General features: G+C 70.2%; 57 protein-coding genes and 1 riboswitch (2 of these 58 only partly in view). Of the genes, 26 read left to right on the forward strand and 31 right to left on the reverse strand.

What is annotated here, in order from left to right; genetic code table 11:
* Positions 1 to 1549 carry the 3' portion of a DNA repair helicase XPB gene (locus ACGFY9_RS06375; protein WP_393752512.1) on the forward strand. It extends 95 nt beyond the left edge of the window, so 1549 of the gene's 1644 nt are visible here — the last part of the coding sequence; its start codon lies beyond the left edge, outside the window; its stop codon occupies positions 1547 to 1549.
* Between the two features lie 469 nt (positions 1550 to 2018).
* Positions 2019 to 4085: a HelD family protein gene (locus ACGFY9_RS06380; RefSeq protein ID WP_393752853.1), complete on the forward strand. Its 2067-nt coding sequence runs from the start codon at positions 2019 to 2021 to the stop codon at positions 4083 to 4085.
* 30 nt (positions 4086 to 4115) lie between these two features.
* Here ACGFY9_RS06380 and ACGFY9_RS06385 read toward each other — a convergent pair whose 3' ends face one another.
* A complete protein-coding gene (locus ACGFY9_RS06385) occupies positions 4116 to 4808 on the reverse strand; it encodes a copper homeostasis protein CutC (protein ID WP_393752514.1) in 693 nt (230 codons plus the stop codon).
* Between the two features lie 128 nt (positions 4809 to 4936).
* Positions 4937 to 5617: a maleylpyruvate isomerase family mycothiol-dependent enzyme gene (locus ACGFY9_RS06390; protein WP_393752516.1), complete on the reverse strand. Its 681-nt coding sequence runs from the start codon at positions 5615 to 5617 to the stop codon at positions 4937 to 4939.
* A gap of 44 nt (positions 5618 to 5661) precedes the next feature.
* On the opposite strand from ACGFY9_RS06390, the gene ACGFY9_RS06395 reads away from it, so the two are divergent.
* Positions 5662 to 6348: a hypothetical protein gene (locus ACGFY9_RS06395; RefSeq protein ID WP_393752518.1), complete on the forward strand. Its 687-nt coding sequence runs from the start codon at positions 5662 to 5664 to the stop codon at positions 6346 to 6348.
* A 129-nt stretch (positions 6349 to 6477) separates the two neighbouring features.
* On the opposite strand, the gene ACGFY9_RS06400 is transcribed toward ACGFY9_RS06395, so the two are convergent.
* Positions 6478 to 6627 (reverse strand): hypothetical protein, encoded by a 150-nt coding sequence (locus ACGFY9_RS06400; RefSeq protein ID WP_393752520.1) that lies wholly within the window; start codon positions 6625 to 6627, stop codon positions 6478 to 6480.
* Between the two features lie 34 nt (positions 6628 to 6661).
* Between ACGFY9_RS06400 and ACGFY9_RS06405 the strand changes: the two genes are divergently transcribed.
* A complete protein-coding gene (locus tag ACGFY9_RS06405) occupies positions 6662 to 7735 on the forward strand; it encodes a GNAT family N-acetyltransferase (protein ID WP_393752522.1) in 1074 nt (357 codons plus the stop codon).
* Positions 7736 to 7740: 5 nt separating this feature from the next.
* On the opposite strand, the gene ACGFY9_RS06410 is transcribed toward ACGFY9_RS06405, so the two are convergent.
* On the reverse strand, positions 7741 to 8007 hold the full coding sequence (locus tag ACGFY9_RS06410) for a DUF4031 domain-containing protein (protein ID WP_393752524.1): 267 nt from the start codon (positions 8005 to 8007) through the stop codon (positions 7741 to 7743).
* Complete coding sequence (locus ACGFY9_RS06415; protein WP_393752526.1) at positions 8004 to 8408, reverse strand: hypothetical protein; 405 nt, start codon at positions 8406 to 8408, stop codon at positions 8004 to 8006. Before ACGFY9_RS06415 ends, ACGFY9_RS06410 begins: the two co-directional genes overlap by 4 nt.
* 55 nt (positions 8409 to 8463) lie before the next feature.
* On the opposite strand from ACGFY9_RS06415, the gene ACGFY9_RS06420 reads away from it, so the two are divergent.
* From ACGFY9_RS06420 to ACGFY9_RS06435, 4 genes are all read left to right on the forward strand, one after another.
* Positions 8464 to 9375, forward strand: coding sequence for a MurR/RpiR family transcriptional regulator (locus tag ACGFY9_RS06420; RefSeq protein ID WP_366433560.1), 912 nt, complete (start codon positions 8464 to 8466; stop codon positions 9373 to 9375).
* A gap of 156 nt (positions 9376 to 9531) precedes the next feature.
* Positions 9532 to 10467 (forward strand): N-acetylmuramic acid 6-phosphate etherase, encoded by a 936-nt coding sequence (murQ, locus tag ACGFY9_RS06425; RefSeq protein WP_393752528.1) that lies wholly within the window; start codon positions 9532 to 9534, stop codon positions 10465 to 10467.
* 16 nt (positions 10468 to 10483) lie between these two features.
* Positions 10484 to 11890, forward strand: coding sequence for a PTS transporter subunit EIIC (locus ACGFY9_RS06430; protein WP_393752530.1), 1407 nt, complete (start codon positions 10484 to 10486; stop codon positions 11888 to 11890).
* Between the two features lie 29 nt (positions 11891 to 11919).
* A complete protein-coding gene (locus ACGFY9_RS06435) occupies positions 11920 to 12159 on the forward strand; it encodes a hypothetical protein (protein WP_393752532.1) in 240 nt (79 codons plus the stop codon).
* Positions 12160 to 12199: 40 nt separating this feature from the next.
* On the opposite strand, the gene ACGFY9_RS06440 is transcribed toward ACGFY9_RS06435, so the two are convergent.
* Both ACGFY9_RS06440 and ACGFY9_RS06445 read right to left on the reverse strand, forming a co-directional pair.
* Positions 12200 to 12880 (reverse strand): class I SAM-dependent methyltransferase, encoded by a 681-nt coding sequence (locus tag ACGFY9_RS06440; RefSeq protein ID WP_393752534.1) that lies wholly within the window; start codon positions 12878 to 12880, stop codon positions 12200 to 12202.
* Positions 12881 to 12976: 96 nt separating this feature from the next.
* Positions 12977 to 13360, reverse strand: coding sequence for a hypothetical protein (locus tag ACGFY9_RS06445; protein ID WP_393752536.1), 384 nt, complete (start codon positions 13358 to 13360; stop codon positions 12977 to 12979).
* Between the two features lie 111 nt (positions 13361 to 13471).
* On the opposite strand from ACGFY9_RS06445, the gene ACGFY9_RS06450 reads away from it, so the two are divergent.
* From ACGFY9_RS06450 to ACGFY9_RS06470, 5 genes are all read left to right on the forward strand, one after another.
* Positions 13472 to 14314 carry a helix-turn-helix domain-containing protein gene (locus ACGFY9_RS06450; RefSeq protein WP_393752538.1) on the forward strand — a complete coding sequence of 281 codons (843 nt, stop codon included), beginning with the start codon at positions 13472 to 13474 and terminating at the stop codon, positions 14312 to 14314.
* Positions 14295 to 14504 carry a DUF397 domain-containing protein gene (locus ACGFY9_RS06455; RefSeq protein ID WP_393752540.1) on the forward strand — a complete coding sequence of 70 codons (210 nt, stop codon included), beginning with the start codon at positions 14295 to 14297 and terminating at the stop codon, positions 14502 to 14504. The genes ACGFY9_RS06450 and ACGFY9_RS06455 overlap by 20 nt, the downstream gene beginning before the upstream one ends.
* 68 nt (positions 14505 to 14572) lie before the next feature.
* A complete protein-coding gene (locus ACGFY9_RS06460) occupies positions 14573 to 14806 on the forward strand; it encodes a helix-turn-helix domain-containing protein (RefSeq protein WP_393752542.1) in 234 nt (77 codons plus the stop codon).
* Between the two features lie 93 nt (positions 14807 to 14899).
* Entirely contained in the window at positions 14900 to 15466 is a 567-nt protein-coding gene (locus ACGFY9_RS06465) for a hypothetical protein (protein ID WP_366433566.1), read from the forward strand.
* A gap of 31 nt (positions 15467 to 15497) precedes the next feature.
* A complete protein-coding gene (locus ACGFY9_RS06470; protein WP_393752544.1) occupies positions 15498 to 15884 on the forward strand; it encodes a hypothetical protein in 387 nt (128 codons plus the stop codon).
* Here ACGFY9_RS06470 and ACGFY9_RS06475 read toward each other — a convergent pair.
* From ACGFY9_RS06475 to thrC, 6 genes are all read right to left on the reverse strand, one after another.
* Positions 15881 to 16780: a metallophosphoesterase family protein gene (locus ACGFY9_RS06475; RefSeq protein ID WP_393752546.1), complete on the reverse strand. Its 900-nt coding sequence runs from the start codon at positions 16778 to 16780 to the stop codon at positions 15881 to 15883. The genes ACGFY9_RS06470 and ACGFY9_RS06475 overlap by 4 nt on opposite strands.
* A 181-nt stretch (positions 16781 to 16961) precedes the next feature.
* A complete protein-coding gene (locus ACGFY9_RS06480; RefSeq protein WP_393752548.1) occupies positions 16962 to 18092 on the reverse strand; it encodes an NADH:flavin oxidoreductase in 1131 nt (376 codons plus the stop codon).
* Positions 18093 to 18310: 218 nt separating this feature from the next.
* Positions 18311 to 19939 carry a chaperonin GroEL gene (gene groL, locus ACGFY9_RS06485; RefSeq protein WP_033281228.1) on the reverse strand — a complete coding sequence of 543 codons (1629 nt, stop codon included), beginning with the start codon at positions 19937 to 19939 and terminating at the stop codon, positions 18311 to 18313.
* A gap of 359 nt (positions 19940 to 20298) precedes the next feature.
* A complete protein-coding gene (locus ACGFY9_RS06490; RefSeq protein ID WP_019057200.1) occupies positions 20299 to 20505 on the reverse strand; it encodes a cold-shock protein in 207 nt (68 codons plus the stop codon).
* Positions 20506 to 20936: 431 nt separating this feature from the next.
* Positions 20937 to 21212, reverse strand: coding sequence for a MoaD/ThiS family protein (locus ACGFY9_RS06495; protein WP_393752550.1), 276 nt, complete (start codon positions 21210 to 21212; stop codon positions 20937 to 20939).
* Positions 21213 to 21305: 93 nt separating this feature from the next.
* On the reverse strand, positions 21306 to 22601 hold the full coding sequence (gene thrC / locus ACGFY9_RS06500) for a threonine synthase (RefSeq protein ID WP_393752552.1): 1296 nt from the start codon (positions 22599 to 22601) through the stop codon (positions 21306 to 21308).
* Between the two features lie 15 nt (positions 22602 to 22616).
* Positions 22617 to 22763, reverse strand: a riboswitch (SAM riboswitch).
* A gap of 190 nt (positions 22764 to 22953) precedes the next feature.
* Here thrC and ACGFY9_RS06505 point away from each other — a divergent pair.
* Positions 22954 to 23898, forward strand: coding sequence for a glucosyl-3-phosphoglycerate synthase (locus ACGFY9_RS06505; RefSeq protein ID WP_318017079.1), 945 nt, complete (start codon positions 22954 to 22956; stop codon positions 23896 to 23898).
* Positions 23899 to 24003: 105 nt separating this feature from the next.
* Complete coding sequence (locus ACGFY9_RS06510; protein ID WP_393752555.1) at positions 24004 to 25419, forward strand: trehalose-6-phosphate synthase; 1416 nt, start codon at positions 24004 to 24006, stop codon at positions 25417 to 25419.
* Between the two features lie 76 nt (positions 25420 to 25495).
* Here ACGFY9_RS06510 and otsB read toward each other — a convergent pair whose 3' ends face one another.
* The 3 genes from otsB to ACGFY9_RS06525 are packed head-to-tail and all read right to left on the reverse strand — an operon-like array spanning position 25496 to position 27951.
* The gene (otsB, locus tag ACGFY9_RS06515) at positions 25496 to 26359 is read right to left on the reverse strand and encodes a trehalose-phosphatase (RefSeq protein ID WP_393752557.1); all 864 of its coding nucleotides are present in this window, start codon (positions 26357 to 26359) and stop codon (positions 25496 to 25498) included.
* 43 nt (positions 26360 to 26402) lie between these two features.
* Complete coding sequence (locus tag ACGFY9_RS06520; RefSeq protein ID WP_393752559.1) at positions 26403 to 26654, reverse strand: DUF3263 domain-containing protein; 252 nt, start codon at positions 26652 to 26654, stop codon at positions 26403 to 26405.
* Positions 26655 to 26706: 52 nt separating this feature from the next.
* Positions 26707 to 27951 carry an extracellular solute-binding protein gene (locus tag ACGFY9_RS06525; protein WP_393752561.1) on the reverse strand — a complete coding sequence of 415 codons (1245 nt, stop codon included), beginning with the start codon at positions 27949 to 27951 and terminating at the stop codon, positions 26707 to 26709.
* A gap of 131 nt (positions 27952 to 28082) precedes the next feature.
* On the opposite strand from ACGFY9_RS06525, the gene ACGFY9_RS06530 reads away from it, so the two are divergent.
* The 3 genes from ACGFY9_RS06530 (at position 28083) to ACGFY9_RS06540 (ending at position 31282) form a co-directional block, all read left to right on the forward strand.
* Positions 28083 to 29024 carry an ROK family protein gene (locus ACGFY9_RS06530; RefSeq protein ID WP_393752563.1) on the forward strand — a complete coding sequence of 314 codons (942 nt, stop codon included), beginning with the start codon at positions 28083 to 28085 and terminating at the stop codon, positions 29022 to 29024.
* On the forward strand, positions 29024 to 30235 hold the full coding sequence (gene nagA, locus ACGFY9_RS06535; protein ID WP_393752565.1) for an N-acetylglucosamine-6-phosphate deacetylase: 1212 nt from the start codon (positions 29024 to 29026) through the stop codon (positions 30233 to 30235). Before ACGFY9_RS06530 ends, nagA begins: the two co-directional genes overlap by 1 nt.
* Positions 30236 to 30352: 117 nt before the next feature.
* Entirely contained in the window at positions 30353 to 31282 is a 930-nt protein-coding gene (locus ACGFY9_RS06540; RefSeq protein WP_393752567.1) for a 1-phosphofructokinase family hexose kinase, read from the forward strand.
* A 10-nt stretch (positions 31283 to 31292) separates the two neighbouring features.
* On the opposite strand, the gene ACGFY9_RS06545 is transcribed toward ACGFY9_RS06540, so the two are convergent.
* Together ACGFY9_RS06545 and cdgB are read right to left on the reverse strand one after the other, a co-directional pair.
* A complete protein-coding gene (locus ACGFY9_RS06545; RefSeq protein ID WP_393752569.1) occupies positions 31293 to 32264 on the reverse strand; it encodes a carbohydrate-binding protein in 972 nt (323 codons plus the stop codon).
* Positions 32265 to 32406: 142 nt separating this feature from the next.
* Positions 32407 to 34065 (reverse strand): diguanylate cyclase CdgB, encoded by a 1659-nt coding sequence (gene cdgB, locus ACGFY9_RS06550; RefSeq protein WP_393752571.1) that lies wholly within the window; start codon positions 34063 to 34065, stop codon positions 32407 to 32409.
* Between the two features lie 281 nt (positions 34066 to 34346).
* On the opposite strand from cdgB, the gene ACGFY9_RS06555 reads away from it, so the two are divergent.
* A complete protein-coding gene (locus ACGFY9_RS06555; RefSeq protein ID WP_393752573.1) occupies positions 34347 to 34943 on the forward strand; it encodes a flavin reductase family protein in 597 nt (198 codons plus the stop codon).
* Positions 34944 to 35333: 390 nt separating this feature from the next.
* Here the strand turns inward: ACGFY9_RS06555 and ACGFY9_RS06560 are convergent, their stop codons facing one another.
* Positions 35334 to 36206, reverse strand: a complete 873-nt coding sequence (locus ACGFY9_RS06560) for a sigma-70 family RNA polymerase sigma factor (protein ID WP_393752575.1) — start codon at positions 36204 to 36206, stop codon at positions 35334 to 35336.
* Between the two features lie 79 nt (positions 36207 to 36285).
* On the reverse strand, positions 36286 to 36714 hold the full coding sequence (gene arfB, locus ACGFY9_RS06565; RefSeq protein WP_033281389.1) for an alternative ribosome rescue aminoacyl-tRNA hydrolase ArfB: 429 nt from the start codon (positions 36712 to 36714) through the stop codon (positions 36286 to 36288).
* A gap of 175 nt (positions 36715 to 36889) precedes the next feature.
* Here arfB and ACGFY9_RS06570 point away from each other — a divergent pair, with 175 nt between their 5' ends.
* From ACGFY9_RS06570 to ACGFY9_RS06585, 4 genes are all read left to right on the forward strand, one after another.
* A complete protein-coding gene (locus ACGFY9_RS06570; RefSeq protein ID WP_019057183.1) occupies positions 36890 to 37465 on the forward strand; it encodes a TerD family protein in 576 nt (191 codons plus the stop codon).
* A gap of 215 nt (positions 37466 to 37680) precedes the next feature.
* The gene (locus ACGFY9_RS06575) at positions 37681 to 38934 is read left to right on the forward strand and encodes a DUF1266 domain-containing protein (protein ID WP_393752577.1); all 1254 of its coding nucleotides are present in this window, start codon (positions 37681 to 37683) and stop codon (positions 38932 to 38934) included.
* A 48-nt stretch (positions 38935 to 38982) separates the two neighbouring features.
* Positions 38983 to 40347: a glycoside hydrolase family 26 protein gene (locus tag ACGFY9_RS06580; RefSeq protein WP_393752579.1), complete on the forward strand. Its 1365-nt coding sequence runs from the start codon at positions 38983 to 38985 to the stop codon at positions 40345 to 40347.
* Positions 40348 to 40415: 68 nt separating this feature from the next.
* A complete protein-coding gene (locus ACGFY9_RS06585; protein ID WP_393752581.1) occupies positions 40416 to 41378 on the forward strand; it encodes a GNAT family N-acetyltransferase in 963 nt (320 codons plus the stop codon).
* A gap of 54 nt (positions 41379 to 41432) precedes the next feature.
* Here the strand turns inward: ACGFY9_RS06585 and ACGFY9_RS06590 are convergent, their stop codons facing one another.
* From ACGFY9_RS06590 to ACGFY9_RS06630, 9 genes are all read right to left on the reverse strand, one after another.
* A complete protein-coding gene (locus tag ACGFY9_RS06590) occupies positions 41433 to 42398 on the reverse strand; it encodes a ribose-phosphate diphosphokinase (protein WP_393752854.1) in 966 nt (321 codons plus the stop codon).
* 11 nt (positions 42399 to 42409) lie between these two features.
* On the reverse strand, positions 42410 to 43480 hold the full coding sequence (locus ACGFY9_RS06595) for an alkene reductase (RefSeq protein WP_393752583.1): 1071 nt from the start codon (positions 43478 to 43480) through the stop codon (positions 42410 to 42412).
* Positions 43481 to 43659: 179 nt separating this feature from the next.
* Positions 43660 to 44592 carry a pseudouridine-5'-phosphate glycosidase gene (locus ACGFY9_RS06600; protein ID WP_393752585.1) on the reverse strand — a complete coding sequence of 311 codons (933 nt, stop codon included), beginning with the start codon at positions 44590 to 44592 and terminating at the stop codon, positions 43660 to 43662.
* A complete protein-coding gene (locus ACGFY9_RS06605) occupies positions 44589 to 44861 on the reverse strand; it encodes a tautomerase family protein (protein ID WP_393752587.1) in 273 nt (90 codons plus the stop codon). Before ACGFY9_RS06605 ends, ACGFY9_RS06600 begins: the two co-directional genes overlap by 4 nt.
* A 40-nt stretch (positions 44862 to 44901) precedes the next feature.
* Entirely contained in the window at positions 44902 to 48732 is a 3831-nt protein-coding gene (locus tag ACGFY9_RS06610) for an amino acid adenylation domain-containing protein (RefSeq protein WP_393752589.1), read from the reverse strand.
* A gap of 37 nt (positions 48733 to 48769) precedes the next feature.
* Positions 48770 to 49678: an EamA family transporter gene (locus ACGFY9_RS06615; RefSeq protein WP_393752591.1), complete on the reverse strand. Its 909-nt coding sequence runs from the start codon at positions 49676 to 49678 to the stop codon at positions 48770 to 48772.
* Positions 49675 to 50340 carry a uracil phosphoribosyltransferase gene (upp, locus tag ACGFY9_RS06620; RefSeq protein WP_393752593.1) on the reverse strand — a complete coding sequence of 222 codons (666 nt, stop codon included), beginning with the start codon at positions 50338 to 50340 and terminating at the stop codon, positions 49675 to 49677. The genes ACGFY9_RS06615 and upp overlap by 4 nt, the downstream gene beginning before the upstream one ends.
* A 110-nt stretch (positions 50341 to 50450) precedes the next feature.
* Positions 50451 to 51134, reverse strand: coding sequence for a phosphoribosylanthranilate isomerase (locus ACGFY9_RS06625; protein ID WP_393752595.1), 684 nt, complete (start codon positions 51132 to 51134; stop codon positions 50451 to 50453).
* Positions 51135 to 51233: 99 nt separating this feature from the next.
* Positions 51234 to 51896: a nitroreductase family protein gene (locus ACGFY9_RS06630; RefSeq protein ID WP_393752597.1), complete on the reverse strand. Its 663-nt coding sequence runs from the start codon at positions 51894 to 51896 to the stop codon at positions 51234 to 51236.
* A 124-nt stretch (positions 51897 to 52020) separates the two neighbouring features.
* Here ACGFY9_RS06630 and ACGFY9_RS06635 point away from each other — a divergent pair, with 124 nt between their 5' ends.
* Positions 52021 to 52524, forward strand: coding sequence for a MarR family winged helix-turn-helix transcriptional regulator (locus ACGFY9_RS06635; RefSeq protein WP_393752599.1), 504 nt, complete (start codon positions 52021 to 52023; stop codon positions 52522 to 52524).
* An 18-nt stretch (positions 52525 to 52542) separates the two neighbouring features.
* Here the strand turns inward: ACGFY9_RS06635 and ACGFY9_RS06640 are convergent, their stop codons facing one another.
* Positions 52543 to 53988 (reverse strand): M1 family metallopeptidase, encoded by a 1446-nt coding sequence (locus ACGFY9_RS06640; protein WP_393752601.1) that lies wholly within the window; start codon positions 53986 to 53988, stop codon positions 52543 to 52545.
* Positions 53989 to 54146: 158 nt separating this feature from the next.
* Between ACGFY9_RS06640 and ACGFY9_RS06645 the strand changes: the two genes are divergently transcribed.
* Both ACGFY9_RS06645 and ACGFY9_RS06650 read left to right on the forward strand, forming a co-directional pair.
* A complete protein-coding gene (locus tag ACGFY9_RS06645) occupies positions 54147 to 54506 on the forward strand; it encodes a hypothetical protein (RefSeq protein WP_393752855.1) in 360 nt (119 codons plus the stop codon).
* Between the two features lie 110 nt (positions 54507 to 54616).
* A complete protein-coding gene (locus ACGFY9_RS06650) occupies positions 54617 to 55117 on the forward strand; it encodes a hypothetical protein (RefSeq protein WP_393752603.1) in 501 nt (166 codons plus the stop codon).
* A gap of 190 nt (positions 55118 to 55307) precedes the next feature.
* On the opposite strand, the gene ACGFY9_RS06655 is transcribed toward ACGFY9_RS06650, so the two are convergent.
* A protein-coding gene (locus ACGFY9_RS06655) for a pentapeptide repeat-containing protein (RefSeq protein WP_393752605.1) crosses the window boundary here: on the reverse strand, positions 55308 to 55598 show its 3' portion. 390 nt of this gene lie beyond the right edge of the window; only the last 291 of its 681 coding nucleotides appear in the window; the start codon falls outside the window, past its right edge; its stop codon occupies positions 55308 to 55310.

Consider the following 55598-nt stretch of genomic DNA (forward strand, 5'->3'; position numbering starts at 1 on the left):
CGCCGAGCTGGAGCGGGCGCCCGAGCACATCCACACCTACCGGGTGACACCGCTGGGGCTGTGGAACGCGCGGGCCGCCGGGCACGACGCCGAGCAGGTCGTGGACGCGCTCGTGGAGTACAGCCGGTATCCCGTGCCGCACGCGCTGCTCGTGGACATCGCCGAGACCATGGACCGCTACGGCCGGCTGACGCTGAGCAAGCACCCCGCGCACGGGCTCGTGCTCACCACCACCGACCGGCCCGTGCTGGAGGAGATCCTGCGGTCGAAGCGGGTCGCCCCGCTCGTCGGCAACCGGCTCGACCCCGACACCGTCGCCGTGCACCCCTCCGAGCGCGGGCAGATCAAGCAGGTGCTGCTGAAGCTGGGCTGGCCGGCCGAGGACCTCGCCGGATACGTCGACGGCGAGGCGCACCCGATCGAGCTGGACGAGGACGGGTGGGCGCTGCGGCCCTACCAGAAGCAGGCCGTGGAGAACTTCTGGCACGGCGGCAGTGGTGTCGTCGTGCTGCCCTGTGGCGCCGGGAAGACCCTCGTCGGGGCCGGGGCCATGGCCCAGGCCAAGTCGACCACGCTCATCCTCGTCACCAACACCGTCTCCGCCCGGCAGTGGAAGCACGAGCTGATCAAGCGGACCTCGCTGACCGAGGAGGAGATCGGCGAGTACAGCGGGACGCGGAAGGAGATCCGGCCCGTCACCATCGCCACGTACCAGGTGCTGACCACGCGGCGGAAGGGGATCTACCCCCACCTGGAGCTCTTCGACTCCCGGGACTGGGGGCTCATCCTCTACGACGAGGTGCACCTGCTGCCCGCGCCGGTCTTCAAGTTCACGGCGGATCTGCAGGCGCGGCGGCGACTGGGCCTGACCGCGACCCTCGTGCGGGAGGACGGCCGGGAGTCGGACGTGTTCTCGCTCATCGGGCCGAAGCGGTTCGACGCGCCCTGGAAGGAGATCGAGGCGCAGGGGTACATCGCGCCCGCCGACTGTGTCGAGGTGCGGGTCAATCTCACGGAGTCCGAGCGGCTCGCGTACGCCACCGCCGAGGCCGAGGAGAAGTACCGCTTCTGTGCGACCACCGCGACGAAGCGGAAGGTCACGGAGGCGATCGTCCGGCGCTTCGCGGGTCAGCAGATCCTCGTCATCGGGCAGTACATCGACCAACTCGACGAGCTGGGCGAGCACTTGAACGCGCCCGTGATCAAGGGTGAGACCTCCAACGCGCAGCGCGAGAAGCTCTTCGGGGCCTTCCGCGAGGGGGAGATCAGCGTCCTCGTCGTGTCCAAGGTCGCGAACTTCTCCATCGACCTGCCGGAGGCGACCGTCGCCATCCAGGTGTCGGGTACGTTCGGCTCCCGCCAGGAGGAAGCCCAGCGTCTGGGCCGCGTGCTGCGGCCGAAGGCCGACGGGCACCAGGCCCACTTCTACTCCGTCGTCGCGCGCGACACGATCGACCAGGACTTCGCCGCCCACCGCCAGCGCTTCCTCGCGGAACAGGGGTACGCCTACCGGATCATGGACGCGGACGAGATCCTCGCGGAGAACTGAGCATCACGGTGCAGCGCGGGTGAAGCGGGCGGATCGGGCGGTCACTTACGGCGAACGCCCGCTTCCTCGCCGTACTCACCGAGGACGGCCACGCTGAACGCGGCGCCCGCGAACACTTTTATCGCGCGCAGGGCATTACCGAGGCGATGGGGGTGGCTGCCGCCGGCGACCGGTGTGGCAGCGGACGGGGACCGGGGTGATGGTTGCTGCGCTCATGTCTCCATGGTGCGTCTTGGGACATAAGGTCGGCATCGGTCCAGAGAGCCAACCTCCGGGCCGCCCGTGTACGCCTCCGGGCGGAGCCGTTCCCCTCCTGGGTGGAGGGGGTGTCCCCTAGGGGACGAAAAACGATTGGCCCTCGCCAGGCCCGCCTCATTAGAATCTCCGCTCTTGCCCGCCTCCCCGCAGGGAGTGCCACCGCCCGGACGGAAACCGGCCGGTACCCACCGAGCACACACCCAGCAGCCGCATCAGCAGGCCATCCGGAGGCACCCCCTTGTCCACGCCCACCGACGATCCGCTCGCCCGCGAACGCTCGCACCTGGCCTCCTCCCGTTCCGCACTCCGCGCCATGCGCGAGGACGTCGAGTCGCTCGACATCAAGGACGTCACGGCGAACTGGGTCAACGCCGAGGTCCTCGCCCGCCAGATCGACGACCGCATCAAGGCGCTGGCCGACCTGAGCGACACCCCGCTGTTCTTCGGCCGCCTCAACTACCTGCACTCACCGGGCGCCGAGCAGGCCGAAGGCGCGGAGGGAGAGCAGTTCTACATCGGGCGCCGGCATGTGCACGACGCCGACGGCGACCCGATGGTCATCGACTGGCGTGCGCCGGTCTCGCAGCCGTTCTACCGGGCGTCCAAGAAGGACCCTCTGGACATCTCGCTGCGCCGCCGCTTCGGTTACACGGGCGGCGACCTCACGGCGTACGAGGACGAGCACCTCATGGACCCGGCCGAGGCGGCCGCCACCAGCAAGCTGCTCCAGCAGGAGATCGAGCGCCCGCGCGTCGGCCCGATGCGCGACATCGTCGCGACCATCCAGCCCGAGCAGGACGAGATCGTACGGTCCGGACTCGGCGGCACGGTCTGTGTGCAGGGAGGACCGGGGACCGGAAAGACGGCCGTCGGTCTGCACCGGGTCGCCTATCTCCTCTACGCCCACCGCGAGCGGCTCGCCCGGACCGGCACCCTCGTCATCGGGCCGAACAAGTCCTTCCTGCACTACATCGAGCAAGTCCTGCCCGCGCTGGGCGAGTTGACGGTCCGCCAGGGCACGGTCGACGATCTGGTCGCCCACGTCGAGGTACGCGGCACGGACGAGGCACCGGCCGCCGTCATCAAGGGCGACGCCCGCATGGCCGAGGTGCTGCGGAAGGCCATCTACGCGCACGTCACCCTGCCCACCGAGCCGGTGATGGTGGTGCGCGGCTCGCGCCGCTGGCGGGTCCCGGCGTACGAACTCGAAGCCATCGTGCGGGAGTTGCTCGACCGCGACATCCGCTACGGCGCCGCCCGCGAGGCCCTTCCGCAGCGCATCGCGCATGCCGTGCTGGTGCAGATGGAGCGGTCCGGGGAGGCGCCGGACGACCGGGTGCAGGACGCCGTGGCCCGCAACACCGCCGTCAAGGCGGCCGTCAAGGCGGTGTGGCCGCCGGTCGAGCCCGCGAAACTCGTGCTGCGGCTGCTCAGCGACGCGGACTTCCTCGCCGCGCACGCGGACGGGATCCTCGACGAGGACGAGCAGAAGACGATCCTCTGGGCGAAGGCCGTGCGGAGCGTGAAGGCCGCCAAGTGGTCGGCCGCGGACGCCGTGTTGATCGACGAGGCGACCGACCTCGTGCAGCGGACGCACTCGCTCGGGCATGTCGTGCTCGACGAGGCGCAGGATCTCTCCCCGATGCAGTACCGGGCCGTGGGCCGCCGCTGCACCACCGGTTCCGCGACCGTCCTCGGCGACCTGGCGCAGGGCACCACGCCCTGGGCGACGCGGAGTTGGGACGAGGCGCTGGCCCACCTCGGCAAGTCGGACGGTGTGATCGAGGAGTTGACGGCCGGGTTCCGTGTGCCGACGGACGTCATCACGTACGCCTCCCGGCTCCTCCCGCACATCGCGCCAGGTCTGACCCCGGTCGCGTCCGTCCGTGAGAACCCGGGCTTCTTCGACCTCCGCTCCGTCGCCGGCACCGCCGAAGTGGTCGCCGCCTGCGAGGAGTTGCTGCGCAACGAGGGGTCGACGGGCCTGATCGCGGCCGATGCCCGCATCCCCGAGTTGGCGGAGGCGCTCTCGGCGGCGGGCATCGGCTACATCGACCCGGGTGAGGAGACGACCGTGGACACCCGTCTGACCCTCGTCCCGGCGTCGCTCGCGAAGGGTCTGGAGTACGACTACGTGGTCCTCGACGAGCCGCAGGCCGTGGTCGACGGTGAACCGGACGAACGCACCGGCCTGCGGCGCCTGTACGTGGCCCTGACCCGAGCGGTGTCGGGCCTGATCGTCACGCACAAGGCTCCGCTGCCGCCCCAACTCACCTGAGCGGAAAGGGCTGTTGAGCGAGGGGGCGGCTCAGGCTCGGTCGAGCACCGCCCGCCACTCGCCCACCGCCGTCGCCGACACCGGCCGCCCCCAGCCCTCCGGCCGGGCGGCCCCGCCGATGTGGAAGGCGTCGACTCCGGCGGCGAGCAGGGTCGGTACGTGGTCAAGGCGCAGGCCGCCGCCGACCAGGATGCGCTGCTCGTAGCCGGGTTCCCCGCGCAGGGCCGCCTCGCGGAGCAGCGTGGGGAGGCCGTCGTCGACGCCGTCCGCCGAGCCGGCGGTGAGGTAGGCGTCCAGACCCGGCAGGTCCGCGAGCTGCTTGCGCAGGGCGTCGCGGTCGGCGGCGCGGTCGATCGCGCGGTGGAACGTCCAGGCACAGCCGTCCAGTTCGGCGACGACCCGCTCCACCGCGTCCAGGTCGACGCAGCCGTCCGGGCCGAGGAACCCGAGCACGAACTGGTCGGCTCCGGCGGTCCGCAGTTCGCCGGCGACCCGGACGAGCCGGTCCACGTCACCCGCGGCGAACCCGTCCGCGAGGCGCAGCATCACGCGCAGGTCGATGTCGACGGCGGCGCGGATCGCGGCGAAGGTCTCCACCGGCGGGGTGAGTCCGTCGGCCGCCATGTCGGTGACCAGTTCGAGACGGTCCGCGCCTCCGGCCTGGGCGGCGATCGCGTCCTCGGCGCCGAGGGCGATCACCTCCAGGACTGCACGCGTGCTCATAGGACCCCTTCCGTCGTGTTCCCTGGAGCGGCTACAGGTCTAGTCCAATCTCAGGGTACGCGGGAGGTCAGGGGGCCGCGAGATCACCCCCTCGGCGAGTCCCCGGCACACCGTCACGCCTCACACCGTCACCCGAAGATGTTCAGCTCCTCCGCCTTCGCGCCCGCCAGCTCGTAGGTCACCCCGTCCGGCACCGGGCGGCCCGAGTACAGCCGTACGAGTGTGGGCGCGTCGCCGATGTAGCGGGCCGGGGTCAGCTCGCCCGACAGGTCGCCCAGCAGTAGCGGATCGTCCAGGTCGTCGAGGTCGGCGTGCAGAGGCCGCTGGTTTTTCTGACGGGTCACGAGGCCGAGAAGGGTTAGAGCGGACCCCAGCCCCTGGCCCCCATAGGCGCCGGGCACGCCGAGAACGTCCCGTACGTCCCCCGCGTGCACCCACTCGCCGAGCGCGACCATGTCCAGCACGCCGCCCGCGCGGGCGATCGCCGCGCCGGCCTCGGTCATGCCCCGCTCCAGTTCGTCGACGACCTGCGCGTTCGTCCAGTCGGCCCGCTCCGCGATGTCCCGGTCGTTGGCCTCCGGCGAGAACACGCCCTCCTCGAAGCGCCGCTCCACCACCCGCGTCAGCGCGGCTGAACAGTGCGCGAGCACATCCCGCACGGTCCACCCCGGACACGCGAGGGTCGCCCGTGCGAAGTCCTCGTCGGAGCGGGAGCGGAGCAGCGGGATCAGGGCGTCGCGCTCGGTGATGAGGAGGCGGCCGGGCAGTTCGGGGTCGCGTACGTCGTGTGCTGTGTCGGCGTAAGTCATGCGTTCCACGCTAGGGGCCCGGCCGCGGGAGGAAAATACGGGGCATGGCCGATCTCGACGCCCTCCGCGCCCGCTGGACCCGCGCCCTCGAAGGCGCCCGCACGCCCGCCCACGCACCCGACGGCGGTCCCGACGCCGGTCCGGACCCTTCGCCGTACGCCGAGAATCTCCTCGCCCGCTGGCAGGAGCCGCAGCGGCACTACCACACGCTCACGCACCTCACCTCGGTCCTCGACCACATCGACGTGCTGGAGAAGCACGCCGACGACCCGGACGTCGTACGGCTCGCGGCCTGGTTCCACGACGCGGTCTACCTCCCGGACCGTTCCGAGAACGAGGAACGGTCCGCGCGGCTCGCCGAGCGGGCGCTGGCCGAGGCGGGCGTGCCGGAGGCGAGGACCGCCGAGGTCGCCCGCCTCGTCCGGCTCACCGTCACGCACGATCCCGCCGACGACGACCGCGACGGCCAGGTCCTGTGCGACGCCGACCTCGCGATCCTGGCCGCGCCGCCGTCGGCGTACGCCGCGTACACGGCGGCCGTCCGCGAGGAGTACCACTTCGTCCCCAACGACGCGTTCCGGGACGGCCGTTCGGCGATCCTGCGCCAACTCCTCTCCCTGCCACGGTTGTTCAGGACGCCGTACGGGGCCGCGGAATGGGAGGCGACGGCACGTTACAACCTGGCGGCGGAACTGGAGTTGCTGGCTTCGGCAGGCCCAAGTGGCGAGTGAGGAAGGCGGAGAGGGTTCGACGGAGGGCTTCCTGACCTGCTGAACTGCGCGACCAGCCACGACGCGCCCGCTACCGACCCTCAGACGCGAACGCCCGAGCTCCTGGGCGAACACGACAGTCCGGCCTCCTCATGCCCCTACCCCCAGCATCCGCCGAACCGCCCACTCCGTCACTGCCGCCCAGGCCAAGGGGAGTTGGACCGCCCAGGACGCGACCGTGTTGGCGATCATGTCGGCGCGGGTGCTGTGCAGGGCGCGCAGCGCGGCCGTGTTGCTCACGGTCGATCCCGACCCGGCCCGTATGCTCGCCGCCATGGGGACCACGGGCGCACACCAGGTGGAAGAGGCCGTCGCGAGCTGCCTCGCACTGCTGAGGACGGCGACGGACCGGGACTGGGACGGGGTGAAGGCGGGCCGGCTGGAGTGGAGTTGCCGGTACACCGCCGAGCACATCGCCGGTGATCTCATCTCGTACGCGGGGCAGTTGGCCGGGCGCGCGCAGAACGCGTACGTCCCCTTCGACATCACCTTCGACGACGGCACCGACAACTCCGGTGTCCTGGACGTGATTCGGACGACCGGCACCCTGCTCGCCGCCGCGATCCGCACCACACCGCGCGAGGTGCGCGCCTTCCACCCGTACCCGTTCCGCAGCGCGAACCGCGAGGGCTTCGCCGCGATGGGCACCGCCGAGGTGCTGCTGCACACGCACGACATCGCCGAGGGCCTGGGCCTGGCCTACCAACCCGCCCCGGAACTCAGCGAGTTCGTCCTCGGCCGGATCTTCCCGCACATCCGCCCCGCCGCCGACCTCTGGCGCACCCTGCTGTGGGCGACCGGCCGTGCCGAACTCCCCGGCCGCGCCCCCGTCACCGCCTGGAAGTGGAACAACAACCTCGTCCACACCACCGACCGCCTCACCCTCCAGGGCATCACCCCCGCGGCCGCCGGTGACCTGGTCGCGGGCGGCGACGGCGGGTTCGAGTGGATCGAGGGCGGCCCGTACGAGGGCACCCGCGAGGCCGCGACCTTCCTGCTGAAGGCCTACGTATCGGGCGTCCACCGCCCGGAGTTCGGCGTGTTCGTCCTCGTCCGCCACGAGGACGGCCGCGCGGTCGGCGGCCTGGGCTTCCACGGCGTCCCCGACGAGGAGGGCCGCGCGGAGATCGGCTACGACCTGGCGGAGGGCGCCCGCGGCCAGGGTTACGCGACGGAGGCGCTCCGCGCGCTCTCGGAGTGGGCGCTGGCCCGCGACGACGTACGCACGGTCTTCGCGACGGTCGAACGGGACAACCTCGCGTCACAGGCCGTCGTCACCCGGGCAGGCTTCAGGAAGGTGAGCGAGGAGGGCGAGGAGTTCGCCTACGAACTCGGGCGCAAGGAGTAACTCCCTTACCGATCCCGCCCCTTGGGCCTCCGCAGCCCCGCCGCCGTCAGCAGCCGCACCACCTCCCGGCTCCTGACCTCCACTGCCCCGGCGGCCACCGCGTCCGCGTAACGATGCGACGGGATGTCGTAGTGATCGCGCTCGAAGGCCCGGCGCGGTACGCCCAACTCCTCGGCGAACAGGTGGAGTTCGTCGTACGAGACGTCACTGACGAGGTGGGACCAGAGGCGGCCGTGCCCCGGCCAGGTCGGCGGGTCGATGTACACGGTCACAGGGAGCCCAGGTTTCCCACGGCCGAGACCTTCACGCCCGCCTGGTGGCAGACCCAGTGCGGGTCGGGTCCCAGCTCCGGCTCGACCTCCAGGGCGTGCGGGTCGCCGGACGCGCAGACCGGGCAGAGCGGCCAGCGTCCGTACGCCTCCAGCAGCGCGTCCTGTACGTCCTGCGCGACCAGGCCGGCCACGTACTCGACGCCCTCCGGCCACTGCTCCACCCACCATCGCCGCTCCACGATGGACTCCTCCACCATGGACACCACGTCCGCCGCGACGACCTCGCGCGCGGCCAGATCGGCCAGCACGAGGGCACGGGCGGCATGCAGCGCCTGCTCCAGAGGGCTTATGGGGACCGGCTCGTCACGGGGGTCGTCGTTGGGGTCGTTGTCGGATGCCATGCACCCATTGTGCGCACTCTTGACCGGACCACCGCCGCGAAAATATCTTTCAAAGGTGACCCAGGACGTGAAGGAAATTTTCGGAAGCGCCTCCGGGAGTACGCCGCCCGCCGCACTGGCCGCCAAGGTGCGTACCCTCGCCCCCTCCATGACCCGCTCCATGCAGCGCGTCGCCGAGACCGTCGCCGCCGACCCGGCCGGCTGCGCGGCCCTCACGGTCACCGGCCTCGCCGAACTCACCGGCACCAGCGAGGCCACGGTCGTCCGCACCGCCCGCATCCTCGGCTACCCCGGCTACCGCGACCTGCGCCTCGCCCTCGCCGGGCTCGCCGCGCAGCAGCAGTCCGGGCGGGCGCCCGCCCTCACCACCGACATCGCCGTCGACGACCCGATCGCCGACGTCGTCGCGAAACTCGCCTACGACGAGCAGCAGACCCTCGCCGACACCGCCGCCGGACTCGACACCGTCCAGCTCGGCGCCGCCGTCACCGCGCTCGCCTCCGCCCGCCGTACCGACATCTACGGCGTCGGGGCGTCCGGCCTCGTCGCCCAGGACCTCACCCAGAAGCTGCTCCGCATAGGCCTCATAGCCCACGCCCACAGCGACCCGCACCTCGCCGTCACGAACGCCGTGCAGCTGAAGGCGGGCGATGTGGCCATCGCGATCACCCACTCCGGGTCCACCGGTGACGTCATCGAGCCGTTGCGGGTCGCCTTCGAGCACGGGGCTACGACCGTCGCGATCACCGGGCGGCCGGACGGGGCGGTCACGCAGTACGCCGATCACATACTCACGACGTCCACCGCTCGGGAGAGCGAGCTTCGGCCGGCCGCGATGTCGTCCCGGACCAGTCAGTTGCTGGTGGTGGACTGTTTGTTCATCGGGGTGGCACAGCGGACGTACGAGCAGGCTGCGCCCGCGTTGTCGGCGTCTTACGAGGCGCTGGCACATCGACACAGGCGCTGACGGTTCGTAGTCGTCTGCGGGCCGGTGGGGGCTGAGCGCGCAGTTCCCCGCGCCCCTAAAAGCCAACCTGAACGCCAACCCCCAGGGGCGCGGGGAACTGCGCGACCAGCCCCCACCGGCCCGCAGACAAGGAACAACAGAAAGAGCCGCCGATCCATGACCTCAACGTCCAACCCCCGTGACCTCCGCGCCGAGTTGGAGTCACTCACCACAGAAGCCTTCCGGCCGGAACTCGCCGGGATCGACCAACTCCCCACCCTCGACATCGCCCGCCTGATGAACGCCGAGGACGCCACCGTCCCCGCCGCGGTAGCCCACCGCCTCCCCGAGATCTCCGCCGCGATCGACGCCGTAGCCAACCGGATGGGACGGGGCGGAAGGCTCATCTACACGGGCGCGGGAACCGCCGGACGGCTGGGCGTACTCGACGCGTCCGAATGTCCGCCGACCTTCAACACCGACCCGACCCAGGTCGTAGGACTGATCGCCGGTGGCCCGGAGGCCCTCGTCACGTCCATCGAAGGCGCCGAGGACTCAAGGGAGTTGGCGGAGGCGGACCTCGACGCGCTCGCGCTGACCGCCGACGACACGGTGGTCGGCATCTCCGCCTCGGGACGCACCCCGTACGCGATCGCCGCCGTAGAACACGCGCGCAACGAGGGCGCGTTGACCATCGGCCTGTCCTGCAACGAGCACAGCGCGCTCGCCGCGGCCGCCGAACACGGCATCGAGGTCGTCGTGGGCCCCGAACTCCTCACCGGATCAACGAGGTTGAAGGCGGGCACGGCCCAGAAGCTCGTGCTCAACATGCTGTCGACGATCACGATGATCCGGCTGGGGAAGACGTACGGGAATCTCATGGTCGACGTACGCGCGTCGAACGAGAAGCTGCGCGCCCGTTCCCGGCGGATCGTCGCGCTGGCGACCGGCGCGGACGACGCGGAGGTCGAGCGGGCCCTCGCCGCCACCGACGGCGAGGTGAAGAACGCGATCCTCGTGGTCCTCGCCGGGGTCGACGGCCCGACGGCCGCCCGCCTTCTGGAGGAGTCCGGCGGCCGGCTGCGCGCGGCGCTGACCGCGGCGGCCGACTGACCAGCACGCTCGGAGGGTGAACACCTCGCCCTCGCCCACCGCCACCGCCGCCGCGATCCTCCCCCTCGTCGGCGGCCCCGCGAACGTCACCTCCGTGGCCCACTGCATGACCCGCCTCCGGCTCGGCCTGGCCGACCGTTCGCTGGTGGACGAGGAGGTGCTGCGGGCGCTGCCCGGCGTGCTCGGGGTCGTGGACGACGACACGTATCAGATCGTGCTGGGGCCGGGGGTGGTGGCACGGGTGACCCCGGAGTTCGAGAGGCTGGTCGGTACCGCCGCCGGTGAACTGGCCTCGCGCGGGGCCGAGTTGAAGGCGGAACAGCGGGCCCGCAATGCCACCCCCGGCAAGCTGCTCCTCCGCCGGATCGCCAACATCTTCGTCCCGCTCATCCCCGCCCTGATCGGCTGCGGAGTCCTCGCCGGCCTCAACGGGCTGCTGATCAACATGGGTTGGCTTCCAGGAGTCACGGGCGCCCTCGCCGTCATCCCCTCCGCGTTTCTCACCCTTATCGCGGTCTTCGTCGGTTACAACACGGCACAGGAGTTCGGTGGGACACCGGTGCTGGGCGGGGCGGTGGCCGCAGTCGTGGTGTGCCCCGGGGTCGCGAAGGTGACCGCCTTCGGGGTCGCCCTCTCCCCCGGCCAGGGCGGGGTACTCGGCGCACTCGCCGCCGCGTTGCTCGGCACGTACGTCGAGAAGTGGTGCCGCACCTGGGTCCCCGCGACCCTCGACGTCCTGGTCACCCCCACCCTGACGGTCCTGATCGCGGGCCTGGCGACGCTCTACGGCCTCATGTACGCGGCCGGCGGGGTCTCCACCGCGATCGGCACCGCGGCGAACTGGCTCCTGTCCACCACCGGCCCCTTCGCGGGCCTGATCCTCGGCGGCCTCTTCCTCCCGCTGGTGATGCTCGGCCTCCACCAGGCCCTCATCCCCATCCACACCACCCTCATCGAACAGCAGGGCTACACCGTCCTGTTGCCCATCCTGGCCATGGCGGGCGCGGGCCAGGTCGGTGCGGCCGTCGCCGTGTACTTCCGCCTGCACCACGACACTTCGATCCGTACGACCATCAAGTCGGCGCTCCCCGCAGGGTTGTTGGGGGTCGGCGAACCCCTCATCTACGGCGTCTCGCTCCCCCTCGGCCGACCGTTCCTGACCGCCTGCGCGGGCGGGGCGGCGGGCGGGGCGTTCGTCGGGTTCTTCGCGATGCTGGGCGACAAGGTGGGGGCGACGGCGATCGGGCCGTCGGGGTGGGCGCTGTTCCCGTTGCTGGCGGGGAACAGGGGGCTGGGGATGACGGCGGCGATCTACGGGGGCGGGCTGCTGACGGGGTACGGGGTGGGGTTCGTGGCGACGTATTTCCTGGGGCTGGTCGGAGTGAGTGGGGCAAGTAGGGCAAAGCGGAGCAAGGCCGGGTGACGCTTTCCGGGCATGATCGTTTCCCGGCGATGAAGAAGACACTCACGGCCGTGGCCTTCTTGGCCGGCGCCCTCGCCCTGGCCACACCCGCTCACGCGGACAACGACACCAACTTCGGTGGGGGAACGAACGCGGCGAACAACTGGAACTTCACCGCCGCCGCGACGTGCCTCCAGGAAGTGGCCGTGGTCCCCGTCCTTGGCCACTGGGTCGGCGACCACGCCAACAACTGCTCCAACGGCAACGTCATCGACCACTCCGGTCGCTGATCGACCCACCCGCCGCTGCCGCCCCAGGCGGTGAAGGTGTTCACGGCGAGATACGCGCCAGGGGCGCCCGCCACACCAGCGTGTACCGCCAGAACAACCGCCGTCGCAGCCGGGCACCCGGCAGGAGGCGTACCGCTTCTCGGCGGATCTCCACGAAGGTCATCTCCGGCGGCCGGGTGACGGCGGTCATGGCCACCGGGCGGGACACGGCTCTACGACCCCGGTTCTTCACCCAGCCCACGACGAGGTTCAGGGCGACGGAGATGAGGCCGATGGCGTCGTCGACGGCATCCGCCTCGCGGGCGCAGCCGACCACCACGAGGGTTCCGCCCGGGGCGAGTTGGTCGCGGAACCGGGTCAGCGTCTCGGTGAAGGGGAGATGGTGGAGGGCGGCGACGCAGGTGATGACGTCGTAGTGGCCGACGGGTATCCCGGCCCGGGCGTCGACGACGGTGAAGACCGCGGGGACACCGGGCGGGGTCAACTCCCGTGCCCGGGCGATGATTTGGGGATCGGAGTCGATCCCCTCCACCCCACCCGTACTCCTCACGGCAAGCAACCGCACCAGGTCACCGCTCCCACAACCCACATCCAGGGCTCGCCCGAACCTGCGGGGCAACTGCCGTAGCAGCCAAGGGTGGTAGTGGGCGTTGTGGCTCCAGGGGTGGGCGGAGTTGAAGGATTCGAGGGCGCGGAGGAGGCGGGGCGGGATCAGGGGCATGGGGCCAGTCGATCACGGCGGCCGACTCAGGGCGGGTGGCTCAGGGCGGGTGGCTCAGGGCGGGTGACTCAGGGCAGGCGGCTCAGGGCAGGCGGCTCAGGGCAGGCGGTTCCGCTCCCGGACCCTCGCCCGCAGTACCTCCTCCTGCCCGGCGGGCCCCGTCGACTCCGGCGGACAGTCCCGCTCCCGGCCGCGACCGACCGGCCTCAACTGCACGTTGCCGCCCACGTGTCCCATCACCTCGCCGACCCGCCCGTCCCGTACGTCCACGGCATACGCCCCGACCGGGGGCCGTTCGCCGCGCAGCACGGAGGCGAGCTTCTCGGCGGTACGGACGTTGCAACGCCCCAGCGTGACCAACGCGAACTTCTCGTCGCTCGCACCTGTCACCGGGTCCACGCACAGGGACGGCGGGACGACACCGACACCGGTGAGCGCCTCCCGGAGCGAAGCGACGATTTCTTCCGTCGACCGCAGCATTCCTTGCACCTCCACACAGAGTTCGCTGTTCGCAACACAGCGTGGCGGTCAGGTGTTTAGCCTGGCCATAGGCGGCGTACCAACAGTCCCACTGTTCGACATGGAGTTGCCATGCCAGGTCCGAAGGATCTCGACCCGTCCTCGTCCCCCCGCTCCATGCTGGGCGCGGAGTTGCGCCATGCCCGCGAGAAGGCAGGCCTCAGCCAGACGGAGTTGGGCCAGATGCTCTTCGTGAGCGGTACGTTCATCGGCCAACTCGAAGCAGGCACACGGCGGATGCACCTGGAGTACGCCGTCGTGTTCGACGAAGTCCTCGGCACGGACGACTTCTTCACCCGCAACTGCCACGCGGCAGCGCAGTCCCGCTACCCGGAGCACTTCGCGGAAGCGGTGGAGGCTGAAGCCGTATCGACCGCGATCCGTCAGTACGAGGCCATGCTGATCCCCGGGTTGTTGCAGACCCGCGACTACGCGCGCGCCGTCTTCCGCGCCTATCGGCCGACCGCGACGGATGAGGACATCGACGAGCTGGTGGCGGCCCGCGTGGACCGTTCCCACGTCCTCAAGCATCCAACAAGGCCGTCGCTTTGGGTGATTCTCGACGAGGCGGTACTGCGCCGGGAGACCGGCGGGACGAAGGTGATGGCGGCAGCCTTGCGGCACATCACCAAGCTGATCCACCAACGCCGGATCATCGTGCAGGTGCTGCCGTTCAACGCGGGAGGGCATGCCTCGATGGAAGGCTCCATGAAACTGATGGAGTTCGACGACGCCCCGCCCCTCGTCTACTTCGACTCCGTCGGCACCGGTCGGCTGGAGGACAACCCGGCCACCGTCGCCCGCCACAGGATCACCTTCGAGTTCCTCGCCGCTGCCGCGCTCTCCCCGGAAGACTCCCTGGCGTTGATCGAGTCAGTGGCCCACGATTACGAACATGGCACACAACACCCCTGATTACGATCTCCGCGGGGCCACCTGGCACAAGTCCAGCTACAGCGGCGGCAGCGGCGGCGACTGCCTGGAGGTCGCCGACGGTCACCCCGCCCTCGTCCCCGTCCGGGACTCCAAGAACCCCCTCGGCCCGAAACTCACCTTCCGGGCCGGTACCTGGTCCACATTCATCGACGACCTCAAACACGCCTGACCCCGGCTGCGTACCTCCGGAGGCGGCACGCGGAGGTCGCTGCCGAGCGCGCGGAGATCCGGCTGGCCATGGCTTTCGCCAAGGCCGTGTACGACCGCCGGGTGGAACTGGGGCTGACACAGACGCAGCTCGCGGAGCGGTCCGGGCTGACTCAGGCGAAGATCTCCCGCGTCGAGGGCGCCGACACCGTACCGACCCTCCCCTTGCCGCGCCGCCTGACCCTGGCCTTGAACGCCTCACTGAACATCACGCTCGACGACGACCACGAGGAAGTCACGTTCACCGCCCACCCGGCAGCTTGAGGGACGACAGGAGGGCGCCCCCTTCCACGGCGCCGCCCCTCCCACTCCCCCAACGCACGGACCACGCCGAACCCGACTATCGTCGACAGAACCATGAACCACGCCCAGCAAACCGCCCTGGGCCGTGCCCTCCGCCTCCTCGGCGAGCACGGCGAGGCCCTGACGTCCGACACCCCCGACGGCAAGCTCCACGAGGTCAAGGCGGACCTCAAGCGCGCCCTCGACCTGCTGGACGACAGCGTCAGCGGCGCCGCGCCCACCACCCGCTGCCCGGAACACCCGAACGGCCCGGTCGACGAGAGCGCCCCCGACCTCTGTCTGCTCTGCGAGACCCGCCGCCGCTCGGCCCGCCGCTCCGAGTTCAACGGCCCCGCCGCGCCCCGGCCCACCGACACCACCCCGTCCCGCTACGGTGTCCGCGAGGACCGCCCGCAGGCCCAGCAGCGCTGGCTCCCCGAACTGTGGAACGGCCAGGCCTGGCAGCTCTGCGGCACCCCGCGCCGCGACCGCCACGAGGCCGAGCTGTACATCAACGCCGCGCGCCGCGGCTCCCGCCCGGCGATGGCGTACCGCCTCGTGCACGAGTTCACGGACTACGAGGTGCTGCGGGTCTGGGGCACACCGGTGCACGTGGACATCGAGCCCCTGGGGAACCTCTGACGTGGGCCCTTTGGCATGGAGTGCCGATGTGGTGACCGGGCTCAAGTGGTGGCAGCGGGTGGTGCTGGTCGTGTGCCTGTGCGCGCTCGCGCTGCCGTTGTGGTTCGCCGCGAGGAACGTCCACCGGTTCGTCGACGGCCACCGGACGATCACGGAGGGGTACGTCCACTGCGACATGGAGGACGACCGATGCACGGGCACCTGGCGGCTGCCCGGCGGACAGCGAGGACGTGGGCAGATAGCGGGGTTGGGCTTCGAGTACGACGAAGAACAGGTGACGGGCATACGGCTCTACGCCGGCCGGGACTGGGCCGTGACCGACCGCTCGGACCTGGCCTTCCGCGCCGCCTCCGAGGTCATCGGCGCCGCGATCGGCGCGGCGCTGACCGTCTCGGTCGCCTGGTTCAAGTCCCGCTAGCCGTCCGGCTGTTCCCGTTCCCCTTCCCGTTCGATGACCAACCGGGTCTGCTCCGCGTCCAGTTGGTACACCGTCTCGTGTGCCCGTGGGTCCCGTGCGTGGAAGGTGTGGAACAACGGCCCTGTCCCACCGCCCAGTTCGACCCGTGAGGCCGAGGCACCGCGCACCGCCCGCTCCGTGCCGGGCGCGGTCGTCAGGTCGATCCGGTTGACGACACCCGGCGTGACCCACACCGGCGTCGCCTCCAGGAAGCTGAAGAGCTGGAGGTGGAAGTGCCCGGTGAGGACGACCCGCACGTCACTCCCCCGGATCGCGTCCGCCAGCTCCCCGGGGTTCCGCAGCCCGAAGGCCTGTTGGGTCGGCACGTCGAGGGCGATCGGCGGATGATGGAAGGCGAGGACGGTCCCGTTCCCGAACGGCGTGCTCAACTCCTCCTTCAACCAGTCCAGTTGGGCCCCGCTCAGCCGCCCGTACACCTTCCCCGGCACCAGCGAGTCGAGCGTGATGAACCGGTACCCGCCCACGTCACTCACGGCCGCGCACGCGAACTCCACGGGAAACACGGCGGACACGACCCGGTCCGTGCCGTCGGCGGCCAGGTGCCCGCTCCCCAGCACCTTCCCGAACGCCTCGCGTTCGTCATGGTTCCCGGTCGTGTAGAAGACCGGCACCCCACCCATCACCCGAGCGAACCCACCCACCAACTCCCGCACAGCCGCATACGCCTCCACCGCCCCGTCGTTGGCGAGGTCCCCGGTGACGACGATCGCGTCCACCCCGCGCTGATGCCGCAACTCGGCGAGCATCAGCCGCAGCGAGTCGGTCGCGTTGACGCCATGGCGGTTGGGGGCGTCGGTGCGCTCCAGGTGGGTGTCGGACAGGTGCAGGATCCTCATGCCGGGGAACGCTAGCCCGAGTTGGGGGGCAGCGGACAGGGGGCAAGGCTTGAAACACGGGCCCGCATTACTCAGCCCGTCCGGCGTTTGAGGACGAGGCCCCTTCAGGGCCGATGGGGGTCTGGGGGCGCAGCCCCCAGGGACGCGCACCCCCACCACGCCGCACCCACAACTCAGCAGCTCAGCTAAGCGACTTCAGCGCCGCCGCGTCATACGGCGCCAGCTCCTCAACCCGCCCTGCAAGGACCTTCGCAGCCCACTCGGGGTCCTGAAGCAGCGCCCGCCCCACCGCCACCATGTCGAACTCGTCCCGCTCCAGGCTGTCGAGGAGATCGTCGATGCCCTTGACCGGCGCCCCCTCACCCCGGAACCCCTTGAGGAAGTCCCCGTCGAGGCCGACCGATCCCACCGTGATGGTCTGCTTCCCGGTGAGCTTCTTGGTCCAGCCCGCGAGGTTGAGATCGGAACCGGTCTCCTCGAACTCAGGGAGCCAGTACCGACGGGTGGACGCGTGGAAGACATCCACACCGGCCGCCGCGAGCGGAGTCAGGATCGCGTCCAGCTCCTCCGGCGTCTCCGCCAGACGGGCCCGGTAGACGTCCTGCTTCCACTGCGAGTAACGGAAGATGATCGGGAACTCCGGGGACACGGTCTCCCGGACCGCCGCCACGATCTCCGCCGCGAACTTCGTACGGGCGACCGCGTCACCACCGTAGGCGTCCGTACGACGGTTCGTGCCCGCCCACAGGAACTGGTCGAGGAGATACCCGTGCGCCCCGTGCAGCTCGACCCCGTCGAACCCGGTCCGCTCCGCCGCGGCCGCCGCCTCGGCGAACGCGCCGATGACGTCGTCCAGGTCCCGCTGCGTCATCGCCGTACCGGTGACCTCGTCGCTGCCGATCCGCAGCCCGGACGGGCCGACGGCGGGCGCGTCCGCGTACGGCGGCTGGCCCTGCTCGCGGACCATGCCGATGTGCCACAGCTGCGGCACGATCGTGCCGCCCGCCGCGTGCACGCCCTCGGCGACCTTCGCCCAGCCCGCGAGCTGCTCCGCGCCGTGGAAACGCGGGACGTCGTCGCTCTGGCCGGCCGAGTCGTGACCGACGTAGGTGCCCTCGGTGACGATGAGACCGACACCTGCGGCGGCCCGGCGCGCGTAGTACGACACCACGTCCTCACCGGGGATGCCGCCCGGCGAGAACTGCCGGGTCATCGGCGCCATCACGATCCGGTTCGGGACGGTCAGGCCGTTGAGGGTGATCGGACGGGCGAGGACTTCGGCCGCGCGGGAGGCGGGGGCGGTCGTAGACACGTGTGGGGGCTCCTCAGGATTACCGGGGATCAGGCACCAGGTACCGGACGGTATGTGCGTATGCATTGATCATGCGTCAACGACAACCTCCCGGCCAAGCCCCTCATTCCGACCACCCCGCCCCTCCCCCTGTGATCCCGGACACGCCCGAGGGCGGTACCCCCTGTCGGAACAGGAAGTACCGCCCTCGGTAAGACCGTTGATCAACCAGAGGTCGATCAGAAGTCCATGTCACCGCCCGGCATGCCGCCACCGGCGCCCGCGCCGGCACCGGCCTTCTCGGGCTTGTCGGCGATGACGGCCTCGGTGGTGAGGAAGAGCGCGGCGATGGACGCGGCGTTCTGCAGGGCAGAGCGCGTGACCTTCGCCGGGTCGATGATGCCCTCGGCGATCATGTCCACGTACTCACCGGACGCGGCGTTGAGGCCGTGACCGATGGGCAGGTTGCGGACCTTCTCGACGACGACTCCGCCTTCGAGGCCACCGTTGACCGCGATCTGCTTCAGCGGGGCCTCAAGGGCCAGCTTCACGATCGCGGCACCCGTGGCCTCGTCACCTTCGAGCTCAAGCTTCTCGAAGACGTGGCCCGCCTGGATGAGCGCGACGCCACCACCGGCGACGATGCCCTCCTCGACGGCCGCCTTCGCGTTGCGAACGGCGTCCTCGATGCGGTGCTTGCGCTCCTTGAGCTCGACCTCGGTGGCCGCGCCCGCCTTGATGACAGCGACGCCGCCGGCGAGCTTGGCGAGGCGCTCCTGGAGCTTCTCGCGGTCGTAGTCCGAGTCGCTGTTCTCGATCTCGGCGCGGATCTGGTTGACGCGACCGGCAACCTGGTCCGCCGAGCCCGAGCCGTCGACGATCGTCGTCTCGTCCTTGGTGATGACGACCTTGCGGGCGCGGCCGAGGAGATCCACGGTCGCGTTCTCCAGCTTGAGGCCGACCTCCTCGGAGATGACCTCGCCGCCCGTGAGGATGGCGATGTCGCCGAGCATGGCCTTGCGACGGTCACCGAAGCCCGGAGCCTTGACGGCGACGGACTTGAAGGTGCCGCGGATCTTGTTGACGACCAGCGTGGACAGGGCCTCGCCCTCGACGTCCTCGGCGATGATCAGCAGCGGCTTGCCCGACTGCATGACCTTCTCCAGGAGCGGGAGCAGGTCCTTGACGTTGGCGATCTTCGAGTTGGCGATCAGGATGTACGGGTCGTCGAGGACGGCCTCCATACGCTCCATGTCGGTGGCGAAGTACGCCGAGATGTAGCCCTTGTCGAAGCGCATACCCTCGGTGAGCTCCAGCTCCAGACCGAAGGTCTGGGACTCCTCGACGGTGATGACGCCTTCCTTGCCGACCTTGTCCATCGCCTCGGCGATGAGCTCGCCGATCTGGGTGTCGGCGGCGGAGATGGAGGCCGTCGAAGCGATCTGCTCCTTGGTCTCCACGTCCTTGGCCTGCTCCAGCAGGGCACCGGAGACGGCCTCGACGGCCTTCTCGATACCGCGCTTGAGGGCCATCGGGTTGGCGCCCGCGGCTACGTTGCGCAGACCCTCCTTGACGAGGGCCTGGGCGAGCACGGTCGCGGTGGTCGTACCGTCACCGGCGACGTCGTCCGTCTTCTTGGCGACTTCCTTGACCAGCTCGGCGCCGATCTTCTCGTACGGGTCCTCGAGCTCGATCTCCTTGGCGATGGAAACACCATCGTTGGTGATCGTGGGGGCGCCCCACTTCTTCTCGAGGACGACGTTGCGGCCCTTGGGGCCAAGGGTGACCTTGACGGCGTCGGCGAGCTGGTTCATCCCGCGCTCGAGACCGCGCCGTGCCTCCTCGTCGAACGCGATGATCTTGGCCATGTGAAGTGGTCCTCCCGGACTGGGGTGGATTGCTCCGGACCGCGCTGGCGCCCGCGACGGACGGCCTGCCTGCCCCGTGGTTCCTTGCACCACCTGGCCTGCGGGCCTCACCGACCCGGTCCTTCGTTATCACTCTCACCTTCAGAGTGCTAACGCCAATGATTAGCACTCGGCATGGTCGAGTGCAAGCGGCTCCCAGGTTCTGGGCCTTCATCCTCGCGGGCGCGCGCGAGGGAAACACCGGGCACGCCGACGGGCCGGGCATGCCGAAGGGCCCGTACCCCAGGAGGTGACCCCCCAGGAGTACGAGCCCTTCGGTGAGGAACGAAGAACGTCGCTGCTGTTCGTCGGCGCGTGCTTCAGCTGGTCGCGAGCCGGACCATGTCCGCCTGCGGCCCCTTCTGACCCTGCGAGATCTCGAAATCGACCCGCTGACCCTCTTCCAGGGTGCGGTAGCCGTCCATCTGAATCGCGCTGTAGTGGACGAAAACATCCGCACCACCGTCGACCGCGATGAAGCCGTACCCCTTCTCCGCGTTGAACCATTTGACGGTGCCCTGAGCCATGCCTAACTCCCCTATTACTGGCCCTTGCACGGACCCGCACTTCGCGGATCCGGGTCAGACCTCACCCCCCACAGGATTGGGGGCGTGCGCCGGAACGCGTCGACCGCGGCCGAATGTATCCGTCCAACTGCCGTCTGCAACAGGTCAATCCGACGAGAATTCCGGGCAGGACCGGTCGGGAATATACGGAGAATTCGTCCGACTTCAGGGCAAGTCGGGCCCGATAAAGGGAACATAACGCGCAAAAGGTCTGCACACTTTGGCTACTTCTCATCGCACGCGGAGCGGGTACTCATATGCGTCCGGCATGCGGAGTGGAGCGGGTTCCCCAACTGTACCCCGCTCAACCCTACAGAATTGCCCCCTCCGCTTCTCTCACGGAGGGGGCAATTCGATGAACTCTTGGTAATCGGCGTTACCGAGGGTAATTATCAGCCGCCGGCGACGGCCGGAATGATCGACACCCCGGCCCCGTCCGGAGTGGCCGTCTCCAGCCCCTGCTCGAACCGCACGTCGTCGTCGTTCACGTACACGTTGACGAACCGCCGCAGCTTCCCCTGATCGTCCAGGACGCGGGCAGAGATCCCGGCGTGGTTCTTCTCCAGGTCACTGATGACCTCGGCGAGGGTGGCACCTTCGGCGGTGACTTCGGCCTGCCCGCCGGTGTACGTGCGCAGGATGGTGGGGATACGGACGGAAACGCTCATGCTCAAGACCTCCGGTCAGGTACGGCTTTTGTCTTTTAGGGGCGCGGGGAACTGCGCGACCAGCCCCCACGGGCCCGCAGACGAAGAACGACGCTAGGACGCAAGCCCAGCTTCCCTGAACGACTCAAGACTCGGCCGGATCGTCGCGGTGAGCCCAGTACCGGCAACCGCATCCAGCGTCTTGAGACCGTCACCCGTGTTGAGGACCACCGTCGTCAGGGTCGGATCCAGCAACCCGTTCTCGATCAGCTTCTTCGCCACACCCACGGTCACCCCACCGGCGGTCTCCGCAAAGATCCCCTCGGTCCGCGCAAGCAACTTGATCGCGTCGACAACCTGCTCGTCATTGACGTCCTCCACCGCCCCCCCGGTCCGCCGAGCGATGTCCAGCACGTAAGGACCATCCGCCGGGTTCCCAATAGCCAGCGACTTGGCGATCGTGTTCGGCTTCTGCGGCCGTACGACGTCATGCCCCGCCTTGTAGGCGACGGAAACCGGCGAACACCCTTCCGCCTGCGCCCCGAAGATCTTGTACGGCTTGTCCTCGACCAGCCCGAGCTTGATCAGCTCCTGGAGCCCCTTGTCGATCTTCGTGAGCTGCGACCCGGAGGCGATGGGAACCACGAGCTGGTCCGGAAGCTTCCACCCCAGCTGCTCGCAGATCTCGTAGGCGAGGGTCTTGGAGCCCTCCGCGTAGTACGGCCGGAGGTTGACGTTGACGAACCCCCAGCCCTCGCCCGCCGGGTCACCGATCAGCTCGGAGCAGAAGCGGTTCACGTCGTCGTAGTTGCCCTCGATGCCGACGAGTTCGCCGCCGTAGATCGCGGCCATGACGACCTTGCCCTGCTCCAGGTCGTGCGGGATGAACACGCAGGAGCGGAAGCCGGCCCGGGCGGCGGCGGCACCGACGGCGCCGGCGAGGTTGCCGGTGGAGGAGCAGGAGAGGGTGGTGAAGTTGAAGGCGCGGGCCGCTTCGATGGCCTGCGCCACGACCCGGTCCTTGAAGGAGTGCGTCGGGTTGCCGGAGTCGTCCTTGACGAACAACTTGCCCGCGTCGACGCCCAGTTCGCGGGCGAGGTTGTCGGCCTGGACGAGCTTGGTCCAGCCGGGGTTGATGTTCGGCTTGTCGGCCACGTCGGCGGGGACGGGCAGCAGGGGCGCGTACCGCCAGATGTTCGCGGGGCCCGCTTCGATGCGCTTGCGGAGCTCTTCGGTGTCGTAGGCCGAGAAGTCGTAGGCGATCTCCAGCGGGCCGAAACACTCCTCGCAGGCGAAGACCGGACCGAGCGGGACGCGGTGGCCGCACTCGCGGCAGGACAGCGCGGCGGCGGGGCCGAGATCGACGGCGTCTACGGAGTTCGTGGTGCTTGCAACAGTCTGCGCAGCCATGGAGGCGAGGCCCTTTCCTCATCTTCCTCACGACGCATTTCGCCATGAGACGGATTTGGCACCTTCCCGAGCCGGGAGCCTCGCCACATCTACGTGACAAGACCGGCTGGAGGGTTGCCGGGGCTTCAACGGGCCGTATCCCTCTGCCCCTCTGGATGAGCGGTGTTCAGTTGTGTATGCGGTTGTGTCACTTGCGTGAGCGTTGACGGCCCCCGACATGCGATGGTCATCAGCGTTGTTCAAGACTGTAACCGAAGGCCAGGACAGTTGAGTGAGCCGTCCGAACCGCGAGACGGATCACACACTCTGTGTGATCACCTCTCGCCGAGAGAACGCAGAGGAGCCGCGCAACGTGCTGAAGGAAGTCGAGCACTGGCTGAGCACCCGCTCCTGGTCCATGACCGACCGGCCGCTCCACAAGATTCTGGCCGCGAAGCACCGCACGGGCCAGTCGGTGTCCGTCGTGCTGCCCGCGCTGAACGAGGAAGCGACGGTCGGCGAGATCGTCGCGATCATCCGTCACGACCTCATGCAGCAGGTCCCGCTCGTCGACGAGATCGTCGTCGTCGACTCCGGGTCCACCGACCGCACCTCCGAGGTGGCCGCCGCGGCGGGCGCCCGGGTCGTGCACCGTGACGACATCCTGCCCCGCATACCCGCCGTGCCCGGCAAGGGCGAGGTGCTGTGGCGCTCGCTGCTGGTGACGAGCGGCGACATCGTCGCGTTCGTCGACGCGGACCTGAAGGAGTTCTCCTCGGACTTCGTCACCGGGATCGTGGGCCCGCTGCTCACCGACCCCGGGGTCGATCTCGTCAAGGCGATGTACGACCGCCCGCTCGGCGGCGCAGCCGGCCAGGGCGGACGCGTCACCGAGCTGATGGCCCGCCCGCTGCTGAACATGCACTGGCCGCAGCTGGCCGGTTTCGTGCAGCCGCTCGGCGGCGAGTACGCGGCCCGCCGCTCGCTGCTGGAGCAGCTGCCGTTCCCGGTCGGGTACGGCGTCGAGCTGGGCATGCTGGTGGACGCGCTGCACCTGGTGGGCCTCGACGCCCTCGCCCAGGTCGATGTCGGGGTGCGCAAGCACCGTCACCAGGACGGGCAGGCGCTGGGCCGGATGGCCGCGCAGATCTACCGCACGGCTCAGCTGCGGCTGGCCCGCGGTCACCTCATCCGGCCGTCCCTGACCCAGTTCGAACGGGGTCCGGACGGCTTCGAGCCGCGCACGTACTCCGTGGACACGGAGGAACGCCCGCCGATGGCCGACATCACCGAGTACCAGTCACGCAAGGTCGCATAACCGCACGGTTACAGACGCTCACGGACGGTCGTATACGGACTCTTACGGTCCGCCGACGGCCGTCCGTACGTTTGAGCGTTTCCGGCCCGGGCTAGGTTGTGCCGTATGGCTTCTACGTCGTCCCCCTCCCCCGCGTCCGGTGCCGCTCAGGTGCTCGTCGCGTCCAATCGCGGCCCGGTCTCGTACGAGGTGGGCGACGACGGTTCGCTGCGCGCCAAGCGCGGTGGCGGCGGGCTGGTGTCCGGGCTGTCGGCGATCGGCCCGGACGCGGGTGCGCTGTGGGTGTGCTCGGCGCTGTCCGACGGCGACCGCGAGGCCGTACGGCGCGGGGTCGGCGAGGACGGCGTGCGGATGCTGGACATCCCGGCGGACGTGCACGCCGACGCGTACAACGGCATCGCCAACTCCGTGCTGTGGTTCGTCCACCACATGCTGTACCAGACCCCGCTGGAGCCGGTCTTCGACGCGGAGTTCCGGCGCCAGTGGGCGTCGTACGAGGCGTACAACCGGGCGTTCGCCCAGGCGCTGGCGGAGGAGGCGGCGGAGGGTGCCGTCGCGATCGTGCAGGACTACCACCTGTGCCTGGTGCCGGGGATGCTGCGGGAGTTGCGGCCGGACCTGCGCATCGGCCACTTCTCGCACACGCCGTGGGCGCCGGTGGACTACTTCCGCATGCTGCCGGACGACATCCGCGAACAACTGCTCACAGGCATGCTCGGCGCGGACCGCCTCGGCTTCCTCACGCACCGCTGGGCGGACGCGTTCACGGCCTGCGGTACGGAGTTCACCGGCGGCCTGGGTGACACCCGGATCGGCGTGCACGGCCTCGGCGCCGACGCCGAGTTCCTGCGCGCCCGCTCGCACGAGCCGGACGTGGAGGATCGCATCGTCGCGCTGCGCGAGGAGATCGGCGCGAACCGCAGGACCATCGTCCGCGTCGACCGCACCGAACTCTCCAAGAACATCGTGCGCGGACTGCTGGCGTACCGCCAACTCCTCGACGACCACCCGGAGTTGCTGGAGAAGGTCGTCCACGTGGCCTTCGCCTACCCCTCCCGGCAGGACCTCGCCGTCTACCGCGACTACACGGCCGAGGTGCAGAGGGTGGCGGACGAGATCAACTCCCGGTACGGGACACCCGGTTGGACCCCGGTCGTGCTGCACGTCAAGGACGACTTCGCGCGCTCGCTGGCCGCGTACCGCCTCGCCGACGTGGCGCTCGTCAACCCGATCCGCGACGGCATGAACCTCGTCGCCAAGGAGGTCCCGGTCGTCTCCGACGAGGGCTGCGCGCTGGTCCTGTCCCGGGAGGCGGGCGCGTACGAGGAGTTGGGCGAGGACGCGATCCCGGTCAACCCGTACGACGTGATCGGCACGGCCGCAGCCCTGCACGAGGCGCTGACCATGCCGGCCGCCGAACGGGCCGAGCGGACAAAGAGACTGACGGCGGCGGCTACGGCCCTGCCCCCGGCCCAGTGGTTCCTGGAACAGCTGAACGCGCTGCGGGACCAGGTGAGTTGAGGGGGTCGCTGGAAGCTGGGGTCATTTCTAACCACTGCGATCTCCATCGCCGGTTAGAAATAACCCCAGCCGCGAGTCACCCCAGGTGGGCCGCGAGCGCCGACAGCAGTTCTACGACTCCTGCCGCGCCGTCCACCACCAGGTCCGCCCGTTCCCGCAACTCCGTGACCTCGTCGCTGCCGCTGCACACCAGCAGCCCCGGGATGCCGTCCGAGCGGAGTTTCTCCACCGCCGCGAACGCGGGGAGGTCGCCCAGGTCGTCGCCGGCGTAGAGGACCGACTCGGCGCCGGTCTCGCGGAGGTACTCGGTGAGCGCTACGCCCTTGTCCATGCCGGGTGGCCTCAACTCCAGGACCATACGGCCCGGTTCGACGATCAGGCCGTGGCGGGTGGCGAGGTCGGTGAGGGGGGCGCGGAGGGCTTCGAAGGCTGCCTGGGGGTCGGCGGCCCGGCGGGTGTGGACCGCGACGGCTCGGCCCTTCTCCTCGATCCAGGTGCCCTGCCAGGCGCCGATCCCGTCCAGGAAACCCGGGAGTTCGGCGCGGACCGCCGCGACGCCGGGGTGCGGGGCGGGGGCGCTGACCGTACTGCTCACCGCGTCCCAGCGTTCCGTGCCGTAGTGGCCCAGCACGACCAGGTGCTCCAGGCCCGGGACGCCCGCGAAGCCGCCGTTGCGGACCGCCACGCCGGCCGGGCGGCCGGTGATCACGGCGACGGACGCGACCTTCGGGGCGAGTGCGGCGAGCGCCGGCACCGCGCCCGGGTGGGCCCGGGCCTGCTCGGGGTCCGGGACGATCGGGGCGAGTGTGCCGTCGAAGTCGAGGCCGATCACCGCGGAGGCCGGTTTGGCGAGGATGGCCTCCAGCGCGTCGCGGCCGACGCGGGTGACGGGGGTCGGCAGTGCGTGCAGGGGATCGGTGGAGTCCTGAGGGCTGCCCATGTCGACGACCCTATCCGGGCGGGGCCGGGACCCACACCTGCTGCTACCTCTCCGTACGCCTCGTTTCACGGACCCGTCTCAGCCTGTTCACCGTCACCGGGTCGTGGGCCAGGGCCCGCTCGTCGTCCAGCAGGGCGTTGAGCAGCTGGTAGTAGCGCACGGGGGCCAGGCCCAGCTCCTCGCGTATCGCGCGCTCCTTCACGCCGGGGCCCGGGAAGCCGCGGCGTTCCAGCGCGAGGATGTCCTGTTCCCTCCGGTCGAGGGCGGGAAGCCGCGAGGGCCGGTCCTTGTCCATGCCTGCACCGTAGACCCCGCCACTGACAACGGCCCCGGACGCCGCTCGGCTCCTACTTTCCGCTCTCCGCCAGCGACGCCGCCGCCTGCAACTGCCCCAGCACCGCCCCCGGGCTGCCGTTCGCGGCCACCGCCTGCCCTATCCGCTTCTTGATGTCGGCGCTGACCGTGGCCCAGGAGGTGTTGCCGACCGGGTAGAGCGTGGACAGCGGGAGTTCCTCAAGGAAGGGCCGCAGGTCCTTGTCCTGCTGGGACTCCCGCATCGCCTCGGACGCGGAGTTGGTCACGGGCAGGAGGTCGTACTCGCGGGAGAAGGCGAGGACGTTCTTCTCGCTGTAGACGAAGTCGAGGAAGTCGCCGATCTGCTCGCGGTGGCCGTTCTGCTTGAACGCGGCCATCCAGTCGGCGACGCCCATCGTGGTCTTGGCCTTGCCGGTACGGCCGGGCATCGCGACCGTGCCGAACTTGACGCCCTTCTTGGCGGCCTGCTGCATGAGGGTCGGGTGCCCGTTCAGCATGCCGACGTCACCGTTGGCGAAGGCGGCGAACGCGTCCGCGCGGTTGAGCTTGGCGGGCGCGACGGGACCGGTCAGGCCCTTGGCGACAAGGTTGTCGCGCAGCCAGGTGAAGGTGGAGATGTTCGCCGTGGAGTCGAGGGTGTACGTGCCGATGTCGTCGGTGTAGCCACCGCCCCCGCCGAGCAGCCACTGCATCGTCTCGGCCTGCGCCTCCTCGGACCCGAGCGGCAGCGCGAACGGGTACTTCACGCCCTTCTCCTTCAACGCCTCCGCGTCGGCGGCCAGCTCGCTCCAGTCCTTCGGCGGGGTCAGCCCGGCCTCGGTGAAGAGGGTCTTGTTGTAGAAGAGGACGCGCGTGGACGCGGCGAACGGCATGCCGTACTGGATGTGGTTCACCTGCCCCGCGTCCAGCAGCGGCTCCAGGAAATCGGCCTCTACGGGGATGGAGAGCAGGTCGGCCGTGGAGTACAGCTTGCCCGCGTCGGCGTAGTCCGCGTACGCGCCGATCTGCGCCATGTCGGGCGCCTCGCCGGCCGCGACCATCTCCTTGACCTTGCGGTCGACGTCGTTCCAGGAGTAGACGCTGACCTCGACCTTCACGTTCGCATGCTTCGCCTCGTACGCCTTGACGAGCTTGTCCCAGTATTTCTGCGAACTGTTGGACGCGGAGTCGCCGTAGTCCGCGGCGACGAGTCTCAGGGTGACATCACCCGAGTCCCCGCCGAGGCCACAGCCACCGAGGACCGCCGTCATGCCCAGTGCGGACACCACCGCGATCATTCCTGTCCTACGCCGCTGCACCGCTGAATCCCCAACCTTTGCTGTCGTGACGTTCGCTCCGCGAACCCATAAGGTCTACACCACGTGAGTGGACTAGACCTCTCGCGGGTGTACGGGCCACACTGTCCCGCGTGAGACATGTCATCGCCCTCGACGTGGGCGGCACCGGGATGAAGGCCGCCCTGGTAGGGGCGGAGGGCGAGCTGCTGCACCGGGCCCGCCGGGCGACCGGCCGCGAGCGCGGCCCGGACGCGGTCGTCGAGCACATCCTCGGCTTCGCCGCCGAGCTGCGCGCGTACGGCGAGGAGCAGTACGGCGAGCCCGCGTCCGCCGCCGGCGTCGCCGTCCCCGGCATCGTCGACGCCGAGCGCGGCATCGCCGCCTACTCGGCCAACCTCGGCTGGCGCGACGTACCCCTGCGCGACCTGCTGGCCGGAGAGCTGGGTGTCCCGGTCGCCCTCGGCCACGACGTCCGCACCGGCGGCCTCGCCGAGGGCCGCATCGGCGCGGGCAAGGGCGCCGACCGCTTCCTGTTCGTCCCGCTCGGCACCGGTATAGCGGGCGCGATCGGCATCGACGGCCGCGTGGAGGCGGGCGCGCACGGCTTCGCGGGCGAGATCGGCCACATCGTCGTACGGCCGGGCGGCACCCCCTGCCCCTGCGGCCAGAGCGGCTGCCTGGAGCGGTACGCGTCCGCCGCGGCGGTCACCGAGGCCTGGGCGGCCGCCTCCGGCACCCCCGGGGCGGACGCGGCGGACTGCGCGAAGGCGGTCGCCTCCGGAGACCCCCGCGCCGAAAAGGTCTGGCAGGAAGCCGTCGACGCCCTCGCCGACGGCCTCGTCACCGCCCTCACCCTCCTGGACCCCCGCACGATCATCATCGGTGGCGGCCTGGCAGAAGCGGGGGAAACGTTGTTCACACCACTGCGGAAGGCGGTCCGGACCCGGATCACCTTCCAGAAGCTGCCGACGATCGTCCCCGCGGCCCTGGGGGACACAGCCGGATGTCTAGGTGCAGGCCTCCTGGCCTGGGATCTCCTCAACCACACCGACCGCACGGAGGTAGCACGCTGATGGCAACCCCCCCAGGGGCGCGAGGAACTGCGCGACCAGCCACACACAGCCCGCAGCCCGCAACCGGTACAAGGCCCCTCATCCTGTCCGGCGCCACAGTGGTCCTGCCCACCGGAACGGTCAAAGACGGCCGAGTAATCATCGACGGCACCCGAATCGCCGGTTCAGCCCCTGTCGGCGCCGAGGTGATCGACCTCACCGGCCACTGGCTGGTACCGGGATTCGTAGACATCCACAACCACGGCGGCGGCGGAGCCTCGTTCACCTCCGGCACCCCCGAGGACGTCCTCAACGGCATCCACACCCACCGCCTCCACGGCACCACAACCGTCGTCGCCTCGACCGTCACCGGCGACATGGACTTCCTCGCCCAGCGCGCCGGCCTCCTCTCCGAACTGGCCGAGCAGGGCGACCTCGCCGGAATCCACTTCGAGGGCCCGTTCATCTCCCCGTGCCGCAAGGGCGCCCACTCCGAGGAGCTGCTCCGCGACCCCGACCCCGCGGACGTCCGCAAGCTGGTCGACGCGGCCCGCGGCACGGCGAAGATGGTCACCCTCGCGACCGAACTCCCCGGCGGCCTCGACTCCGTACGCCTGCTCGCCGAACACGGCGTGATCGCGGCGATCGGGCACACGGACGCGACGTACGAGCAGACGGTGGAGGCGATCGACGCGGGCGCGACGGTCGCCACGCACCTGTTCAACGCGATGCCGCCGCTCGGTCACCGCGACCCCGGTCCGATCGCGGCACTGCTCGAAGACGAGCGGATCACGGTCGAGTTGATCAACGACGGTACGCATCTGCACCCGGCGGCACTGGAGTTGGCGTTCCACCATGCCGGTGCGGAGCGGGTCGCGTTCATCACGGACGCAATGGACGCGGCGGGCTTCGGTGACGGGCGTTACATGCTCGGCCCGCTGGAGGTCGAGGTCAGTGAGGGTGTGGCGCGGCTGGTGGAGGGCGGTTCGATCGCGGGCTCGACCCTCACCCTGGACCGGGCCTTCAAGCGCGCGGTGACGGTCGACCGGCTGCCGGTCGAGGACGTGGTCGCCGCGATCTCGGCCAACCCGGCCCGGCTGCTGGGTAGTTACGACGAGATCGGCTCGCTGGAGCCCGGCAAGTACGCGGACCTCGTGCTGCTGGACTCCGCGTTCGACCTCAAGGGCGTGATGCGGCGCGGTGAATGGGTGGTCGATCCCCAACTGGGGTGAAATGTACCGCTGTTGAGGCGGCGGTCGTCCCGGGAGACTGGGAGGACCGCCGCCTCTTTGGCATGATCGGGGCCGAACTGGACGGCGGATACACATACTTCGGGGGAGGTCGGCCCGGTGATCCTCACGGTGACGCTGAACACCGCTCTCGATATCACTTACCGGATACGGGAGTTGCGACCGCACGCTTCGCACCGCGTGTCCGAGGTGACGGAACGCCCCGGCGGCAAAGGCCTGAACGTGGCCCGGGTGCTGGCCGCCCTGGGCCACGAGGTGACGGTCACCGGCTTCACGGGCGGCGCAACCGGACGCATCGTCCAGGACCAACTCGCGGGCACCCCAGGCGTGTTGGACGCACTCGTCCCGGTCTCCGGCGCGACCCGCCGCACGATAGCGGTGGTCGACGAGCTGACAGGTGACACGACTCAACTCAACGAGCCCGGCCCGACGGTCACATCGGCGGAGTGGACGGCCTTCCAGGACGCGTACGAGGCCCTGCTGGGCGGGGTCTCGGCGGTGGCCCTGTGCGGAAGCCTGCCGCCCGGGCTGCCGGTGGGCGCGTACGCCGGCCTGATCCGCACCGCACGAACAGCGGGCGTCCCCGTCCTCCTGGACACCAGCGGCGAACCCCTGCGCCGAGGAGTCGCCGCCCGCCCCGACATCGTCAAGCCCAACACCGACGAACTGGCCGAACTCACCGGCTCCCACGACCCGTTGCGCGCCACCCAGGACGCACGTCGCCGGGGCGCCCGCACGGTGGTCGCCTCCCTGGGCACGAAGGGCCTGCTGGCGGCAACCCCGGAAGGCACCTGGCACGCGACACCCCCGGCCCGCGTCCACGGCAACCCGACCGGCGCGGGCGACTCGGCGGTCGCGGGCCTGCTGTCGGGGTGGGTCGAGCGGCTGCCGTGGCCGGACCGGCTGGCACGGGCCGTAGCACTGTCGGCGGCGACCGTACTGGCGCCCGCGGCAGGCGAGTTCGACCGGGCGGCGTACGAGGAGCTGCTGGGGCGGGTGGCGGTGACGGGGGACGCCAGCGCGGCGTGACGCGCCCCGGCTACTTCTTGACCTGGCCCTGCTTCACCCACAGCTGGTCCAGGAGGACGTTGCAGCTGTCGCCGTTCTCGCAGGACAGGGTGAGCGTGTTGCTGCCCTTGGTGAGGGTGGGCCACGCGAAGCTCGTCGTCCAGCCCTTCGCGAAGTCGCCGTCGGCGGCCTTCGCGTAGTTCTTCAGGCTGAACGGGCTGCCGAACTTCTTGCCGTTGATGCTCAGCGTCATCTGCTGGTCGTCGCTGGTCGAGCTGTAGTGCGCGAACACTGTGTAGGTGCCGTCCGAGGGGATGCCGTTCACCTGCCAGCTGACCGAGGCGCCGACGGTGTTCAGACCCGTCACATAGACACCGCCGGCGGCGTCTGCGCCCTTGACGTCCGACGCCAGGGTGGCCCCGCCCTGGAGGTTCAGTGCCTTGGCGTCGATGGTCTGGGTGTCCAGCCCGCTCGACGCGCTGCTGCTCGGCGACGGACTCGACGAAGCGCTCGACGAAGCCGACGGCGTCGAACCCGCCTGGTCGTTCGTCTTGTTGTCGTCGTTGCCGTTCATCATCGCCACGCTGATGCCGATGACGACCGCGGCGACGACCGCGATCGCGCCGATCAGCAGGCCCTTGGTGTTGGGGCCGCGGCCCCGGCCGTTGCCGCCGCCGTTGTTGTACGACGGGGGCTGCTGGCCTGCCGGGGGGCCGCCGGGGAAGGTCTCCGGGGCCTGGTAGTGCGCGTTCGGCTGGGCGCCGTAGGGCTGCTGCTGCGGGACGGTCTGGCCGTAGGGCTGCTGGTACGCGGTGGGGGCCGCGGCGGCCTGCTGGCCGCCGTACTGGCGCTCGCCCACCGGGCGCACTCGGTTGACCGAACCCGGGTAGCCGTAGCCACCGCCGGAGGGCGGCTGGGCGCCGGCGGCCTGGCCGTCCTCGTACAGGTAGCCGAACGGGTCGTCGTCCTCGGGCGTGCTCGCGCCGTTGTTGCCGGGCGTCATCCCTAGGTACTCCTCAACAGGTGCGGGTTCAGATACGTCAGCTTCAGACACGTCTGGATTTACGTCTGGAGAACTGCGAGCCTACCCGCTCCGCGTCGTCCAAACGGGTGACTCAGGCCGCATCAGACCACTGACCTGGAGATCATCCAGCGCGTCTGTGCTGTTTGGGACGAGATCGTTTCTCGATGTACATCCGTTCGTCAGCGGACTTCAGGACCTCGTCCGCCGTCATGCCGCAGTGGGCCCACCCGATACCGAAACTGGCCCCGACCCGCATGGCCCGGCCGTCGACCCGGATGGGCTGGATGATCTCGTTCCGCAGGCGTACGGCGAGGTCGGCGGCGTCGGCCTTGCCGAGCCCGTCGGCCAGGACGACGAACTCGTCGCCGCCGAGCCGGGCCACCGTGTCGCCGTCGCGCACCGCCCGGCCGAGCCGCCGCGCGACCTCGATGAGCACCGCGTCCCCCGCGTTGTGCCCGAACCGGTCGTTGATCGACTTGAAGCCGTCGAGGTCGCAGAAGAGCACCGCGAGCCCCTTGGTGCCGTCGTCCCGCTCGCCCTCGGGGGCGATGGTGTGGACGTGGTGGTCGTAGGCGTCGAGGAGGTCGGCGCCGGGGCGGAAGTCGAAGCCGTGGCCGTTCGCGTCGTAGGCCGCGTGTCCGTACGCGGCGTCGATGGACTCGATCTCGCCGGGGAACGCGGACTGCGGGCGCTGGCAGAGGCGGGCTGAGAGGCGGGTGCGCAGCTCCGCCGAGTTCGGCAGGCCGGTCAGCGCGTCGTGCGCGGCGCGGTGGGCGAGCTGCAGCTCGCGGCGCTTGCGGTCCTCTATGTCCTCGACGTGGGAGAGGAGGAAGCGCGGTCCGTCGGCGGCGTCGGCGACGACGGAGTTGCGGAGCGAGACCCAGACGTACGTGCCGTCCCGGCGGCCCAGGCGGAGCTCCGCGCGTCCGCCCTCCGCCGATGTTCTCAGCAGGGTGCCTATGTCCTCGGGGTGGACGAGGTCCGAGAAGGAGTAGCGGCGCATCGCGGAGGCCGGGCGGCCGAGGAGGCGGCACAGGGCGTCGTTGCTGCGCAGTATCCGGCCGTGCTGGTCGCCGCCCATCTCGGCTATCGCCATGCCGGAGGGGGCGTACTCGAAGGCCTGCCGGAAGCTCTCCTCGCTTGCCCGCAGGGCCTGTTGCTCGCGTTCGAGGCGGACCAGGGCGCGCTGCATGTTGGCGCGCAGCCGGGCGTTGCTGATCGCTATGGCCGCCTGGAACGCGTACATCTGGAGCGCCTCGCGCCCCCACGCGCCCGGCCGCCGGCCGTTGCGCGGGCGGTCCACGGACAGGACGCCGATCAGCTCGCCGCACGAGCCGCCGGCGACGCCGGGGGTGTACATGGGCGCGAAGAGCCGGTCGGACGGGTGCCACTCGTCCTCGAAGCGGGGTGCGGGGCCGTCGGTGTACCACTGCGGTACGTCGTCCTCGTCGAGGACCCAGCCCTCGGTGTGCGGGATGAACCGCAGGTCGCCCCAGGCCTCGCCCATGCCGAGCCGGCGCTCCCAGGAGCTGCGCGAGCCGACGCGGCCGGTGATGAGCGACTCGGCCGCGGAGTTGCCCGCGAAGGCGGCGACCACGAGGTCGCCGTCGGGGCGTACGAGGTTGACGCATGCCAGCTCGTACCCGAGACCGTTGACGACGCCGTCGGCGACGGTCTGCAGGGTGTCCGCCAGGCTGCGGGCGGTGTTCATGTCCGCCATGACCGTGTGCAGTTGCCGCAGGGTCGCAAGACGGACGTAGGGTTCCGACTCGGTCTCCATACTCGCCCTCCCCCCGAGACCTCGCAGTGAATCAAGGGTCATCTTCCCCGCCACTGAATCACAGCGCGCTGCCCACTCGGTACACAGGGTCAACAATTACTACCCCTTGTGACTCAAGTCACAGCAGAAGATGAACAATTGAGTGGAGTTTCTGCATTTTCCCTGTGCGTTAACTGAACGCAAACTGTGCGGGTGTGTGGACATGATGCACGACGATGTTCCGCCGCGTGGGCCATTGGTCCTAGGACCCGAGTGGGCCGCAGGTCCGATGTGGTGCGCGGATGTACGAGGCTAGCGTTTCGGGCGTGCTGAACACCTCGTCGATCACCAGGACCGTTCCCTCCGGGCATGCTGTGGGGGTGAGCAACGACGAGTTCCGCGCCGCCCTCTCGCGGCTGGCCGCGGGCGTGGTCCTGGTGACCGCGCACGAGGAGCCCTACGACCCGGACGACCCCCAGGCCCCGGTCGGCGAGGACGTGGGCATGACAGCCACCGCCTTCATGTCGGTCTCCCTGGACCCGCCCCTGGTCCTGGTCAGCCTCCGCAACGGCTCCCGCATGGACGACCTCCTCGACGAACAGCCCCTGTGGGCCGTCTCCGTCCTCTCCGAGAGCCAGCGCCACATCGCGGGCCGCTTCGCGATGAAGGGCCGCATCAGCGACCGTCTGCTGTTCGACGACATTCCCTACGTCCACGGGGAGGCCTCCGGGGCCCCGTTGGTGCGGGGGGCTCTGGCGACGCTGGAGTGCCGCACGGAACAGCGGGTTCCGGCCGGGGACCACACGCTGGTCATCGGGCGGGTGCTGACGGCGGAAGTGGGGAGCGCCGAGGGGGGTCCGCTGTCGTATTTCCGGGGGAGGTACCGGCAGTTGGGGTAGCGGGCGGGGGTCGGGGGACGCTTTTCCGGGGCTGGTGACGGCGGTTGGGGTGAGATTGGTCATGCCAGGAGAAGGAGTCCGGTGAGTGGACTGCCGGCCCATCTTCGGGTCGGTTGTCGGCAGTTGGCGTGCGCGGGCCACCTCGCGGACAACTCCGGGGCTGATGACGGCAGTCGGGGTGCGCGGGCCGCCTCCTGCGAGGAACACCACAGGCGACCCGACGAACCAACTCCGCGACAGCCACCAGCAGTTGGCGTACGCCGGTTCACCTCCCGGACAACTCCAGGACAGATGACGGCAGTCGGCGTCACGCAGGCCACGCCGGGTTGGAGCACAAGGGCGGGTCTCCGTCCCGTCTCCGGGGCAGCTGGTCAGCACAGTTGACGTGTGTCAGCCGTCCGCGAGGACCACGTCCAGCAGGGCCACCCTCTCCGGGGCCGTCACTATGTCGATCGCGGCGATGCGGTCGCGGACGAAGGTGAAGGTCAGGGTGCGTTCGGGGCGGCCGTCGACGATCAGGGCGATGGCGGTGGCGCCGTTCACCAGGGCGTGCCGTGCGAAGGCGGCGAAGTGGGCGAAACTGGTCGCGCCGGAGGCCACGGAGGCGGCACCCGTGGTCACCCCGCCCTCGGAGCGGGCGACGACGTCCGGGTCGAGCACCTTCACCAGCGCGTCGAAGTCGCCCTCGCGCACGGCGGCGAGGAAGGCGTCGGCGACCACCCGTTGCCGTACGAGATCCGCGTCCGGCGCGGGAGCGCCCTGCACCCGGCGGCGGGCCCGGCTCGCCAGCTGCCGTGCCGCCGTGGGCGTACGGCCGACGATGGACGCGATCTCCTCGAAGGGGACGGCGAACAGGTCGTGCAGCACGAAGGCGAGGCGCTCGGCGGGGGTCAGCGTCTCCAGGACGACGAGCAGCGCGACGCCGACCGAGTCGGCCAGGAGGGCGTCCTGTTCGGGATCGGGGCCGGGCGCCGGGGCGGGCGTGACGGCTTCGAGGGGCTCCTCCGCGCGGGACTTGCGGGAGCGGAGCATGTCGAGGCAGACCCGGCCGACGACCGTGGTGAGCCAGCCGCCCAGGTTCTCCACCCGCCCGCTGTCCGTACGGCTCAGCCGGAACCAGGCCTCCTGCACGGCGTCGTCGGCCTCGGCGGAGGAACCCAGCATGCGGTAGGCGACGGCGCGGAGATGCGGGCGGTGGGATTCGAAACGGGCGGCGAGGAATTCACTGTCCATTTGTTGTTGGGGGAATTCGAAGTCGCCCATGGGTAAACGCTCCTCGTCGCGATCCGTCGTCACTGGTACGACGAAGCACGGGACGAGGACGTGACAACCGGTGCCGGAACTACCCCCAGTCCCGCCCGTTCCGCCCCCGCTTGGTGTCGGACCGCTGCTTCTTCTCCCGCAGCCGGCGTTCATTGATACCGCGCGGAATACGGGTGGCCCGGCGCGGCTTCGGCGGCGGCGCGGTGGCCTCCGCGAGCAGCGCCGCGAGGCGTACGGCGGCGGTCTCGCGGTTGCGCCACTGGGACCGGTGCTCGGAGGACCGTACGGTGACGACGCCGTCGACGAGCCGCGACGCGAGCCGTTCCAGCGCGCGCTGCTTCCACACCGGGGGCAGGGCCTCGGTCTTGGCCAGGTCGAACCGCAGCTCCACCTGGGAGTCGCTGGTGTTGACGTGCTGCCCACCCGGCCCTGACGACCGCGAGAAACGCCACATGAGCTCGGCCTCGGGCAGGGAGACGGAGCCGCGGACGGGATAGGGACCGGACATGTCCCCATGGTCGCGTGTCTGTCCGGTCCACGTCACGCCATTTACTCCGGAGGTTCCGGGTAAAGAAAGTAAAGTCACCTGGAACCTTCGGTACCCCTCTTGGCGTTCATACAGGTACCGGTAGCTTCGTCCTCAGTACGAAGCCCGCACCGCAACGAGGGAAGGACTCCCAACAATGGCTGTAAGCCTGTCCAAGGGTGGCAACGTCTCGCTCACCAAGGAGGCCCCGGGCCTGACCGCCGTCACCGTAGGCCTCGGCTGGGACGTCCGCACCACCACCGGCACGGACTTCGACCTCGACGCCTCGGCGATCGCGGTCAACCCCGAGGGCAAGGTCTACTCGGACGGTCACTTCATCTTCTTCAACAACAAGTCGACCCCGGACCAGACGATCGTCCACACCGGCGACAACCGCACGGGCGAGGGCGCGGGCGACGACGAGGCGATCAACGTCAACCTGGCCGGCCTCCCGGCGGACGTCGAGAAGATCGTCTTCCCGGTCTCGATCTACGACGCGGAGACCCGCTCGCAGAACTTCGGCCAGGTCCGCAACGCGTACATCCGCATCGTGAACCAGGCCGGCGGCGCCGAGATCGCCCGCTACGACCTCTCCGAGGACGCGGCGACGGAGACGGCGATGGTCTTCGGCGAGCTGTACCGCAACGGAGCGGAGTGGAAGTTCCGCGCGGTGGGCCAGGGTTACGCCTCCGGCCTGGTCGGCATCGCGCAGGACTTCGGCGTCAACGTCTGACGTCCGCCGCGCTTGTAGTGCCGTGTGTGAGGCCCCCGGCCGCGGTTGCGGCCGGGGGCCTCGGCATGTGCGGGAACGCGACGCGGCGGACCGGGAGTCGAGGGAACCCGGGAGTTGAGGGAACAAGGCACGGGGGCCGCACAGGGGTGTCCCAGGCGCGTATGGCAATGTGCCGGGATCAACAGTCGTTGGCCCCTGGAAGGACAGCGAGCCCTATGTCGTTCGGACCGTCCCCCGCCGGTTTCGGGCCTCCCCCACCTCCCGCCTGGACCCCGCCGACCGAGACGGAACGCGCACTGGCCGAGGCGAGGGCACGCGGCGACTGGCCCGCGTACTACGACGTACTGGCCCGGGTCCGCCTCTACTACGTGATGTCACGCGAGGCCTACGACGCCCGACCGGACCGTACGCACCGCACGTTCACCCGCGACCCCCGCACCGGCGCCGAACGCTGGGAGCTCTTCACGGACGGCATGCTGCCCGCGCCACGCCCCGACCTGGTGTACTCCCGCGCCTGGCTGCACCGGGTGGCGGACGCCTGGAACCCGCAGTGCCCACCCACCCTCCTCGTCAACCCCGGCTCCCCGTGCGAACTGGCCCTCCCCTACGGTCCCCCGGGCACGACGGACTGGTCACGCGCGGCGGAGCGAACCGGCACCCCCGACACCTCCATGCGCCTGCGCGCGCTCCACGTCGGCGGCGTCCTCCACGGCCCCGTGGCCCACGGCCTGGCCTGCGGAGCCCTCCTCTGCGTCAGCAACGGCTCCCTCTGGAACGCGCTGGCCTGGCACGGCAGCGGCTACGACGGTGAGCGCCGGCGACTGCGCGAGTGGTGGGGCATCACCACCCGCGCCGAGTGGCAGCACCACCTGCGCAACCTGCTCGCCTGCGAAGCGTCCAGCTCCGTATGGGAGTTCGCGCTGAGCCTGCGCCGCACGATCGCCCGCGACTTCGGCGGCCACGTGGACACCGGCTACTGGCGCCAGGCCGTGGCCACCGTCATCCGGGCCAACTCGGAGGGCTCCACGGTGATCACCGAAGACGGCGTCACAAAAACAGACCCCCGCCCGGCGTCGGAGACCGAGGCCCGCATCGAGGGCGTACAACGCCTGATCGGCCGCATCACCCGCTACGAGGCCCGCATGCGCGCCGACGGCATCCTCGCCGAGAACCGCTACGTCACCTCGGTGGAGGCCTGGGACCTGGGCCGAGCCTCGAAAATGGCCCGCTGGGGCCTGGGCGCCCGCTTCGCCACCCTCCCGGAGACAGAGTCCGCCGTCATCCGCGCCGGCCGGGCCGCCGCCCTCGCCTACCGCTCCTGGCCCGACTTCTCCGCCGGCTACATCCTCGGCCGCTGCCTGCACTTCGACGAGGAGGAGTTCGGGGACTGGTACCAGGACATGGTCTCGGCGCACCGGATTCTGACGTCCGAACCCGGGAGCCCTTGGCTGAACATCCCGTTCCGGTAGGAGGGCCATACCCTGGCGAAGATCCGTTCCTCACCAGGAGGTTGAGCCTTGCGAAGACGTACGTTCGTCACCGCCCTCGGCGCCGCAGTCGCCGCGTCCGCCGCACCGGGAGTGGCACGGGCGGCCTCACCGCTCATCGCCCCCACGCTGACGGGCCGCGACCCGTCGGCGTCGGCGAACGCGCAGAAGGTCTACGGCCGGCTGGTGTCGCTGGAGAACGCCGCGCGCTCCGGGACGCACCCGATGACGATCATCGGCCAGCACATCGAGACCCAGCAGGAGCTGTACAACGCGAGTTACGGGGACACGGGCGGCACGACGTTCTCCGGCTACTACTACAAGAAGGCCGCGGACATCACAGGCAAGCTGTCCGGCTTCGTCGAGATCGACCTCGGGCCCGGGTACGGCGCGACCGGCTGGGGGACGTACGGCGACCGGTCCTACAACCGGCCGCTGGGACTGCCGACGGGGCAGCGGGCGTGGCAGTACACGGACGATGCCGTCGACCTCGCCTTCGGCGTGTGGAAGGGGCTGCCGCGCGCGGCGGACGGCACGTACAACCCGGACGGCACCATGGTCCGGCTCGACGGCACCACCGCGTCCCTCGCCAACGGCGGCGCCGCCTCCGGGATCGTGGGCATGAGCTTCCACCAGCCGTACCCCGGTTCCGCGGTGAAGTCCTGGAGCCAGGTCCTCACCCAGGCCGCGGGCCAGCACCCGGGCGGAGACGCGTCCTACCCGCCGGCGACACTCACCACCGACCAGGCATGGTTCGACCGGGTCCTCGACTGGGAGTCGGACACCGACGAGTACCGGGCGCTCCTCGCGGACCTCGCCTTCCTGGCCGCCTCGCTCTCGTACTTCGCCGCATGGGACATACCGGTGCTCCTGCGGCCGTACCACGAGATGAACGGCGACTGGTTCTGGTGGGGCGGGAAGACCCCGGCCTCCTACAAGAAGCTGTGGCGGATCACCTACGACTTCCTGGTGAAGACGAAGGGCCTGCACAATCTGATCTTCGTCTGGGCACCCGGCGCCTGGGACCCGCAGGGCGACGACGTGCCGTGGGACTACTACCCCGGGGCCGACCTCGTCGACATCGTCGGCGTCGACGACTACAGCCCGTCCGCCTCGGACCTCACGCACGATTACTACACGGGGCTGGTCGACTACGCGAAGCCGCGGATGCTCGCGGAGACGTACAACATGCCGATCACGGCGGCCGGTTCGAACGCGCTGACCCGCAGCCCGTGGGTGATCTGGAGCACCTGGGGCTCCGGCCTGACCAAGACGGCCATCAACTCGAACGCGGACGTGAAGGCGACGTACTACGCCACGGACCAGGTGTACACGGGCGGTTCGGGCACCGGGTTCGGCCAGAACTTCGCCTGGGGCTCGGTCCACGCCCACTGAGCGCGGGGGCCCACGCCAAACAGATCTGGTTCGAGCTCGGCGGAGCCCCCGGCCGCTAGCGTGCCCCCATGTTCCTCGAACCGCTCACGTCGACCGAGGCCGGTGCGCTGCCCGGTGAGCTGCTGACCGAACTCGCCGCCCTCTACGCCTCCAACCACGCGTTCCACGCCCTCAGCGGTGACTTCCCGGACCCGGAGGACATCCGGCCCGAGCAGGTGGCGACCGCGCTTGCCGACGAACTGGCCGATCCGGACACCGAGGTGCTGCTCGCCCGTAGCGCCGGGCGGCTGGTCGGGATCGCGATCACCCTCGGGACGCGTCCCGACCCGGATGACGAAGATCCCTGGATCGGGCTGTTGATGATCGACGCCACGCGGCAACAGCAGGGGCACGGGCGGACGTTGGCGTCCCTCGTCGAGGACCGTTTCCGCGCGGCCGGCCGAACCGCCGTACGCCTGGCCGTCCTTGACAACAATCCCGACGCCCTCGCCTTCTGGACCGCCCTCGGCTACGACGTCATCGACCACCGCCGGGACCGCCAACTCGGCCGCCCCTGCACGGTCTTGCGCAAGCAGCTGCGCAGGACCCGCCACTCCGTCCGCATCGCGGTACTCGACCCCACCGGCGCCGTCTTCCTCTTCCGCTACGACGACCCCGAGACCGGCGGCACCTTCTGGGCCCTCCCCGGCGGCGGCCTCGAAGCCGACGAGACCCCACGCGAGGCCGCCCTGCGCGAACTCCAGGAGGAGACCGGCTGGACCGACCTGGAACCCGGCCCCCTCCTGTCCACCAGAGAGATCGACCTCACCCTCGCCGGCACCCCGACCCACCAGCACGAACGCATCTACGTCACCCACGGCCCACACCGCGAGCCCACCGGCGCCCACCTCACCGCCACCCACGCCCAGGACGGCATCCTGGCCTGGCGGTGGTGGCCCCGGGGGGAACTGCGGACCACGACGGAGACCGTGTGGCCGGCCGAACTCGCCGTACTCCTCGATGAGTTGGACGAGAAAGGCGGGCAGGACTGACACGGGCCGCCCTCCCCGTCCCCGAAGGGTGGGAGGGCGGCCCGTCGCGCGCTCCTACAACTCGTCCATCAGGCTCGTCACCGAGCCGTTCTCGAAGATCTCCCGGATCGCGTGGGCGATCAGCGGGGCGACGGACAGGACCTCGACCTTGTCCAGGCCGGTCGCCGCGGCGGTCGGCAGGGTGTCGGTGAAGACGAAGCGGGTGACCCGGGAGTTCTTCAGGCGGTCCACGGCGGGCCCGGACAGGATGCCGTGGGTGGCCGCCACGATGACGTCCTCGGCGCCGCTCGCGTACAGCGCGTCGGCCGCGGCGCAGATCGTGCCCGCCGTGTCGACCATGTCGTCCACCAGGACGCAGGTCCGCCCGTCCACCTCGCCGACCACCTCGTGGACGCTGACCTGGTGGGCGATGTCCTTGTCGCGCTTCTTGTGGACGATCGCGAGAGGTGCCCCGAGCCGGTCGCACCAGCGGTCGGCGACCCGCACGCGGCCGGCGTCCGGCGACACCACCGTCAGGCGGTCGCGGTCGGTGCCCGCGGCGATGTGGTCCGCGAGCGTGGGCAGGGCGAAGAGGTGGTCCACCGGGCCGTCGAAGAAGCCCACGATCTGGTCGGTGTGCAGATCGATCGTGATGATCCGGTCGGCGCCCGCGGCCGTCAGCAGGTCGGCCACCAACCGCGCCGAGATCGGCTCGCGGCCCTTGTGTTTCTTGTCCTGCCGCGAGTAGCCGTAGAACGGGGCGACGACCGTGACGCTGCGGGCGGAGGCCCGTTTCAGCGCGTCGATCATGATGAGCTGTTCCATGATCCACGTGTTGATCGGCGCCGTGTGGGACTGGACGACGAAGCAGTCCGCGCCGCGCACCGACTGCTCGAAGCGGACGTAGATCTCGCCGTTGGCGAAGTCCCGAGCCTGGGCCGGCACCAGGCCGGTGCCCAGTTCCCGGGCGATCCGGTCGGCGAGTTGGGGGTGGGCCCGGCCGGAGAAGAGGAGCAGCTCCCGCCGGGCGCCACGGACCACGGGGACAGGGCTCACTGGCCGAGCACCGGGTAGTCGGTGTAGCCGCGGTGGTCGCCGCCGTAGTACGTGGACTCGTCGGGCGCGGTGAAGGGGCCGCCGGCCTTGACGCGGGCGGGCAGGTCGGGGTTGGCCAGGAACAGGGCGCCGAGCGAGACGGCGTCGGCCAGGCCCTCGTCGAGGACCTGCTGGGCGGTGTCCACCGAGGCCGGGAAGGAGTCGCCGGTGGCGTGCGGGTTCACCACCAGGTTGCCTTCCCACAGCTCGCGGACGAGCCGGGTGACAGGGCGGGCGACGATCTCGCAGACCTCCAGGAAGGCCAGCTCGGGGAGGGCCGGGACGAGGGCCGCGTACAGGGCCTCGGTGTCGCCCTCCGCGATGTCGTTGTAGGTGTTCGCGGGCGAGAGGCGCACGCTGGTGCGCTCGTTGCCGATCGCCCCGGCGACCGCCTCGGTGACCTCCACCGTGAGGCGGACGCGGTTCGCGACGGAGCCGCCATAGCCGTCGGTGCGGTGATTGGTGTTGGCGGCGAGGAACTGGTGCAGCAGGAAGCCGTTGCCCGCGTGGACCTGGACGCCGTCGAAGCCGGCCTCGGCCGCGTTGCGGGCGGCGTCCGCGAAGTCCCGTACGGTGGCGGCGATCTCGTCGGCCGTGAGCTCGTGCGGGACCGGGTAGTCCTGGAGCCCGGAGAGCGTGAAGCACTGCCCGGCTGCGGCGACCGCCGAGGGGGCGACGGACCGGTGGGCGCTGTCGTACAGCGACGGGTGGCCGATCCGCCCCGAGTGCATCAGCTGTACGACGATCCGGCCGCCCGCCGCGTGCACGGCGTCGGTGACGGTGCGCCAGGTCCTGACCTGCTCGGGGTGGTGCAGCCCGGGGGTGTTGAGGAAGCCCTGGCCGACCTGGGAGGGCTGGGTGCCCTCGGTGATGATGAGCCCGGCCGAGGCGCGCTGGGCGTAGTACTCGGCCATCAACTCGGTCGCGCCGCCACAGGACTTGGCCCGGTTGCGCGTCATGGGGGCCATCACGAGCCGGTTGCCGAGGGCGATCTTGCCGAAGGTCACGGAGTCGAACAGCGAGGTCATGGTCATCCTTTGCGGGTGAAGCGGGTGAAGGTGAATACGTGCGGCGACCCGGGCGGGTGGCCATGGGCAGGCCACGCGGGCGGGCTGAGGAACTCAGCCCCTCCGGCGTCCGAGGAGCGGGGGTCCGGGGGCGGAGCCCCCCGGGGACAGCACGGGTAGGGGCCGCGGGGAAACGGCGGTCAGGAACCGTCGGCCACGTGGCGCGCGTAGGCGGCGGCCAGCCGGCCGCCCACCTCGGCGGTGGAGATGAGGACGGCCATGTTGGCCTGCGCGGTACGGCCGCCGGTGGCCCGGTCGACCGCGTGCATCAGGTACTTGGTGAGGCCCTGGCCGGTGACGCCGTCCGACTCGGCGCGGGCCAGGGCGTCTTGGATGGCCGCCTCGGCCTCGGCGGGGTCGACCGCGTCCTCGGCCCGGGGCGGGGTGGTGAGGACGATCCCGCCGGGGTGGCCGGTGGCCCAGTGGGTGGCGACGACCTCGGCGATCAGGTCCTCGTCGTCGATGCGGTGCGGGGACCGGACGCCGCTGGAGGCGCAGTAGAACGCGGGAAAGTCGTCGGAGCCGTGGGAGATCACCGGGACGCACTGCGTCTCCAGGTACTCCATGGTCAGCTTCAGGTCGAGGATCATCTTCGCGCCGGCGCAGACGACCGCGACCTTGGAGCGGGTGAGCTGGATCAGGTCCGAGGAGACGTCCATGGTGGTCTCGGCGCCCCGGTGGACGCCGCCGAGACCGGCGGAGGCGAAGAACGGGATCCCGGCCAGCTCGGCGGCGACCAGCGAGGACGCGACGGTGGTCGCGCCGGGACCTCGGCGGGCGAGCACCACGGGCAGATCGCGGCTGGAGACCTTGGGGATGCCGGTGCCGGACGCGAACCGTTCGATGTCCTGCTCGGTCATGCCGACCCGGATGGCACCGTCCTCGACGCAGATGGTCGCCGGCACGGAGCCGCCCTTGCGGACGGCGGCCTCGACCTCGTACGCGGTCTCCGCGTTCTGCGGGTACTTCAGGCCGTGGGTGATGACGTTGGACTCCAGCGCGACGACCGGCCGGCCCTCGTGCAGGGCCTCGCGGACCTCTTCGGAGTGGACGATCGGGATACGGGCGGTCATCGGGTTCCTTCGGTGGGTTCGATGGGTTCGATCGGGAGGGGCTGGGAGTAGTTCGGCTGCTTCCACAGCAGGTGGGATCCGGCCTCGATCTCGGGCCCGTGGACGCGCTCCGTCCACAGCGCGGGCTCGACGGGCTCCACGGCGAGGGACACCGCTCCCGGGTCGGTGCCGAAGACCCGGGTGACGGTCTCGGTCAGCGCGGCGACCAGGTCGGCCTTCTCGGCCTCGGTGAACGTGCGGGGGAAGTGCTTGATGCTGATGTGCGGCACGACGGCACTCCTTTCTGACTGACGGCCTTGTCGGAGGCCTCTACTGATGGGCCGTCACTTGCCGTATACGGCCGATGAGTTCGCCCACCCCGTGCTTCTTCAGCACCCCGTAGTGGTCGCCGTCGAGGTCGACGACGGTGGGCGGCTGGGCGGAGTATCCGGAGCTGTTCTCCAGGAAGGAGTAGTCGTCGCCGCGGGCCTTGAAGACCGTGACCGGCGCCTCGATCCGGCGCTCCTGGAGCTCGCGGAAGCTGTACTCGAACTCGTAGGTCCCGGCGACGATCCGGGTGATGCGGCGAATCGTTCCTTCATCGAGTGCGGGGAGCCGGTCGTGGACGAATTCCACGAAGGATTCCTCGTCCGTGACCTCCCGCAGGCAGGCCTCTACGGCCGGGCCGTGCGCGGTGCCGGCGAAGACGGAGAACAGGATGGCGACGTAGGCCGGGTTGGCGAACGAGGACTCGCGGCCCCACCGCCGGCCGTCCTCCGTACGCACCTCGGGGTTGCCGGGGCAGATCAGCAGCAGGTTCTCCACCTTCTCGCCGAGCTGCTCCAGCTGCCAGGCCGCCTCGAAGGCCACCCGGGCACCGAAGGAGTACCCCCACAGCGTGTACGGCCCGGACGGCTGGACCCGGCGGATCTCCGCCACGTCGGCCATCGCCATCTCCCGGATCGAACCGTGGGGCACCTCGCCCGGGTTGATGCCGTGGGCCTGGATTCCGGTCACCGGACGGTCCAGGTCCACGCCCTGGGCGAGCAGCCGCAGGTTCATCGGGTAGCCGCCCAGGCCGGGCCAGCAGTACACCGGGGACTCGGCGCCCGCGGTGTGCAGCGGCACCAGGCGGGAGGCGCGCCCGGGGGCGCCGTCGTCGACGCGGGCGGCGAGGTCCGCGAGGCGCGGGGACTCGAAGACGACCTGGAGCGGGAGAGCGGTGTCGAACTCCCGGTTGATCCGGTTGACGAGCGCGACGGCGTGCAGGGAGTTGCCGCCGGAGGCGAAGAACTCGTCCTGGGTGGAGACGTCGTCGTACTTCAGCATCCGGCCCCACTCGGCGGCCAGCCACCGTTCGGTCGCCGTCGCGGGTGCCACATACGCCGTCGCGGTGCGCTGCGCGGTCACCTCGGGCAGCCGGGCCGTGGCCTTGGCGTCGATCTTCCCGTTCGCGGTGAGCGGCAGCTCGTTCACCACCACCACGCGGGCCGGGATCATGTAGTCCGGCAGGAACCGCGCGAGGTCGTCACGGATCATCTCCGCCGGACCCTTGGTGTGTACGGCGTCCTCGCTCATCCCCTCGTGCGCGGCCTGCCCGGCGCTGATCCGGCCGCCGACGAAGAAGTACGAGGCGGGGGCGGCCTGGACCCCGGCGGCGGCGAGCAGTTCGTCCAGGCGGCGGGCGGCCGGCAGCGGGTTGCCCGACTTCGACGAGTAGCCCGACGACATGAGGCCCATTCCGGGGACGCGCTGGAGGCGGTGCAGCAGCGTGCCCAGCACGAGATAGCGCTGCCAGTCCTGGCCGGCCCGGGAGACGGCGCTGATGCCGAACGCGGCCCGGTCGTACACGCCCTGGTTGATGGCGATGACATGCCGCCGCTCGACCGTCCCCGCGCCGATCCGGCTCAACTGGCCGTCCCCGTACCGGTACAGGCCCTCCGCCAGCCCCGCCACCCGGTCGCCGTGCGCCTGCACGAACAGCTCGACCTGGTCCGGGGATGTCCGGCCGTGGTCCGCGGTGATCTCGAAGGTGCCCAGGTAGCGGTCGCCCTCGGCGGCGTCGAGCCGTGCCGTGACGCCGGGGTCGAAGCCGACGGGGTCGATGGTCAGGCCGTATCCGGGCAGGATCTCCTCGAAGACACCGATCATGTGGCCGGCCTCGAACTCCAGCACCTCCACGATGTTGTTCTTGTAGACGGGCTCGATCGCCCGCGTACGGCCCAGGAAGTGCACCCGCAGCACGGGACCGGTGAGCCGCCCGTCGAGGTCGCCGACGCGGACGAGGGTGTGGTCGGCGGGGTGGTGGTAGTAGACGCCGGACAGCCCGAACAGGCCGTCGATCTCCAGGTACGTCTGCGTGGCGTACAGGGCGCCCGGTGAGGCGTAGGCGTACTTCGGCAGCAGCCGCTCGGCGCTGCGGAACGGGCCGAACCAGCGCAGGAGTTGGCCGAACTCCTCCAGGGTGAGCTCGGCGAGAGCGCGCCGTGCGCCCGGTGTACGGGGGTGGGGGGCGAGCAGGGCCAGGAGGTCGTCGGCGGTGACCTGGCCGCCGTCGTAGAACCGGTAGGTCTTGCGGGCGAACGCCTCCCGGCGCTGCTCCGCGGTGGCCGACTTGCCCGGCAGCGCGATGACTTGACGACTCGTCAGCTCCGCCTCGGTCCGCACGCCGGGGTCGGAGAGCTGCGCCTTCACCTGGAGCTTCGACGCCTTCGACTGGTGATGGGCGGCGTCGCTGCGCCCCTGGTCCATCACCGCGGCCGTGCGTTCGTTCAACTCCACCGCCGCCACAAGGGACTTGCTCCCGTTGCGCGGATCGTCGGTGACGACCGCCGCGGCGCGCCGCACCCAGGTGTGCTCCTCGATCCGGGAGGCGACCTCCTCCAACTCCACGCGGTAGCCGCGCAGTTTGACCTGGTTGTCGGTGCGGCCGGTGAACTGGATGGTGCCGTCCGCGTTCCACTGGCACAGGTCACCGGTGCGGTACAGGCGCTCGGTCGGGTTGAACGGCGAGGTGACGAAGCGCTGGGCGGTCGTCTCGGGCAGGCCGATGTAGCCGCGGGCCAACTGGACCCCGCCGATGAACAGTTCACCGCTCTCGCCGATGTCGACCGGCTGCCGGTTCTCGTCGAGGATGTAGCAGGTCACGTGGTCGGCCGGCACCCCGACGGGCAGGATCCCGGCGGACGCCTCGTCGAGGACGTCGGGATCGACCCAGTGCGAGGTGGCGTTGATCGTGGTCTCGGTCGGTCCGTAGAGGTTGACCAGGGACACTGCGGGCAGTGCCGTGAACAGGTCCTTCGCGAGCGTGGCGGTGAGCGCCTCACCGCCGGAGAAGAGCCGGGTCAGCGAGGTGCAGGCGGTCAGCTCCTCGGTGTCGACGAGCGCCTGCAGCAGGGTGGGCACGCCCTGGAGCGCGGTCACCCGGTGCTCGCAGATCATGGTGATGATGGCCTCGGGGTCCCGGAAGAGCCCCGGGCCGCCCATCACCACCCGGGCGCCGACGGCGCAGGCCAGGATCTCCCACTGCGCGGCGTCGAAGCTCATCGGTGTCTTCTGCAGGATCGACGCCCCGGGGCCGAGGTGCCCGCAGTCGGCGAGCCAGCGCAGCTGGGAGACGATGCTGCGCTGCTCGATCATCACGCCCTTGGGCCTGCCGGTGCTGCCCGAGGTGTAGATGACGTAGGCGAGATGATCGCCGCGCGAGTCCGGCAGGGGCGTCTTCGGCTGTCCGGAGGCGTCGGCGAGGGTGACGACGGTGGTGCCCTCGGGGACGAGGGCGAGGGCGCGCTCGCGCAACTGGGGCTGGGTGACGACGACTTGGGCCCCGGAGTTCTCGACCATGTACCTGAGCCGGGCTTCGGGGTAGTCGGGCGAGAGCGGCAGATAGGCGGCGCCGGCGGCGAGGATGCCCCACACGCCGGTCATCAGGTCGGCGGACGGCTCGGCGTAGAGGCCGACGCAGGTGTCCGGTGTGACACCGAGCGCGGCCAGGTGGGCGCCGAACCGGTCGGCGCCGTCGCTGAGTTGGCGGAAGGTGACATGGCCCTCGGAGGTGGTGAGGGCGATGTCGTCGGGACGCAGGCGGGCCTGATGGGTGAGCAGGCCGCGCAGCGACGCGGGCTTGGAGAACACGCCGGTTATCGGTGGCTGGGTGTTCATGTGGTGTTCGATCCCCCCGGATTGGTTGATGTGTCGCTCAGACTCTGCTGGCGGCGCGCGCGGGTGGCGCCGGTGCGGCCTGCTTGCCGCCGTTGCGCGGCTGGGCGAGGACGACGGCGGCTACGACGGCCACCGCGCCGGCCAGTTGGAGCGGGCGCAGGGTCTCGTCGAGGAAGAGGTAGCCGAGGACCGTCGCGCACAGCGGCGAGGCGAACGACAGGAACGAGGCGGCCAGCGCGGGCAGCCGGGACAGGCCGCGGAACCACAGCACGTAGGCGATCAGCGCGCCGATGACGCCGAGGTAGAGGTACCCGCCGATGTTGCCCCAGGTGAGGTGGTCCGGCAGGTCCTCGCTCGCGAGCATGACGGGCAGCAGGACCAGACCGCCGACGGTGAGCTGCCAGCCGGTGAAGGCGAGCAGGCTGACGTCGTCGGGGCGGCCCCACTTCTTGGTGAGCACGATGCCGGAGGCCATGGACAGCGCGCCGAGGAGCCCGGCCAGCACACCGACTCCGTCCAGGCCGGCGTGCGGCTGCAGCACCAGCAGGGCCACCCCGGCGGCGGCCAGCAGACAGGAGCCGACGTGCAGCGGCCGGATCCGGTCCTTCAGCAGCAGCGAGCCGAGCAGCAGCACGATCATCGGCTGGATGGACATCACCAGGGCGGCCACTCCGCCGGGCAGGTGGTAGGCGGCCAGGAACAGGAAGTAGAAGAACGCCCCGATGTTCAGCACACCGAGGACGACGGCCCGCCACCACCACACGCCGCTGGGCAGCTTCCGCGTCATCAGCAGCAGGATCAGCCCGGCGGGCAGCGCGCGCAGCGTGGAGGCGAGCAGCGGCCGGTCCGGCGGCAGGAACTCGGTGGTGACCAGGTAGGTGGATCCCCAGACGGCCGGGGCGAGCGCGGTGAGCGCCGAAGTCGCCGCGATGCGTTGGCTGTTCACTTGACGGCTCCGGAGTCGGTGGTGCCGAAGAACCGGTCGCCGAAGTCGCCGATGCCGGGGATCATGAACGCGTGCTCGTTGAGCCGGTCCTCGATCGCGCTGGTGACGATCCGCACGTGCGGCCGCTCGGTGGCGATCCGGCGCAGTCCCTCGGGGGAGGACAGGAAGTTGATCATGATGATGTGGTTCTCGGGCACCCCGGCGTCCCGCAGGACGTCGATGGCGGCGATCGCGGAGCCGGCGGTGGCCAGCATCGGCTCCAGCAGGAGTACGTGCCGCTCGGCGATGTCCGCCGGAAGGTGCTGGTAGTACAGGTGCGGCAGCTTGGTCCGCTTGTCGCGCTGGATGAGGATCTTGCCGATCCGGATGCCGGGATGGACGTAGCGCAGCTCGCCCTCCATGGCCTCGCCGGCCCGGATGACGGGCACCGCGCAGATCTTCGTGGCGAATTCGAGGCCGTGGAAGGTGGTGCCGACCGGTGTGGTGACGTCCTTCTTGGTGAACGGCAGCAGATCCAGGCCGGCTTCGAGCAGCAGGCGGATGACGCGCCGCGAGTAGAAGACGAAGTCCTCGCGGGGGCAGTCCCGGTCGCGGATGATCGTGTGGATGGCGCGCAGCTGGTCGGTCTGCGGAAGCAGGTGCACGTTGTGGCCCGTGGTCACGGGTGACTCCTCTGGGTCCGGTGAGATCGACGGGAACAGGGGAGGGACGGGAGCGGACGGGGCGACCGGAGGTGTCCCCGTGTCCTGCGGTCGCCCCGGCTTCGGTCCGGTCAGCCGATCTCGTCGAAGGCGCGCCGGGCCTCGGCGAGGAACTTCGCGACCTTCGCCCGGTCCTTGCGCCCGTCGGGGCCCTCCAGGCCGGTGTGGGCGTCGACGGCGGCGGGCCGGACGGCGCGGATCGCGTCGCCGACGTTCTCCGGGTTCAGCCCGCCGGCCATCATCAGCGGCTTGGGCGAACGGCGGACGAGTTCCGCGGAGACGTTCCAGTCGTGCGTGAGGCCGGTGGCACCCTTCGCGCCGGTCCTCGGGTCGAAGGTGTCGGTGATGTACATGTCGACGAAGGGGTGCGTCTCGTCGACGAGCCGCAGCAGCTCCTCCGCGTTGTCCGCCTTGACGACCAGCGACTTGAGGACGAACAGCTCCGGCCGGATCTCCTTCAGCCGGCGCAGCTGCCCGGTCTCCACGTCACCGTGCAGCTGTACGGCGACGACACCGAGCTCGTGGCAGAAGGCGCTGATCTCCTCCGCGTCGGTGAGGTAACTGATGAGGACACCGGCGTGCGGGGCCTGAAGCCCCTTGATGATGACGGCGGCGTCCTGCTCCGGGATGTCGTCCTTGCCGGACGGCAGACGCAGCGCGAAACCGATCCAGTCCGCTCCCTCACCGATGACCATGTCGGCTTCGGCGGCGTCGATGATGCCGGCGACCTGGACGAGCTTGTTTACAGTGGTCACGAAGACCAACCCCCCTTGTTGTCACGGCCGTTCGGTCGGCCGTGGATGTGTGTGCCGCGGACAGCCGGAAACGCCCCACGTTCCCGGCCCCCGCCGGTGTCAGCGGCCGTACGTCTCGCTGAAACAGGTCAGCGAGCGGTCTCGGCGTCCCGGATGGCGGCGGGACTCGGCCGGGTGGCCGAGCGGGACGAGCAGGGCGATGTGCAGGTCGTCCCGGCCGTCGATGCCGACGGCCTTCTTGACCGCGTCCTCGTCCCAGCCGTTCATCGGGCTGGTGGCCAGGCCCGCGGCCTCGGCGGCGACCATGAGGAAGGACGCGGCGATCATGGCGTCCTTCACCGCGTACTCCCGCTCCAGACCGCGCTCGCGCAGGTCCTCGTGGAAGAGGCGCGCGTCCTCGGGCGAGGCGGCGGCGAACCGCTCGGACCACGCACCGCCGCGCCGCGCCGTCTCCCAGACGTCACCGCGGTCCTCGCGCCAGGCGCCGGACTCGGCGACGAACACCAGTGTCACCGGCGCCTCTTGAGGATGCGGCTGCCCGCCGGTGGCCTCGGCCAGGGCCTTGCGACCGTCCTCACCCGTCACCACGACGACGGACCTGGCCTGGAGGTTGAAGCTGGACGGAGCTTCCAGAGCCAGCTCGACCAGCTCGCGCAGCAGCGGGGCCGGCACCGGATCGGGCCGGTAGTGGCGGATGCTGCGGCGTGACCGGATGACCCGGGACACAGTGGCGTGATCCGTCGCGAGCGGCTCCACAGACATGAGACCAAGTCCTTCGACGTCGAACTATCTGACATCGAGAGGTTATGTCGTGGACTAGGGTGCAGTCAAACAGTTTGTTGTCGAATTAATGTGGTTGAAGCAATAGTGAACAGGAGGTGACCCCATGAGCGATGCCGTCACCCGTGACGCGGTCGACGACTTCATGGGCCAGTGGGCCGCCCAGCGCACTGACCTGGACCTCGACGCCATGGGCACCATCGGCCGCGTCCTGCGGCTTTCACGGCTGGTCAACACCCGACTGAAGGAGTACTTCGCCCAGTACGACATGGAGACCTGGGAGTTCGACGTCCTCGCCACCCTGCGCCGCGGCGACCGGCCGCTGACGGCGAAGGCGCTGGCCTCCAGCGTCATGATCGGCTCGGCCGCCCTCACCAACCGCGTCGACCGGCTCGTCGCCCACGGCCTCGTCACCCGCGACTCCGTCCCCGGCGACCGCCGCAGCCTGCACATCGCGCTCACCGACGCCGGGCGCGACCTCGTCGACCGTGTGGTGGAAGGCCACGTGCAGAACCAGATCCAGATCCTCTCGGCCCTGGAGAACTCCGACCGCGACGAGCTGAACCGGATGCTGCGCACCCTGCTGATCTCCCTGGGGGACACCCGCTGAGCGGCCTGAGCCGGCCCGTCAGGCGTGCGCCGGCTTCCCGTCCCCGTACAGCCAGTTCTTCCAGATCCCGCTGAAGTCCTTGCCGGGCGCCGCCTTCTCCACGTACGCAGTGAAGTCCTCGGTGTCCGCGTTGCCGTAGCGGTGGCTGGCTGCCCAGCCCTGGATGATGTCGTAGAAACGCGCGTCGCCGACGGTCCGGCGGATCTTGTGGAGGACCATCGCGCCGCGTTCGTAGACGGGGCTGTCGGAGATGTGGGCGGCGGAGGTGGGACGGGCCGGCGGGAAGGCCCAGATCGCCTCGCTGTCGGACTTGTCGTCGAAGTAGGTGCCCTTGTAGAGCGCGTCGAAGGTCTGCTGGGCGGTGTCGCCGTCGTGGTCCTCGCTCCAGAGCCATTCCGCGTATGTCGCGAAGCCCTCGTTGAGCCACATGTCGCGCCAGGTCCTGGGGGTGACGGAGTCGCCGTACCACTGGTGGGCGAGTTCGTGGACGAGGGTGGCGGTGTCGGGGGCGCCCGGGAAGAACGGGCGGGTCTGGGTCTCCAGGGCGTACCCCGCGTCGCCGCGGCGGTCGACGATCGCCCCGGTGGAGGAGAAGGGGTACGGGCCGAAGTTGTACTCCTCCCACTCCATGATCTCGGGGATCTTCGCCAGCACCTCGCGGCTCGCTGCCGCCTCCTGCGGGTCCACCGCCACGTACACGGGGAGGCCGTTCTTCGTGGTGGTGCGGGTGATGTCGTAGTGGCCGATCGCGAGCGTAGCGAGGTAGGTCGCCATGGGGCGCGCGGTGCGCCAGGTGTAGGTCGTACGGCCCGCTCGTGTCGTCGTCTCCGTCCTCAACTCGCCGTTGGAGACCGCCTGGAGGCCCTTCGGGACGGTGATCGTGATGTCGTACGACGCCTTGTCGGAGGGGTGGTCGTTGCCGGGGAACCACGCCATCGAGCCGGTCGGTTCGCCGAGGGCGAGCGCGCCGTCCGCCGTGGGCAGCCAGCCCTCCTCCGAGCCGTCGGGGTCGGTGATCGTCTCGGGGGTGCCGGAGTAGTGGACGGTCGTCCTGAACGTCCTGCCCTTGGGGAGGGTGGCGGGTGGGCGGACCGTCAGTTCCTGGCCGGTGCGGGTCCAGGGGGCGTCCTTGCCGTCCACCGTCAGCGCGTCGACCTTCATGCCCTTGAGGTCCAGGTCGTAGGCGGAGAGGTTCTGGGTGGCCCGGGCCGTGATCGTCGCCGTACCGGTCAAGGGAGTTGAGGTGTCCGAGGCGCCCGGGGTGTACGCCAGGGTCAGCGCGTAGTGGGTCACGTCGTAGCCGCCGTTGCCCGCCTTGGGGAAGTACGGGTCGGCTACGCCCGCGCTGCCGGGGGTGCCGTGTACGCCTCCCGTTCCACCGCACGCCGTCAGGACGAGGGCCAGCGCGCACGCGGTGACCGGGGGAACAAGCCGTGTGGGAACGAGCGGTACGGATCGGGACACGTGCGCGATCCTACGAGTCCGGGCTCGTCGCCCTGGGCGTCCGCCCGGGGTTCGAAGTCGGACCTCGAATATCCCTCGCCCTCGCCCTTCGCCCCTCATACGCTCGGTCCGTGCCCCGCTCATCCAGGAAGCCCCGCCGGCTTGTCGCCGACGGGCGCGTGTATATGTGGTCGCTGCGTCACAGTCACACTCACCGTCACAGCGGCAGCGGCTCCGTGGGCTGTGTCCACACCCTCACGCTGAATCCCCAGCCGTCCGGCACCGGCGGGGCGCTGCGGATCGTCTTCGTCGCGGGGCCGGGGCGGTTCGTCCCGGGCGGGGCCCCCTTCGGTTCCGGGGATGTGGGCCACGTCCGCGGCGCCTCCCTCAACCTCCACGAACCCGGCGCCGTCCGCGCCCTCCTCGACGCGGCGTCGGCCTGCGGGTGGGTGCCGGGGCCGGGAGAAACGCGGGCGGTGGAGGTCGACGGCTGGGCCCTGCTGGAGGCTGCCGCCACCGGGCGGGACGGAGGCGGGTGAGCGTCCCGCCGGGCCTGGTGAGGGGCCCGATGGAGAGCGCCGGGAGGGGCCGTCCCGAGCGGTGACTCCGGCTGACCCCGGACCTCCCCGACCGTGACACCATCTCCTACGTGCTCGACATCGGCTACGCCCTCTCCAACCGCTTCCCCGACCCCCCGCAGACCGACTACCGGCGCGCGGACGTCCACGCGCTGCGGCACGACCTGTTCTGCGGTGACGTCTATCTCGCCGACACCAAGGCGGACCGGGAAGTGTCCACGGCCTGGGGGTGGGTACCGGTGCTCGACTTCGCGTGGGCGTTGTGCGACATCGTGGAGCGGATCGACCAGGACCCGGCGGGGTCGCGGGCGTCCCGGCCGCAGCGGGCGGAACTGGACTTCACCGAGTCGACCGACCGGATGCTGTTCGAGCGGCGGTTCGGGTGGGTCGATGTCGAGGCGGACTGGATGCGGCGGGACGAGGAGGCGTTGACCTTCTCGCACGCCGAACTCCGGCGTGAGGCGCGGGACTTCCTGCACGATCTGATCGCCGACCTGGTTGATCTGCATGATGCCCTCGGCGAGAACCCGGCGATCTGGACGCTGCAGGCGAGGTTTCCCCGGGTGCCCTGAACTACATCGGGTGCCCTGAGCTTCCTGGTCACCCTGCACTGAGCGCGCCGTCCCTGGGGGCTGCGCCCCCAGACCCCCATCGGCCCTGAACGGGCCTCGTCCTCAAACGCCGGACGGGCTGAATGATGCCGGCCGGCGCTGAAAAGTGACGGACGGGCTAGATATCGCCCCCCTGCACCAAGAAGTCACCTCACCCCTCCACCCGAATCCCCATCTGCACAGCCAACACCGGCGCCAGATCCAGCAGTTGCCCCATGCTGATCACCGCCCCGGACAACCGATCCACCCCCCGCGCGATCTCCAACTGCACCGCCCCCCGCAGATCCACATCCGTGAACGTCACCCCCGTGAAGTCCGCCCCCTTCAGCGCACAGTCCACGAACTCGACGCGTTCAAGCCGGGCATCGAGAAAGTCCGGTTCGACAAGGACGCAGCCCTCAAAGACGACATCCCGGAGCTTCGCCTTGCGCAGGTTCAGGTA

The sequence above is a fragment of the Streptomyces sp. NPDC048504 genome, assembly GCF_043200035.1.
GTDB lineage: Bacteria > Actinomycetota > Actinomycetes > Streptomycetales > Streptomycetaceae > Streptomyces.

Bases quoted from the DNA above. Each gene is read 5' to 3' on its own strand.
- ACGFY9_RS06525 (WP_393752561.1), bottom strand. From the start codon at position 27,951: ATGATCGCGGTGGTGTCCGCACTGGGCATGACGGCGGTCCTCGGTGGC.
- ACGFY9_RS06570 (WP_019057183.1), top strand. From the start codon at position 36,890: ATGGCTGTAAGCCTGTCCAAGGGTGGCAACGTCTCGCTCACCAAGGAG.
- thrC (WP_393752552.1), bottom strand. From the start codon at position 22,601: ATGGCTGCGCAGACTGTTGCAAGCACCACGAACTCCGTAGACGCCGTC.
- ACGFY9_RS06575 (WP_393752577.1), top strand. From the start codon at position 37,681: ATGTCGTTCGGACCGTCCCCCGCCGGTTTCGGGCCTCCCCCACCTCCC.
- otsB (WP_393752557.1), bottom strand. From the start codon at position 26,359: ATGGGCAGCCCTCAGGACTCCACCGATCCCCTGCACGCACTGCCGACC.
- ACGFY9_RS06555 (WP_393752573.1), top strand. From the start codon at position 34,347: ATGTACGAGGCTAGCGTTTCGGGCGTGCTGAACACCTCGTCGATCACC.
- ACGFY9_RS06455 (WP_393752540.1), top strand. From the start codon at position 14,295: ATGGCACACAACACCCCTGATTACGATCTCCGCGGGGCCACCTGGCAC.
- ACGFY9_RS06495 (WP_393752550.1), bottom strand. From the start codon at position 21,212: ATGAGCGTTTCCGTCCGTATCCCCACCATCCTGCGCACGTACACCGGC.
- ACGFY9_RS06440 (WP_393752534.1), bottom strand. From the start codon at position 12,880: ATGCCCCTGATCCCGCCCCGCCTCCTCCGCGCCCTCGAATCCTTCAAC.
- groL (WP_033281228.1), bottom strand. From the start codon at position 19,939: ATGGCCAAGATCATCGCGTTCGACGAGGAGGCACGGCGCGGTCTCGAG.
- murQ (WP_393752528.1), top strand. From the start codon at position 9,532: ATGACCTCAACGTCCAACCCCCGTGACCTCCGCGCCGAGTTGGAGTCA.
- ACGFY9_RS06395 (WP_393752518.1), top strand. From the start codon at position 5,662: ATGGCCGATCTCGACGCCCTCCGCGCCCGCTGGACCCGCGCCCTCGAA.
- ACGFY9_RS06415 (WP_393752526.1), bottom strand. From the start codon at position 8,408: ATGGCATCCGACAACGACCCCAACGACGACCCCCGTGACGAGCCGGTC.
- ACGFY9_RS06460 (WP_393752542.1), top strand. From the start codon at position 14,573: ATGGCTTTCGCCAAGGCCGTGTACGACCGCCGGGTGGAACTGGGGCTG.
- ACGFY9_RS06510 (WP_393752555.1), top strand. From the start codon at position 24,004: ATGGCTTCTACGTCGTCCCCCTCCCCCGCGTCCGGTGCCGCTCAGGTG.
- cdgB (WP_393752571.1), bottom strand. From the start codon at position 34,065: ATGGAGACCGAGTCGGAACCCTACGTCCGTCTTGCGACCCTGCGGCAA.
- ACGFY9_RS06595 (WP_393752583.1), bottom strand. From the start codon at position 43,480: ATGACCTCGCTGTTCGACTCCGTGACCTTCGGCAAGATCGCCCTCGGC.
- ACGFY9_RS06630 (WP_393752597.1), bottom strand. From the start codon at position 51,896: ATGTCTGTGGAGCCGCTCGCGACGGATCACGCCACTGTGTCCCGGGTC.
- ACGFY9_RS06520 (WP_393752559.1), bottom strand. From the start codon at position 26,654: ATGGACAAGGACCGGCCCTCGCGGCTTCCCGCCCTCGACCGGAGGGAA.
- ACGFY9_RS06585 (WP_393752581.1), top strand. From the start codon at position 40,416: ATGTTCCTCGAACCGCTCACGTCGACCGAGGCCGGTGCGCTGCCCGGT.
- ACGFY9_RS06465 (WP_366433566.1), top strand. From the start codon at position 14,900: ATGAACCACGCCCAGCAAACCGCCCTGGGCCGTGCCCTCCGCCTCCTC.
- ACGFY9_RS06445 (WP_393752536.1), bottom strand. From the start codon at position 13,360: ATGCTGCGGTCGACGGAAGAAATCGTCGCTTCGCTCCGGGAGGCGCTC.
- ACGFY9_RS06610 (WP_393752589.1), bottom strand. From the start codon at position 48,732: ATGAACACCCAGCCACCGATAACCGGCGTGTTCTCCAAGCCCGCGTCG.
- ACGFY9_RS06390 (WP_393752516.1), bottom strand. From the start codon at position 5,617: ATGACTTACGCCGACACAGCACACGACGTACGCGACCCCGAACTGCCC.
- ACGFY9_RS06490 (WP_019057200.1), bottom strand. From the start codon at position 20,505: ATGGCTCAGGGCACCGTCAAATGGTTCAACGCGGAGAAGGGGTACGGC.
- ACGFY9_RS06600 (WP_393752585.1), bottom strand. From the start codon at position 44,592: ATGACCGCCCGTATCCCGATCGTCCACTCCGAAGAGGTCCGCGAGGCC.
- ACGFY9_RS06560 (WP_393752575.1), bottom strand. From the start codon at position 36,206: ATGGGCGACTTCGAATTCCCCCAACAACAAATGGACAGTGAATTCCTC.
- nagA (WP_393752565.1), top strand. From the start codon at position 29,024: ATGGCAACCCCCCCAGGGGCGCGAGGAACTGCGCGACCAGCCACACAC.
- ACGFY9_RS06635 (WP_393752599.1), top strand. From the start codon at position 52,021: ATGAGCGATGCCGTCACCCGTGACGCGGTCGACGACTTCATGGGCCAG.
- ACGFY9_RS06545 (WP_393752569.1), bottom strand. From the start codon at position 32,264: ATGACGCCCGGCAACAACGGCGCGAGCACGCCCGAGGACGACGACCCG.
- ACGFY9_RS06450 (WP_393752538.1), top strand. From the start codon at position 13,472: ATGCCAGGTCCGAAGGATCTCGACCCGTCCTCGTCCCCCCGCTCCATG.
- ACGFY9_RS06385 (WP_393752514.1), bottom strand. From the start codon at position 4,808: ATGAGCACGCGTGCAGTCCTGGAGGTGATCGCCCTCGGCGCCGAGGAC.
- ACGFY9_RS06475 (WP_393752546.1), bottom strand. From the start codon at position 16,780: ATGAGGATCCTGCACCTGTCCGACACCCACCTGGAGCGCACCGACGCC.
- arfB (WP_033281389.1), bottom strand. From the start codon at position 36,714: ATGTCCGGTCCCTATCCCGTCCGCGGCTCCGTCTCCCTGCCCGAGGCC.
- ACGFY9_RS06405 (WP_393752522.1), top strand. From the start codon at position 6,662: ATGGGGACCACGGGCGCACACCAGGTGGAAGAGGCCGTCGCGAGCTGC.
- ACGFY9_RS06435 (WP_393752532.1), top strand. From the start codon at position 11,920: ATGAAGAAGACACTCACGGCCGTGGCCTTCTTGGCCGGCGCCCTCGCC.